Source organism: Bacillus sp. FSL K6-4563 (genome assembly GCF_038630405.1).
In the GTDB taxonomy this organism is placed as follows: domain Bacteria; phylum Bacillota; class Bacilli; order Bacillales; family Bacillaceae; genus Bacillus; species Bacillus pumilus.
Window position 1 is genome coordinate 2,072,874 of the sequence record NZ_CP152030.1, and the last position, 57,671, is coordinate 2,130,544.

Below are 57,671 nucleotides of genomic sequence, written 5' to 3' on the forward strand. Positions count from 1 at the left end.
CTGGCAGCGGAATATAGCCGGTATCTGTTGGATCAGCCATCCGCTCAAGCGGAGGTGCATGAACCACAGTTAGGACAAGAAATCCAATTAAAAAAACGGCACCTACAAGCCATTCCTTTAAAAGAAAGTTCGGCCAAAAGGCTTCTGTTTTTCCCGGATATTCGGAATAGTCTTTAGGTATGTTAGGTTTTCTTTCTGCCGGAATTCTAGAGTCTCCGACAAACTTCATCCCTTTTCCCCTATGCAAAGTCATCCCCTCCTCATTGAACATTCATCAAACGCAAATTTTTTATAGCGGTCCAGAAATTCCTTGCTTACGAATCATAATAAAGTGGGCAGCCATCAGCCCAAATAATGCCGCTGGCAAGAAAAAGACATGGATAGCGAAAAATCTCGTCAGCGTTTGTGCCCCTACAATGTCAGGATGACCTGCAAGCAGCGTTTTGATCTCTTTACCAATGAAAGGCGTCGCTTCTGCAATTTGAAGACCAACCTTCGTTGCAAATAGCGCCTTCATATCCCATGGCAAGAGATAACCTGTAAAACCAAGTCCAAGCATCACAAAGAAAATGAGCACACCAACAATCCAGTTGAGCTCTCTAGGCTTTTTATACGCCCCTTGGAAAAAGACCCTTAGCGTATGTAAAAACATCATGACAATAACTAAACTCGCACCCCAGTGGTGCATCCCTCTGACAATCTGACCAAATGCCACTTCATTTTGTAAATAATAGACAGATTCCCAGGCGTTTTTAATATCCGGCACGTAATACATCGTTAAAAACATGCCCGAAAGGACTTGAATGACTGTCACAAAAAACGTTAAACCGCCAAAACAGTACACAAAAGCGGAGAAATGATGTGCTGGATTGACATGCTCTGGCACCTCATGATCCGCAATATCTCTCCATATTGGTGTAATGTCTAGCCGCTCATCTACCCAATCATAAATCTTGTTAAGCATCGTTACCCTTCCCCTTTCGGCACAGCTTTTCCAAGATAGAGGTATCCGTCCTTCACTTGCTGCTTATAATGATCAAGCGGTGCAAGTGGCGGAGTTCCGGGTACGTTTGTACCATCCTTGTCGTACAGCCCATAGTGGCATGGACAGAAAAATTTGTTTGGATTTTTCGGATCACTGTTCCAGTTCACTGTACAGCCTAAATGTTTACAGATAGGCGATAAAGCGACAATTTCATCCCCTTCTTTGTACACCCATGCTGACCTAGATTCCTTTGACTCATACCATGCATCTACTTGATCAATTTTAAAGTCAAAGCGCTTCGGTTCCTTCGTCAGTTCATCTACACTGACAACTTGAACCATATCCTGATCCTCTGTTCCTTTTAGCACAGGGTCAAGCGCAAAGCGAACCATAGGCATGAGCATTCCAGCGGCCATAAATCCCCCCACGCCGGTCAACGTGTAATTCAAAAATTGACGCCTGGACACTCCATGTCTCTTCTCGCTCATTTTTTTCTCCCCCCTCAGGTCGTCAGCTACTTTATAACTGAATTAGAAAAAATTTCATAAAACTAGGACACCCTCATAATATATCAATCTATTCACAAGGTCAACATCCTAAAAAGCTATGTACAATGCAAATGTAAGGGTTTTTATGAAGGGCTCCACTTTTGTAACAAAAAGTTCAAAATTTGTTCTACACTGTCTTGAACAATTTTTTGCTTTAATTCTACCTTTAAATGCTCGAGAGGAACCGGCTTTAACAAAAATAGTGATTCACTAACCGCCGCATGCTCTTTCCATTGGTGATCAGATGAGATCAACACAACATGCTGAAAATGATCTTCTAGCGACTGCTTCATCGTGAAGATGTCTTCTAGTTTTCGGTCATTGGCTTCTTCATATGTATGTGGTGGAAAAAGAAAGACCCGCCCTTTCAGCTGTCTTTCAAGTTCCTCTGTTACAAGAATGGTAAACTCCCCTAAAGATACGGTTTGTTTGATTTGATTCACATCTATTCCAACTAATGGAATGATAGCGGTATCAATGTAATCTCTAGATTGCAAAAAGCGATCTGCATCCTCCGCTTGAAACTTCATCAATTTCCCCTCTTTCATGACATAAGCCCTGCCTGGATAGGGCAAGGCTTATTCGTTCAGTTTATGACAATAGGCTTAATTCTCTTGCTAACTTATTAAATGTTTCTTGATCATGACGGTCAAGTGCTTCATCTATCTCTTTCATAAGCCGTTCTTTTTGGAAAGTTGCGATCGAGTGTTCAAGCACTTTCTCCGCAAGATCCTTATCTTTTTCATTCTCATAAAGATCCTTTGGAATATGAGGATTTGTTTCAAGCACAGCTGCATATTCCGGCGAACGATAAGCAGAACGGAAATTCAATTGAATAAACAAATCTTGCTGTTTATTCAAACGAATATCATGAAATGACTTTTCAGCATCTGTCGTCATGATATTCTCTTTATAAAATCTAAAGGGAACTTCATCCACACAGTGTGTTGACATAATGATTCCCCTTGGGCAAAATTCTGCTTGCTCTACAAAATGAACCTTTTCCATCAAAGAGTCGTGACTCATTAAATAATTTAATATCCAAACGCACTCTCTTCTCTTTAACTGATAATGGTTTAAAAACCACCGGATGAATTCCTTCTTTTCATTGACAGAAACAGGGGTCTGCATGTTATTCCCTCCTCTATCGTAAATTAAATTGCTATACATGAATTATTCAACAAACCAGTTCTTCATTCCTGCAAACTATAAGGAAATTTCGTCTTCAATTCTTAAAATCGTTTCTTCGATTTCTTCATTCGTGCCATCTTTCTGAAGAACTTTACGTAATAGCGGCAATGCTTCTTTTTGTCTGCCTTCTTCTAAAAGGAACGATGCGTATTCATATAAAAAGTCACGTTCCTCATCAAAATCAGGCAGAGCCAGCTTGAAGTACTCAGCTGCTTCTTTGTATTCTTCTCGTCCAACAGATGCAGATGCAGCATACCAATTCCATTTTGGATCATCTTCCCCAAAGCTTTTAACCTCTTTTATGACATCCAGAATTTCATCAAAAAGCTCTTCATTTAAATAGATCGCGAGCAATGTTTGGACCGCTTCAATATATCCCGGATCAAGAGCAAGTGCTTCTTGAAGCAGCTTTTTCGCATCTTCTGAATCCCCATTTTTCAAGTCAATCTTTGCACCATATAAATATAATTCTTTGTTATACTCGTCAATTTTAATACCCTCTTTTACTACCTCTAAAGCCTCGTGATATAGTCCTTCTTCCTCATAACTTTTCGCTAAAGGCATATATAGAGACGAATAAGATGGATCAATATCTTTTAGTTCTGAAAGCTGCTGAATGGCTGTTTTCGTTCGTCCAGCCCTCATCGCTGTAAATCCGTAGCCAAAAAGTGTATTCGGATCTGTTTGATCTTTCACTGCCTTTTCGTACCATTCAAGCGCATCTTCGAATTCTCCAGCTGTGCTGAGTGATTCAGCGAGCCTCTGATAAACATTGACGCCGCCAACCTCATGTTGTTGATCTGCGACCTTGTAGAAATAGTCGGCCGCTTTCTTTGAAAGACCTTGCGAAAAATACAATTCACCTAACGCAAAATCAATAATGGCTTCATTTGGAAGCAGCTCTTTTGCTTTTAAGAGCTTTTGTTCACTGACTTCAAATAGTCCTTGCATTTGATACAAATCTGCCATTAACAGTAGGCTCTCTGGATAGGCATCATCATCTTCAGGAATCGTCTCTAATACCGAAATCGCCTTTTCTTCTTCATCAGAGTCAATCAGCAGTTCTGCATAAAAACATGTTAACCCCGTTTCCTCTGGATATAAATCATGTAAATCACTGATGAGATTTCTCGCTTTATCGATATCTCCCCAATCATAATATAACTGAGCTGCCTGCGCCTTTTCTTCATCATGCAAATGCTTTTCTGCCTGAGCAAGTGTTTGAAGTCCTTTTTCAGTCTCACCCGCCTCAACTAATTTTATGGCTTCTTGTAATGAACTATTCAAATCAAACCGTTCCTTTCTGTTTTCCAAAAACCTAAACTATTGTTACTTCATATCATAATCGACAGGTACTCATCCAGCAAATATGTTGCACTTTTAAAATGAACCCATTTTTGTGTTTTAAAGACTGGTTTTCATTTCATCCTTTACGAAACGGAAGTTTTGTAAACTGAAAACACCTGAAATTCATTTTTTGATCAGATAAAATGATTTTTTTCCAGGTTTCATCTTGAGACAAGCTATGCTATATTCCTTACAAATATGCATAAGGAAAGAAAAAGCCTGAGGACATCCTCAGACTGTTTTGGTTAAGTATTCAATGTGTTCAAAGAAATTCGGGTATGAGACGCGTACAGCATCTGTATCTTCAATCTCAACCGCTTGCTTTGTGATGCAAGCAGCAATCCCTAGCATCATACCAATTCGGTGATCTCCGTAGCTTGACACGGTTGCGCCGCCTTGAAGCGTGGTTTTACCATGAATCTTCATACCATCATCTGTTGCTTCAATATCAGCACCGAGTTTTTTAAGTTCTGACACGACTGTATCAATTCGATTGGTCTCTTTTACTTTTAACTCAGCAGCATCTTTAATGATCGTTGTTCCCTCTGCTTGTGTCGCTAGAAGCGCTATAATTGGAATCTCGTCGATAAGTCTTGAAATCATATCACCAGAAATTTCGATGCCTTTTAATGAAGAGGTAGAGATCGTTAAATCTCCATATGGCTCTCCGCCTTTTGCATCTACTTCATTGATCTCAAGATTCGCACCCATTTGTTTCAGAACATCAATAATACCCGTTCTTGTTTTGTTTAGCCCGACATTTTTTAAAACAATTCGGCTGTTAGGAACAATAGATCCAGCAACAAGGAAAAATGCAGCTGAGGAGATGTCTCCAGGAACAAATATATCTGTTGCTTTTAATGTTTGACCACCTTCAATAGAAACACTTTGTTCATCTTCGTCTAGTTTCACACCAAACATAGAGAGCATTCTTTCTGTATGATCTCTTGATTTATGCGGTTCAGTTAATGTTGTTGTTCCTTCTGCTTGAAGACCTGCTAAAAGGACAGCAGACTTAATTTGGGCGCTTGCCACCGGAGACTCATATGAGACACCTTTTAAATGGCCGCCACGAATAGAAAGCGGCGTATACTCGCCGTTTGCTCTGCCATCTATTTTCGCTCCTAGTTGTTTAAGTGGACCTGTTACTCGCTGCATTGGTCTTTTAGCAATACTCTCATCACCGATCAGTGTACTGTGAAACTCACAACCAGCTAATATTCCCATCATTAATCGAATGGTTGTACCAGAATTCCCGACATCGAGGACGTCAGACGGCTCCTTGAGCTCTTTCAGTCCCTTCCCACGGATCACAACATCTGTCCCTTTTTGTTCAATTTCAACGCCCATTTTTCTAAAACAATCAATCGTACTTAAACAATCGGCTCCAGGGAGAAAGTTTTTCACCACTGTCGTCCCATCAGCAATTGCACCAAACATCACTGATCTATGAGAAATGGATTTATCACCTGGAATATGAATGACTCCATTCATAGGAGCATGTTTATGAATTTTCATATTTGTCACCTCAGTCAGCATAAAATGTATCGTAATTCGCTCTATTTTTTATACAGATCTCTGCACGTTTACGGTCGTCTTCTGTTTGAAAACTAATGCGTAAAATCCCATTAATGTCTTCCCGCGTTTCAATAATACGGATATTCGTAATACTGATGCTCTCATTTGCTAAATGTCCTGTAATCTCCGAAATGACCCCAGGGTGATCTGGAACATCCACATAAAGGTCATAAAAAGCAGGAATGGCACCTTTTTTCCTCAGAGGAAGCCCATCACGATATTCCTTTGCCTCTTGAAAATAAGAGAACAAGCCTTCAGCGTCTTCTTGCAGTACAAAGGTCTCAATGCGATCGATCTCTTTTTTCCATTCATGGAACCGGTCTAAAATCTTGTTTTTGTTGTGCAGAAGGATATCTCGCCACATTGCAGGGTTGCTTGACGCAATACGTGTAATGTCACGAAAGCCTCCAGCAGCAAACCGTTTGACAAGTGGGAATTGTTCTTCAAAATGATGTGCTTGATGCACAAGACTGGCTGCAACAATATGAGGGAAATGACTAATCACACTTGTTACTCCATCATGTTCTTCTGGGGTCATCTCAATAAAATGAGCATTTGTACCTTTTAACAAGTCCTTCAAACGATCAACAGCCTCGCGGTTTGTTTCCTTTGCCGGCGTTAAAATGTAGAACGCATTTTCAAATAAAAAGTCTTTCGCTGCTATAACACCTGACTTGTGAGAGCCTGCCATTGGATGTCCACCAATAAATTGATAGTGCTTAGGAAGCGTTTTTTCAGCAAAATGGACAACCTTTTGCTTTGTGCTGCCAACATCGGTAATTGTGAGCTCTCTCTCAATTCCAGAGTTTGCAATATCACGAAGCATCTTGACTGTTTGCTGAACTGGTGTTGCCAAAATAATAGTCGCAGATTCAGCCAAACCTGCCGCAAATGAATCAGCTGCTAAATCAATGATACCCAGCTTTGTTGCTGCAACCATTTGTTCTTTGGACACATCGTATCCAACAATTTTTTTATGAGGATACTCTTTTTTAATCGACAGTGCGATGGAACCTCCAATTAAACCAAGTCCAGCAATTAATATTGTTTCATTTGCATCATTCATGTTCATCACCTGTTTTTTCGCGAAAATTAAAAAAGCCATTTCAACAGCTTATATGTATGAGGTTGGTACAATGAAAGCCATATCCTGTAAAAGGATATGACTTTATGGTTATGCTACGCTCGAATGCCTTGCATTAAATCAGCAAGTGTACTTAGAATTTCTGCATTTTGCTCCATTGTTCCGACCGTAATACGTAAAGACGTTGGAAAACCAAGTGCTTTACCAGAACGAACAATGTAGCCTTTTTTCAATAATGCATTGAATAATTCATCTGCATCTCTTTTAAAATCAATCAGCACGAAGTTTGTTTGAGACGGATAAATAAATAGTCCAAAACGGTCAGCAAATTCTTGATATTGCTTGAGACCTGCTTCATTTTTTTGTCTGCATGATTGAATGAAGTCCTGATCTTTTATCGCTGCACGAGCTGCTGCCTGAGCGATACGACTCGTATTAAACGGCTCTCTCGCTGGTTCAATCGCAGTAATCAACTCTTCTGATGCAATGCCATAGCCTACTCGAAGCGCGGCCAGTCCATACGCTTTAGAAAACGTACGGAGTACGATAACATTTTGATAGTTGTGTAATAAAGATAAGCTGTTCGGAAAGTCTTCCGCACGAACGTATTCGACATATGCTTCATCTAGTACTACAAGCACATGAGCTGGTACTTGATCTAAAAACGCCACAAGCTCAGATTCTGACAAATGATTTCCCGTCGGGTTATTCGGGTTGCATACCCAGACGACCTTCGTGTTCTCATCAATCGCATCCAGCATGCCCTTCAGATCGTGAGCTCCTCCGTCTAAAAGCGGCACCTCTCGAATCTCTGCCCGCTCAATGATCGCATTGTGACGATATTGCGGAAAAGACGGAGCTGGGATGACGGTATTTGTATGTTGGTCAAGGAATGCCCTAGCAATAATTTGCACAAGTTCATCTGAGCCATTCCCGAATATTAATTGTTTTTCATTTACTTGAAGAAACTCAGCGAGCTCTGTTCTTAAACTTGCGCTGTATCCATCTGGATAGATCGCTAAATGTTCAAGCTCAGCTTGTATCGCCTCTCTTGCATGAGCGGAACATCCAAAAGGGTTTTCATTTGAAGCCAATTTCACAATTTTGTCTAATTGATATTCTTTTTTGACCTCTTCAATTGGTTTCCCAGGTTGATACGGTTTTAGTTGTTTTAATTGATCTTTGATTTGCAAAAGTTTCACCTCATTTGAATGAATAGAGGGGACTAAATGTTTTTGCATAGGTTTCAAACTCTCTTAAAGCGTCTTGACGAGTATCACTTGCTAACAATTGATCCTGAAGTTCTTCAATTTTTTTTACAAGTGCACTGCCTACAACGACGCCGTCACTCAGTTTATTCATTGCGTCTACCTGCTCTCTTGTTGAGATACCAAAACCGACCGCAACCGGTATGTGACTCAGCTGTTTCACTTGTTGAATAAAATCAGTAATCGATTCGTCAAAGGTTTGTCTGACACCTGTTACACCAAGAGATGAAACACAATACACAAAACCTTCTGCCTGCTCTACTATATTTACTAATCGTTCCTTACTGGTTGGTGCAACGAGCGAAATATATGAAATGTCATATGTTTGACAGTTCTTTTGCAGCTCACTGCTTTCTTCAAAAGGCAAGTCGGGTGTTAAGAGTCCCGAAATATGATTTTTGCGCAGTAAAGCGAAAAAGTATTCTGTGTCTAATTGTAACACAGGATTATAATACGTAAATAGAATTACAGGAATTTTTACACCGTTTTTTTTCATCTTCCCTGCTAATTCTATCGCTTTTACGATATTCATGCCATGATTTAGAGCTCTTTTGGAGGCTCTTTGAATGACAGGACCGTCTGCTAGCGGATCGGAATAAGGAACACCTAGCTCAATCGCATGTGCACCGGCTACTTGAAGGGACAAAGCTAAATCGATCGTGATTTCTTCTGACGGATCCCCTGCTGTAATAAATGGGATGAATAATTTCTCGTCTTGCTCTAATTGAAATGTGATCATTTGGTTTTGCCCTCACTTTCAAGCACATTCATTAATGTATGCACATCCTTATCTCCTCTTCCTGACAGGCAGACAAGGATGATTTCATCTTCACTCATCGTCCTGCTCATCTCAAACGCCTTGGCTAAAGCGTGTGCTGATTCAATCGCTGGCAGAATTCCTTCCTTTTCTGTCAGCAGTTTTAGTGCATCCAGTGCTTCTTGATCTGTAGCACTCACATATTGAACGCGTCCGCTCGCATGTAAATATGCGTGCTCTGGTCCGATCCCGGGATAATCTAGACCAGCTGAAATGGAATAGGGCTCAATAATCTGGCCAAATTCGTCTTGGATTAAATAGGTCAAAGATCCATGAATGACCCCTTTTGTCCCCTTCGTAATGGTTGCTGCATGAAGCGGCGTATCGATTCCTTTTCCAGCCGCTTCTACACCAATCAAATCAATCTCATCATCCAAAAACGCTCGGTACATTCCAATAGCATTACTTCCGCCGCCGACACAAGCAATGACTTTATGAGGGAGCCTGCCTTCTTTTTTCAGCATCTGCTCTTTTGCTTCATCACCAATCATCCGCTGGAACTCACTGACGATTTGGGGATATGGATGAGGTCCTACAACTGAACCAATCATATAGAAATGATCACTACAGTGCTGGACCCAGTAACGAATCGCTTCGTTCGTTGCATCTTTTAATGTGCCGTTTCCGCTTGTGACAGGTATGACTTCAGCGCCAAGGAGCTTCATTCGGAATACATTGAGAGATTGTCTCTCCACATCCTCTTTTCCCATAAATACCGTGCACGATAATCCAAACTTGGCGGCCACCGTTGCAGCTGCTACTCCGTGCTGTCCAGCGCCTGTTTCTGCGATGATGTTTGATTTCCCCATTTTTTTTGCAAGCAGTGCCTGACCAAGTGCATTGTTGATCTTATGAGCACCTGTATGGTTTAAATCTTCTCTTTTTAAATAGATTTTTGCGCCGCCGAGGTATGCAGATAATTGATCAGCATATGTCAGCGCAGTCGGTCTGCCTGAATAGTTTTGCAATAGAGAAAGATATTCTTGCTTAAAGGCTGGGTCTTCTTTTAATTCGTTAAATGCTTGTTCTATTTCTTTGAGTGGCTGCATGAGCGTCTCGGGAACAAATTTCCCTCCGAATTCTCCATATCTGCCAAGCTCATTTGGATATGCGTACATCGTTTAACATCCTTTCTTCGAGCGCTTTGATCTTAGCGCTGCTTTTCTTCCCGTTTTCTTCTATGCCGCTTGAAAGATCGATCGCTTTTGGGCTATAGGCAAGAAGCTCTGGCAGTGTTTCTGGTGTTATTCCGCCGGCAATGATGCATGCTTTCTTCAGTCGTTTTGCTTGCTGATTGTATACAGGTACCGCTTCCCATGTAAAAGCTGTGCCAGAACCGCCTCTCATCCCTTTTACTTTCGCATCAATGAGAAAACCATCGACAAACGGCGCAAATGCCGTCATTTGATCAAGGGTTTCTTTTATATCGGGATCGTGATGAAAGACTTTCCACACTACCGCCCCTGTTTGTTGTTTTATTTCTTTTGCATCCTTTCTTGTTTCATCTCCATGCAGCTGCACGATATCTAAAGGAATATGCTTTGTGATGTCACACACTTTTTGGATTTTTTCATTTACAAATACACCAGTAATCTTTTTCCTGCACTGCGAATCGGTGAGCCATTGTTTCACTTGATCTGGATCGACTTGCCTTTTACTTGGAGCAAAAATAAATCCGATCGCATCTGCTTGAGATTGCGCAATGCATTCTACATCTTCTAGTGAGACCGCCCCGCAATATTTTAAAAAAGGCTTCATCGTGGTCATTCTCCAAATAACGTCTGAACGGCTTTTTCTTGTGAGGGTTCTCTCATTAATGATTCACCTACAAGGACAGCACTCGCTCCATGTTTTTTGACAAAGGTCAGATCATCAAATGTCTGAATACCGCTTTCACTTACTAGCAAGACATCCTTTGGAACAAGTGGTGCAATCTCTTTAGTTTGCTCAACTGTTGTTTTAAATGTCTTTAAATTTCGGTTATTCACGCCAATGATTTCGGGGGTGAATAGGTTTAAGATATGTTCCAGTGTATCTGCTGCATGAACTTCGACAAGAATATCTAGTCCTTTTTCCTTCGCTTCAGCATAGAATTCATGAAGCTGTTGCGGTTCAAGTACTTCTCCAATTAATAAAATGGCATCTGCACCGATACGTCTTGACTCTTCTATTTGTATGGAATCGATGATAAAGTCTTTTCTTAAAATTGGACGTGCGACTTTTTCTTTAATTAAGGAAAGATACTCGTTCTTCCCTTGAAAAAATGGTTCATCTGTTAAGACTGATAAGCAATCAGCATTCGATTTTTCGTAGGCTTTTGCTGTTTGCAGAGGATCAAAATTTGGCTGAATGATTCCTTTGGAAGGAGAAGCCTTTTTCACCTCAGCAATCAGCCCAATCGAGCGGTGAGGGTTCATGAGTGCTTCTTTAAATGATCGTCTTTCAAAGTGTCCATCCGCAGGTAACTGCAACGTTTGGATATGTTCTTTTTTGCGTGCAATGATTTGATTAAGCATAGATCTCTTCCTCTTTCGTTTTTTGTTTTAAACGAGCCAATTGTTCTTTGGCTGCTCCGTTTTTAATCGTTTCTAATGCTTTTAATGTTCCTGCCATGAGGCTTTCTGACTTGCCCGCGACATATAAAGCCGCCCCGGCATTCAGAGCTGTAATATGAAGCGGCGCCCCTCCTGTTTGATGATTCAATATATTCTGAATCAATTTCGCGCTCTCTTCCGGTGATTGGACCTGAATATCTGATAAGTATCCTTTTTCCAGTCCAAAGTCTTCTGGGTTTAGTGTATATTCTGTCATGGCACCTTTTTTGAGTTCAATCACATATGAATTGGCTGTAATCGTTAGTTCATCCAGCCCGTCTTCCCCGCATACAAACAGGACATGCTCTGGCTCTAATGGGGCAAGGGCTTCCGCCATTAATTTTGCCTTTTCCTTTGCATACACACCGATGATTTGCTTTTTGGCTTGCATCGGGTGGCAAAGCGGTCCTAATAGATTAAATACCGTCCGGAAGCCAAGCTGCTTGCGGACTGCTGCTACTTGTTTCATAGATGAATGGTACAGTGGCGCAAATAAAAAGCCCATGTTTTTCTCTTGTATTTGTCTTCTTGTTTCTTCTGGAGTAGATTGAATGTGAATCCCAAGACACTCTAGCACATCGGCACTTCCGCTTTTTGAAGAGACTGAGCGATTTCCGTGTTTTGCGATTTTAGCACCAGCGGCGGAAGCTACAATAGCAGCTGCAGTTGATATATTAAATGTGGAGAGTCCATCGCCTCCTGTGCCGCATGTGTCAACGACATCAAGCGATCTTTCCGCTGGTTCTGCTTTTTGCCGCATGGCCCTCACGAAGCCTGTCATTTCTTCAGCGGTTTCTCCTCTATGCGCTAAAATCGATAGACTTGCAGCGACTTCAGCATCTGTTAAAGAGCCGCTCATCATATCATGCATTAGTCTATGTGCTTCATTTTCTGATAGGAAGCCTCCGTTAACAAGAGCTGATAGTCGCTGATTCATCCTGCACACTCTCCTTTTCTGAAAAAATATGTTCAGCAAGCTGAATGGCCCTCAGAAGCGCTCCTGCCTTGTTACATGTCTCTTCCCATTCATTTTCTGGCACAGAATCTGCGACAATGCCAGCGCCTGCTTGTATGGAAGCGATCTGATTTTTGACGCTCATGGTACGAATGGTAATACAAGAGTCGATATTGCCGTCGAACCCAATATAGGCAATACAGCCGCCATACGTTTCCCTTGGCTCAGGCTCCATTTCATTTAATAATTGCATCGCTCTTATTTTCGGTGCCCCTGTTAATGTGCCTGCTGGAAATGCGGACATGAGTGCATCAACTGGGTGTGTATCCTGCTTTAGCTTCCCTGTCACAATGGAGATGATGTGCATGACATGTGAAAAGTTCACAACTTTTGTAAAGGTCGGTACGGACACGCTGCCGTATTCTGCTACGCGGCCGACATCATTTCTGGCTAGATCTACTAACATGTAATGTTCTGCTTTTTCTTTCTCATCTTCTAGCAGCTCTCTTGCCAGTGCGGCATCCTCTTCTTTTGTTGCTCCTCTTTTTCTAGTGCCTGCAATAGGATGAATTTCTAGGTGCCTATTTTTGGCATGAATTAATCGTTCTGGTGAGCTTCCGACTAAATCACGGTCTTTTAATTTCATAAAATACATGTATGGAGATGGATTCACAATGCGAAGCACACGGTATAATTCAAATGAACTCACTGACACTGGGATATCAAAGCGCTGTGAGAGTACGCCTTGAAAAATATCACCCGCTCGAATGTATTCTTTGATTTTTTCTACGTCCTTTAGAAATTGTGTTTTTTCATAGGTTGATGTCACATGTTCAAAGGACGGTGATTCGTTCATATTCCCTGATAAAATCAGTTCTTTCATATCAATCTTTGTGTGGAGCTTGTGAATCATCTGTTCAAGCCGCTTTTGATTTTCTTTGTAAGCTCGTATTTTTTCGTCTTCTGTTTCATTTCCGGTTAGCTGGGTGTATTGGATAAAATGAACATGATTCGTTTCATGATCAAAGGCAATCATCGTTTGGCAGACAAATAGAGTACAATTGTCTGTCGTTGGTGCGCTTAGATGCGGCCTGACAGATGGTTCAATGCTTGGAATAAGATCGTAACTTAAGTACCCAACTGCCCCGCCTGTAAACGGGATGTCAACGTCTGGTGTCTTGATTTGATATTGCTCTTTCATCCAGTCTAATAAGTCTTTCAGTTCTTGTTTTTTCATGACCTCCTGCCCAGCAGCGTCACGTGCAATATATTCGTTTTGATCATCGTGTAAGGTTAAAAAAGGATGTAATCCGATGAAGGAATATCTCGACCAGCTAGAAGACTCATCTTTGCTTTCTAGTAGATACACAATATCTGCCTTGAGTTTTTCGACAATTTGAATCGGTGAGAGCGTATCAACTGTAATGGTTTCAACAATTGGAATCGTTTTGTGGGACTCGCTGTCCCTTAAAAATTGGGTCAAATTTGATTGGGAATTCATAAGCACACTCCTTAAATGGGATTAAGGAGAATGAGGGGACATATAGAGGGTTTGTATGAGTATACGAAATAAGCCTAAAAGAGGGGTACTCTTTTAGGCAGTATGATGAAATAGACGTATCGTATCTCTGCTCAACTCTACTCATCTCAACTACCCTAGTCTCATTCTCATCTTCTCTAAACTTGCAATGCCGTTTACACCTGTGTGTAAACTTCGGCTGTTCATATCGTATTATAATTCCTTGTTTTTTGTCAACTGTAAATCAGGGCGAAGCGTCACAGCTTCTTCCAAGTACACATGCTGCACATCTTCCTGCTTTGTGTCTGTTTGGACCGTCATTAACACACGAATACAATGCTTTAGACCGCCTTGAATGTCCAGCTCCTGCATACAAGTAACAGGCACATACGTCCACCCTTCAAACTGACGAAGGGCTTTTGCCGGAAAAACGGAGTGAATATCTTGTGTAGCTGAAATTAAGATCTGCACGACACGTTCTGGATCTACTTGATTTCTTGAAATAATCGCTTCTAGCAGCTGTTTCGTTTTATTTAATACTTCTGTTTCTGTATCTTCTTTCACTGTTGTAGCCCCACGTATCCCGCGAAACATCATAGACATCCCTCCTCCCGTTTCCATTCTTCGAGCCATTGATGCAGATCATCTTTTGTGAAAGACTGCAAGACAGCATCTCCAACCTGTTTTAATAAAACAAATTGAACGGTTCCACCTCTTGCCTTTTTATCACCAATCATCCGGTCAACAAATGTTTTCGTGGAAATATCTTTGGTGACTTGTACCGGAAATCCGAGTTTTTTCATCCACTCTTTTAGTTCCGTACGATTAAGGCTGAGCCCCAGCTTCTTTTCGCTCACATATAGCGCAAACTGCATTCCGATTGCAATAGCATCTCCGTGTGTAATAACGCCGTATCCATACTCTGCTTCAATGGCATGCCCAAGTGTATGACCTAAATTCAAAAATGCACGCACACCTTGTTCTCTTTCATCTTTTTGAACAATCGACGCTTTGACCTCAATGCCTTGATACAGCATATGTGCGAGCTCGCTTTTTGAGCATTCCGCCAAAGAACGAATAGACATCAGCTCTGTTAAAAAGTCTTCACTTGAGATGAGGGCATGTTTGATGACCTCAGCAAAGCCTGACCTCATTTCAGTTTGAGATAGTGTCTCAAGCATGCTCGTATCATAAATGACGGCTTTCGGCTGATGAAACGCACCGATTAAATTTTTACCGAGAGGATGGTTAATCCCCGTTTTCCCGCCAACTGCACTGTCATGTGCCAGTAGCGTCGTCGGAACTTGAATAAAATCAATACCTCTCATGTAACTAGCAGCAACAAAGCCAGCCAAATCGCCAATTACGCCGCCTCCAAGCGCAATGATGCACGAGGAGCGATCCAGCTGAAATTGTATGGCTTTCGTATGAATATGCTCAAACTCAGCAAAAGATTTCGACTGCTCTCCGCTTGGCACAACCACTTTATGCACAGACCATTTCTGCTTAAGTAATCGAACCATTTCATCACCGTAAATGGCATCAACCGCTGTATCTGTCACGATTAAGAGCTTCGTATAGGAATGCCCCGTGGAAGTCATCAAGTCGACGATATTGCGTTTAATCCCATCACCGATGTATACAGGATAAGTGGCTGAAGACGTCTTAACTTCCAGTGTTTTCATTAAAATTCCCTCTGAAGCTGGCGCATTTTTTCAACATTTTCTTTAATGCGGTCAATTTGATCAAGGCCAAACTGCTCCACTACAGCATTGGCGATTTCCCAAGCCACGACTGCTTCTGCGACAACACTTGCGGCAGGAACAGCACAGCTGTCAGAACGCTCAATGCTTGCGGAGAAAGGTTCTTTTGTTTCAATGTCAACGCTTTGAAGCGGTTTGTAAAGCGTTGGGATTGGTTTCATGACCCCTCTTACGACAATTGGCATACCAGTTGACATTCCGCCTTCAAGACCACCTAAGCGATTTGTTTTTCTCGTATAGCCCTTTTCTTCATCCCAGATGATTTCATCATGGACCTCACTACCATTTTTAGAAGCCGCCTCGAAGCCGATACCAAATTCGACCCCTTTAAAAGCATTGATACTCAGAACAGCACCTGCAAGCTTGCTGTCTAATTTGCGGTCATAGTGAACATAGCTTCCGACTCCAACCGGCATTCCTTCAACGATGACTTCCACAATTCCGCCAATTGAATCACCGTTTTTCTTCGCTTCATCAATGGCATCCATCATTTTTTGACCTGCTTCACTGTCGTAGCAGCGAACAGGTGACTCTTCCGTTACCTTTTGCAAATCTTCAATTGATTCATATGCCGTTTGAGCTGCTTTCACTCCGCCAATTTCAAGAACGTGGCCAGCTACCTTGATTCCTAAATGAGCCAAGATTTGTTTAGCGACTGCGCCTGCTGCTACGCGCACGGTTGTCTCACGGGCTGATGAACGCTCTAATACGTTTCGCATATCACGATGTCCATATTTAATCGCACCATTTAAATCCGCATGTCCTGGTCTAGGGCGTGAAATTTGACGCTTCATTTCACTCTCTTCTTCTTCTGTGATCGGCTCTGCCCCCATCACTTTTGTCCAATGCTTCCAGTCGTTGTTTTCAACGACAAGTGCAATAGGAGAACCTAATGTTTTCCCGTGACGAACACCACTTAACACTTTCGCTTGGTCTTTTTCAATCTGCATTCTTCTGCCGCGGCCGTGACCTTTTTGTCTTCTAGCCAATTCATAGTTGATGTCATCCTGCTCTATGTAAAGTCCCGCTGGAACGCCTTCAATAATTGTGGTCAATTGTGGACCATGTGATTCACCTGCTGTTAAGTATCTCATGACTCGATCTCCCTTCATCGCATTAACGCTTTTAAGTAAAACTATGATAACACACTTACTACTAAAAAGTCAGCTACAACCCCTTCTTTTGATAAAAGAAAGTATCAGCTGATGTGAGTCCAAACTTTTCTGGATGAAAAATTTGTTCAGTTGAACCAACAAATAATACGCCATTTGGTTTTAAACTGCTGCTCATTTTCCTGTAAATCTCTTCTTTTGCCTCTTCTGTAAAGTAGATAAGGACATTTCGGCACACGATAAGATCAAGCTGTTTTTCATAAGGATCTGCTAAAAGGTTGTGTTTTTTAAATTGAATGTGCTTTCGCACCTCATCCTTCACAGTGTAAAATGAAGAATCTTCTTTTGTGAAATATTTTTGCTTGATTTGATCTGGTACCTCTTGCAGTGATCGTTCATGATATTTTCCTTTTTGAGCTGATTGCAGCACTTTATCATCAATATCAGTTGCAATAATTTGGAAGTCTTTCACAAGCGGATGGCTTGATAGCAGCATTGAGAGTGTATACGGCTCCTCTCCTGTCGAACATGCTGCACTCCATATTTTTAGGGTCCCGCTGTTTTTCAAAAGCAGCGGAAGAATTTTTTGATCAAGCACTTCCCAGCGCTGATAGTTTCGGTAAAATTCTGACACATTGATCGTCATTCGATCCATCGTCTCATCTAATAGTGCTCTATCCTTTTCAAGGGCAGCCGCGAACGCTTCAAAATCTCTATATCCTTTTTTATCATAAAGTGACGTTAATCTTCGTTTCATTTGTGCTTCTTTATATAAATTCAGATCCACCCCGGTTAGTTTTTTCCATTTTCCGACAAATACTTGATATTGATCCATCAAAGTCCTCTCCTGTCTCATCTATCTTTGTCCTAGTATAGCTGTTTTTATCGAAAATTTGTATCTTCTCATGCGAAATTTCGTATAGAAATATTCATATAAAAAAGCCAAGGTGCTCATTTGATGAACACCTTGGCTTGAATTTTAATAAATCCAGCTTGAGATGGTTTGATCCCAGTTTGTGAGTTCTTCTTGTTTGAAGAATAAGTTGATTTCTCTTTCAGCACTTTCTGGTGAGTCTGAGCCATGGATAATGTTTTTTCCAACCGTCAATCCATAGTCTCCTCTTATTGTGCCCGGGAGCGCTTCCTTCGGGTTTGTTTTGCCGATAATCTGTCTTGTGACATCTACTACCTGCTCACCTTGCCATACCATTGCAAATACTGGTCCTGACGTAATAAAGTCAACCAATTCCCCGAAGAATGGTTTTTCTTTATGCTCTCCGTAATGTGTTTCTGCTACTTCTTTTGGAATGCTCATTAGCTTTGCACCAACAAGCTGAAGCCCTTTTTTTTCGAATCTTGACACAATTTCACCGATTAATTGTCTTTCCACACCATCAGGTTTGACCATAAGAAATGTTTTGTCCATATACGTTCTCCACCCCGTCATTTATGTATGTATAGGCTTACATTGTTACAAAGTGATCGTATCATTTTTTTATATAATAATCAATTTTTGACAAAAAATTTCACAAAAAAACCAATCAACAATATGTTGATTAGAATTTTCGTTTTCCAATATATTTGGCAATGGAAGCGAGTGACGTTTTCGCTCGTCCTCGAGGAAGTTTGTCTAGCTGTTCGAATGCCTTTTTCAAATACATTTCACTCACTCGAATCGAGCGGTCGATCGCATCTGTTTGTTTGAGGTGTTCAATCACAGGTTTTAGCTGGGTTTCCGTTGTTTCACTATTAATCAGCTTTAATTGTCCTTCGAGTGTAGGATTCTTCAGTGCATATAAGACCGGGAGTGTGACATTTCCTTGTAAAAGGTCTCCTCCAACAGGCTTACCAAGCTCTTCTTCAGTTGATGTGAAATCAAGCACATCATCAATGATCTGATAGGACATCCCGACATAGTAGCCAAACCAGTAAAGGGCTTTATGTGTTTTCTCATCTGTACCTGCTGCTATCGCACCTAACTGACAGCTGCCTGCAATGAGCAAGGCTGTTTTTCGTTTGATTCTTCTTAAATATGTACGTAGGTTTTGATCCATATTGTATTTGTCTTTCACTTGCTCGATTTCACCAAGACAGAGCTCGACGACCATCTTTGACAAAATTTCATGCGCCATTGGGTGATTGATCTTTGTCATATACTCAAGAGATCTTGCAAACATATAATCTCCTGTGTACATGGCAATTCGATTGTCCCATTTTGCCTTAATCGTTGGCTTGCCTCTTCTCAGCTCTGCATCATCAATAACATCATCGTGAACGAGCGATGCCATATGAATGAGCTCAAGCGCAACGGCAACATATTTAATTTTATTAATGTCATAGTCGCCAAACATGCCTGAAAGGAGAACAAAAACGGGGCGGATTCGTTTTCCGCCCGCTTGCAGCAAATGAAGACCCGCTTCACTTAATAATGCATAATCAGAGCGAACTGTTTGTTCAAGCTCTTTTTCAATAATATCGATATCATGATTTAAAAAAGAGATCATTGCTTTTAGTTTCATTATTTTCACCCAAATATCGTTTATTCAAAGCTTCTTTCCGATATGTGTTGCTGCTACACCGCCTGTAAATGGATGATACGAGACATCAGACAGACCCGCCTCTTCGAAAAGAGCCGCCAGTTCTTTCATGCCAGGGAACGCTTTGGCTGATTCTTGAAGCCATGAATACTCCTGATAGCTTTTGGCAAACAGTTTACCAAAGAGCGGCATGATGTATTTGAAATAGACATAGTAGCCTTGTTTAAACCCAATCATTTCAGGTTGCGATGTCTCTAGACAGACAACCATTCCACCAGGCTTCACGACTCTTGTCATTTCTTTTAGCACTGTTAAGTAATCAGGGACGTTCCGTAGGCCAAAACCGATCGTGACATAATCAAATGTGTTGTCCTCAAAAGGAAGCTCCATCGCATTGCCGTGAAGCAATTCAATTTGATTATAGCCCCCAGTCTTCACCTTCGTTTCTCCAACACTCAGCATATTTTTACTAAAATCAAGGCCTTTGACTTCGCCTTTGTCTCCAACAGCATCAGCAAGCGCAATGGTCCAATCGGCTGTTCCGCAGCATACGTCTAATGCTTTGGCTCCTTTTTGAACATTCATCAGTTTCATTGTTTTATCGCGCCACTTTTTATGCTGCTTAAAGCTGATGACGGAGTTCATTTGATCATAGTTTTTATAAATTTTTTCAAATACACCGTGTACTCGCTGTTCTTTTGATTGCTGCATGACTTACCCTTCTTCCACTTTCTGATGATACGCAGGTTCATTTTTCATATGATCCAGGCGATTTAATAGCTCTTTTTGAACGACCGGAGATGAAACAAGATGCTCCTTGATGGATCGTTTGGCCTTTTCATAGCCTTCATTCTCAAAGTTGTCAAAACATGTATAGGCGTCCGTATAGCTATCGTTCAAAAAAAGTTTTAAATGCTTGTCATCTTCTGCTTGTTTCATGAAACGCTTATAAACAAGGAAACGACTTGCAATCTCATTCCAATGCGTTAATTGAAAATGCTCAGAAACCCTTTGGAATAACGCAGACTCAACCGTTGCTACACTTTTGTAAAAGTGCGCTGCATCTTGAATGGATCGATCATACAGTCTAATTTTATGTTCATTGATTTCTTTGATCGCCGTTGCGAGCGTGCGAATCATGTAGATGTCTTTCATGTCAGAGAGAAGAGAATAATAGAGACCGCTGAAATAGTCTCCTGCCAGGATCGTCAGCTGACGATTTTTGAATTCGTCTTGTTTGATCGCTGCAGCAGTTGTGACTTCGTCATGGGTATCAAGGGCAATTTGCACAAGCATCGCCGTTAAAATATAATTTTCTTTTTTCTCTGCATCAATTTGAGCTTCATCAAACATTGCATGAAAAAGAAGGAGCTTATCTTCATCGATGAGTGGTGCACGTAAATGTTTCGCCAAATAAGGATGAGAAAGCTTTTTATTTAATTTTATATTTAGATTAGATAAAATTCCGTAGATGTCTTGCAAAGATATCACCCTTGTCCCAAAAATTACAGTTTCATATGTAGCCCTGCACATTGTATAGAGATTTATTATACCATATCAGCTCTCACTTTTATGCTATCAAGTGCACTCAAGTATTTATTTCTTTGCTTCGCTTTGAATTTCCCCGAAGCTTGTTTGAATGACAGCATCGCCTCTTACTTTGATCGCTGACGTATGCTCAGTAAATTGTGCAATGATGACTTCACCTTTATCGAGCTTTTCGGAATGGTGAAATCTTGTATCAGAGCCTCTAGTTAAGCCGATGACATTTACACCATTTTCATTGGCTTTAATCACTACAAAATCAGATGCTTTATTTTCACTCAATCTGTTCACCTTCCATCTATCTATTGAATTAGTCGTTTTTAATAAAGGAAAGTACTTCTGCTCTTGCCGCTGCATCATTTGCAAATGTACCGCGTACTGCTGAAGTCACTGTTTTTGCGCCTGGCTTTTTCACTCCGCGCATCGTCATACACATATGCTCTGCTTCAACGACAATCATCACGCCATGCGGATTGAGTGTTTCCACCATACTATCTGCAATGGTTGATGTGATGCGTTCCTGAAGCTGCGGGCGTTTGGCAACAGCCTCTACAGCTCTTGCAAGTTTGCTAAGTCCTGTCACTTTTCCGCCGCGCGGAATATAAGCGACATGCGCTTTTCCGTAAAAAGGTACAAGGTGGTGTTCACACATTGAATGGAAAGCAATATCTTTTACAAGAACGAGTTCTTCGTGGTCTTCACCAAAAATGGTTTTAAAATGTTCTTTTGGATCTTCATTTAATCCCGAGAACACTTCTTCATACATTTTTGCTACTCGTTTAGGGGTATCAAGAAGTCCTTCACGATCTGGATCTTCTCCGATGGCTTTTAATATATCGCGTACTGCGTGTTCGATTAGTTCTTTATTTATTTCACTCATGTATTATATCCTCCAAAGGCGATTACATTTCAATCAGATTCTAGCACACTTCAGATCCTAAAAGCAAAGGAGAGCGTTCTAAACGACGCTTTTGAATCAAAAGGAAAAGCCCCTTATGAAAGGGGCTTTTCTAGACCAGTGTGAAACTGTATATGTATAACTCCTGCAATAGGATCATTACACATAACGATTATTTACCTGCCACCGCGTCTTTAAGTGCTTTACCTGGTTTGAAAGCAGGTACTTTGCTTGCAGGGATTTCGATCTCTGCACCAGTTTGTGGGTTACGTCCTTTACGAGCTGAACGCTCACGTACTTCAAAGTTACCAAAACCGATAAGTTGGATTTTGTCACCATTTTTAAGTGCATCTAAAATTGTATCAAAAACAGAATCAACTGCTTTTGTCGCGTCTTTTTTAGATAACTCGCTTGCTTCAGCAACCGCGTTAATAAGTTCTGTCTTGTTCATGCCTTTCACCTCCTCCCAAAAATATGCATTCAATAGATTGTTATCATTTCTTCACAATTCATCTTCTTTCTATACACTTTTTTTGAAAAAAAGAGCGTCTAGAAAGCGGTATACATGGCTTTTCATTAGAAAACAACTCTTTGAAGGAATGTTTGTCCAACAAAGTGAAGATTTTCTGTAAGTAGATTAACACATATGAAATACCATATCAAGCATTTTAAAGGGAAGAATCCTTATTCGTCAAGGATTAAGGGCACTTTTACGAACGAATATTCCTAATTTCAGCCTGAATCTGACTAATCTTTATACAATTGTCTTTTTATGACTCATTCCTTACGCAAAAAAAGACCCCTGTCAATGAGAGGTCTCACATGCTATAGAATAATCGCGATCAAACCGCCTGATCCTTCGTTGATGATTCTTTCAAGTGTTTCTTTCAGTTTATATCTTGCATTTTCTGGCATCAGTGACAGCTTTGCTTGAATGCCTTCTCTGACAAGGGAGCTGAGTGAGCGCCCAAATATATCTGAATTCCAAATCGAAAGCGGATCATCTTCAAAGTCTTGCATTAAGTAGCGGACGAGCTCTTCACTTTGTTTCTCTGTTCCGATAATCGGTGCAAATTCACTTTCTACATCTACCTTAATCATATGAATAGATGGCGCAACCGCCTTTAGTCTTACGCCAAATCTCGAGCCCTGCCTAATGATTTCTGGCTCATCTAAACTCATATCTGACAAGGCCGGGGCCGCAATTCCGTATCCCGTCTGCTTCACCATTTTTAAGGCATCTGATACTTGATCATATTCTGTCTTCGCATGCGCAAAATCTTGCATGAGCTCTAGAAGATGGTCTTTCCCTCTAATTTCTACACCAACCACTTCTTTTAGAATATGGTCATATAGATCATCTGGGGCGTACAGGTCAATCTCCGCAATCCCTTGACCCATTTCAATCCCTGCTAAGCCCGCTCTTTCAATAAAGTCAAATTCACTGAACTGGCCAACAACACGGTCAACATCTCTTAATCTTTTAATATCCTTTACGGTTTCCTTCACTGAGTCCTGATAGCTTTCTCTCAGCCAATGATCTTCTTTTAACACCATGACCCAGCTTGGCAGGTTCACATTCACCTCTAGGACTGGGAATTCATATAATGCTTCACGAAGCACACTAAGGACGTCTTGCTCTCTCATACTTTCTACACTCATGGAGAGTACTGGAATATCATATTTTTGGCTCAGTTCCTGCCGCAGCGCTTCTGTTTCAGGATGATAGGGTCTCACAGAGTTGATCACCATAATAAACGGCTTTCCAACCTCTTTGAGTTCATCAATCACACGTTCTTCAGATTCAATATAATCATGTCTTGGAATTTCTCCAATAGAACCATCCGTTGTAATCACAACACCGATGGTTGAATGCTCTTGAATGACCTTGCGTGTGCCAATTTCCGCTGCTTCATGGAACGGAATTGGCTCTTCATACCACGGCGTGTTGATCATTCTTGGACCATTTTCATCTTCATACCCGCGCGCACCAGGGACTGTGTATCCTACACAATCGACAAGCCTGATGTTGACATCAAGACCGTCACTCACATGAATCGATGCCGCTTGATTCGGAACAAATTTTGGCTCAGTGGTCATAATGGTTTTTCCTGCTGCGCTTTGCGGCAATTCATCCTGTGCTCTTGCACGATCTGCCTCATTATTGATATTCGGGAGCACCACGAGCTCCATAAACTTTTTAATAAACGTAGATTTCCCTGTACGAACAGCGCCAACGACTCCTAAATATATATCGCCTCCTGTTCGTTCAGCGATATCCTTGAAAATATCGACTTTTTCCAAGTGATCCCCTCCCGGACTTGCTATCCTCGTTTTCAAATAAAATACTCTATTCTTCAATCAAACTTGCTTGAAAGGTGTCTGGACAATATATGTGTATGACGTTGTCCTATTTGAATATGACACCTTTTTTTGTTTTGAGAGTATGTTTAGCCATAAAAAAACCTTTCTCCTCATTTATATGCAGAGGAAAAAGGTTCATTCTTGTTTATGACGTCTTTTTTTCTAAAAAGTCAGGCTCACCTTTTTTGTTGATGGTATATGGGACAGAAAACGCGGGTACAAACGGGGTTTCCTGCCAATAGACATCTTGAATGTTTTCACCTGGTTTCAGCTTTCGTTTCGTATTCTTCAAAATATGAGCAAAATCACTGCGGTAATCCACATAGATTTCGCCATTTGATGAAATCAGTAATGGGAGGGAATTCCCTGTCACCGGGCTCATGACCGTAGGCGGCGATTTTAAGCCTAGCTTTTTTTCATTTAACGTATATAAATTGTTTGATACTACTTTGCCGTATGGCGGATATGTATGTTCATCTTGATATATTTTGATTCTAAGCCGTAATTCACTGATGGTTTGCGTCATTTTGACATCAAGCAGTTTCACAGTTGGGTTTTTTTCGACGTCTGTGAGGACATACATATATTCCCCTCCGCCTTCAAAGGATGTAGACGGTACATCGTGTAAATATCTTGGTGACAAGCGCTTAAAGTCGATGACGTACTTTTGATAAACCGGCGTGTCTGCTTCTTTCGTTTCAATCGGCAAAAGACCATTTGTTGCTTTTTGAAATTCCTCAATCGCTGTCTGAACGCTTTGCAGTTGCTCTTCGTACGGCACACGGTTTTCAGTTTTGCGATTTTCTGGATACAGACATCCTGTTAGTAAAATAAGTGCTAACAACGTGACACTGACTTTTGCTTTGATCATCACATTCTTCCTTTTTCTTTATTCATTGACCGGCCCGCTAAATACAACTAAAAACACAATGATACCTGATATCAGCATCAAGCTGTATGCGACGGTCGAGGCTGTTATTTTAAGAAACCGGCTCTTCAGCTTAAATCGACTGAAATAAATGGTTACTACAGCTAAAAACATGAGCCCCATTGAACCAAGTGCAAACCACATCTTGATTAAAGCAAAACTCATCGTGCCTGTCCCCCTTTAAAACGAACAAATTGTAAGCGTTTATATTTCATTCTAAACCAAAAATAAGGTAAATATCAATCATTTTTCCAATCATTCAGAAAAAAGCGCATAAAAAAACTGAAGCAAAGAGGGGGACTCCGCTTCAGTCATTAGGTCGACTATTTTTCCTCATTCTGTAGAGGCAAAGCTCTATTCAAACTTCATTGCTATGTTATGCAAGTCTTCCCCTTCTTGCATCCTCTACATGCCTAAGTTCAGTCTTCCATTTATTTTGTTTGGTTTTCAAACATGTTCACAAGGTCTTCCATTTCATGTGTTTTCACACGTGCCATCAATGATTCGACCGCATCGTCGACCTTTTTCCCTTCAAACAGGACGTGGTAAAGCGCCTCTGTGATCGGCATGCTGACCTTGTATTCTTTGGAGAGCTGATAAGCGCCTTTTGTTGTACGGACGCCTTCGACGACCATCCCCATTTTTTCAAGCACTTCTTCAAGCTTATACCCTTTACCAAGCAGATTTCCGCAGCGCCAGTTACGTGAATGAACACTTGTACATGTCACGATCAAATCTCCAACGCCCGTTAAACCGGCAAATGTCAGAGGATTCCCTCCCATTTTTGTACCGAGACGTGCGATTTCAGCGAGTCCTCTAGTGATGAGCGCCGCTTTTGCATTGTCACCATATCCAAGCCCGTCTGTGATCCCTGCCGCAAGAGCAATGATATTTTTCAGTGCGCCGCCAATTTCTACACCAATCACATCAGGGTTTGTATAAACTCTAAAGTTGTTGTTCATGAACAAATCTTGAACAAATTGAGCCGCTTCAATATTTTCTGATGAGACAGTGACAGTTGTCGGGTGACGCAAGCCTACTTCCTCGGCGTGGCTCGGTCCTGATAAGACGACGACAGCTTCTCTTTTCTCATCCGGGACTTCTTGTTCAATCATTTGAGATATTCTCAGAAGTGTATCTGGTTCAATTCCTTTACTTACATGGACAAACGGCACTTTCGACGTAATCAGCTCATTTGCCTGCTTCAACACTTCACGAATGGCCTTTGTTGGCACAGCGACAATAATAGCGTCTGTCCCCTCTAACGCCTGCTTCATGTCTGTCGTCGCCTGAATGGACGCAGGCAGTGCGACATTTGGTAAGTAATCATGATTTTCATGTTTCTCATTGATTTGGTCAATGAGCTCTTGTCTATGTCCCCACATGTGTACATCATGATGATTATCAGCTAATACAAGAGCAAGGGCTGTTCCCCAGCTTCCTGCTCCAAGTACTGAAATTTTCTTCATTCTGCTCACCCTTTTTATTTTCTCGCTCTCGCAAATATTTTAATCGGTGTTCCTTCAAAACCAAACGCATCTCGAATGCGATTTTCTAGGAAACGTTCATAAGAAAAGTGCATAAGCTCTGGATCGTTTACAAACACAACAAAGGACGGAGGCTTAATCGCCACCTGTGTCGCATAGTAAATTTTCAGGCGCTGTCCATTATGAGTCGGCGTTGGATTCATTGCTACTGCATCCATGATGATATCGTTCAAAATATTCGTTTGAACGCGCATCGCATGATTTTCACTAGCTGTAATAATGGACGGCATTAACGTATGAATTCTCTTTTTCGTGAGAGCAGACATAAACAAGACAGGAGCATAATCTAGGAATTGAAAATGCTCACGAATGTTTTGCTCAAATTCCTTCATCGTACGCTCATCTTTTTCAACAGCGTCCCATTTGTTCACAACGATCACAACGGCTTTACCAGCTTCGTGTGCATAGCCCGCAATACGTTTATCCTGCTCAATAATGCCTTCTTCACCGTCTAGAACAACAGCGACAACATCAGAACGATCAATGGCTTTTAATGCACGAAGCACACTGTATTTCTCTGTTGTTTCGTATACTTTTCCTTTTTTTCTCATACCTGCTGTATCAACAATGACAAAATCACGCTGATTGTACGTAAACATCGTATCGACAGCATCTCTTGTTGTACCAGCGATGTTGCTGACAATGACGCGGTCTTCTCCGAGCATCGCATTCACTAAAGAAGATTTCCCTACATTCGGGCGACCGATTAAGCAGAACTGGACAACTTGTTCGTCATACTGCGTATCTGGTAAGTTCTTAAAGTGTTCTGCAACAGCATCAAGTAGATCACCAAGACCTAATCCGTGCGTTCCAGAAATCGGATATGGCTCGCCAAACCCTAGTGCATAAAAGTCATACACGTCACTTCTCATTTCAGGGTTGTCCAGTTTATTGACAGCAAGTACAACTGGCTTTTTCGTGCGATATAAAATTTTTGCGACTTCTTCATCCGCTGATGTCACACCATCTCGGCCATTCACCATAAAGATAATGACATCCGCTTCATCCATTGCAATTTCTGCTTGATGGCGAATTTGCGCTAAAAATGGCTCATCTCCAATATCAATTCCACCAGTATCTATTAAGTTAAAGTCATAATTTAACCATTCAGCAGAGCTATAAATACGATCTCTTGTTACACCAGGTGTGTCTTCTACAATCGATATTCTTTCGCCTGCGATTCGATTAAAAATTGTAGATTTTCCAACGTTGGGCCTTCCAACAATGGCTACGACAGGTTTACCCATAGTACCCTTCCTTTCAATCCAGCCGCGATTCAATATGTTCATCATCATGTTTCAACCGGGATTTAAAATTTTCATTCAGTTTTATGAAATAAACCCTTCAAACATGAAGGGTTCAACTTATATATTATATCAATTTTTAATCAGACCACAATGAATAACTTAAAAATGTTTGACAATCAAGTAAAGATCTTCTCCAATTCCGTGTGCAATTCCATCTAAAATGGCCTCTAAATTCATGGCGTACATGTCGAGTTCTTCTTTATTTTCACAGAAAAAAACGGCTGTTCCGCCCATGACCCGCTCTTTATTTGTTGTAGCCACAGCGAGTATAAATTGTTCAATGGTGTTCGCCATGCCCTATTACCTCACTTTCTTTTTTATGAACTCTGTCGGCATTCTGATGGCATTTTCTAAAATGGGTACTTCTTCTAATACACGGACAGCGAGATCTTCACGATACCATTGCGGTAAAATGAACACGCCAAGTGTGCCGTTATTCAAATCACGCTTTGCGAGCGGACAGAGTGATGGTTCACCAGAGTCGCGATACACACCAAGTACATTGGATAAATCAAATAAAATGGCTTGCCGCTGCCCAAGGTTGGCAATCGTTGTGGCTGCGTTGAAATTTTTCGGTGTCAAAATAAAGCCCATCCCATGCTCTAATATGAGCTTTTGCTTTTCGGGCAGTCCGATATTCATGATGTAAATATCGTTCACATAAAGCCCTGCCCCATCAAAGCGAAGCTCTCCTTTTTGTATGTTGACAATATCCTTTAATTGGCTGCCAGACATTAATAGCTTTGCCAAGAAAAAACAAAGAATACCGACCACTGTCCCTATAACGAGCGAGAAGAAAATACAGGCTGTGGTCGTAATCAGTGCCGTGAGAATCGCAATATAATTTCGGCTTTCAAAGGCAATGGCAATGCCTTCTATATATGTACTGCCTCTTGAGACTAGCTCATATGAATCCATTTGAGTTAACGTATTTCTTTCCATATTGCGGACATCTCTGAATTGCGTGGCCGCCAGCGTGAGAAAGGTAATCGCCGTAAATTCCTCCTGAATGAGTGCAGGCATAATGATCGCACCAAGTCCTGAAGCGATAAAACCAAGCGCAATGTGAATCACTTGTCCATGAATATACGTAGGGTATTGCCGGTAATCTGTTCTTAACATATAAAGCCTGGCCGCCATCCCAAAGATGACACCAATAATCACAGGAAACGTATAATCCGTCATGTTGATTTTGCAGCCCCTTTTACTGGTTTTCTTGATGAACGGGCGTTCAAGAGCTTTTCAAGCTGATCGACACCTAATAGGAAGATGGACCCTTGAACAACAAGGGACAGAAAAGAGAGATCTCCAATGACAATCGATGATGTCAGGCGGTGAATTGTGAGCGCATAAAGGGCTTCGCCAAGACATACAGCCATCATCCATAGGGTGACTCGTTCTGTAAAATGATGTCCATATGTCAAAGACATCAAGATCAGCAAGGCAAATACGACCCAATCCACTTTTATTAGCGTGAACCAAACCGGATCATATAATGCAAAAATCATAAAAAAGGCATATGCGCTCACCATAGAACCTAATTGTATGATTCTCATTATTTGATGCCCAGACCGGAATATAACGAAACCCGCACATGCATATAAAAAGGTCATCAAGTACCCCGCATTCAGGCTCATATCAAATATGGATATCATGAAATGACTACATATAATATGGACAAGGACAAAGACGCCTAGCACATTGCGCCATGAGCTTTTTTCCATAATAAATGTCACGATAATCCAAACGAACCATATGGACCAATAATAGTACAAATCCTCCAACGTCTCATCACCTCAATTACATTATGGGAAAATCCCCAATTTTTAAACGTAAGGGATCGCTTTGGGCATTGTATGAAATAAACAAGAGGTGACACCCTAATGGTTGAGGAGGGATGTATGATGGGAAAAGATAGACAGGAAAAACGCTTAAAGGCATCAAAAAGAGTGGAATCTGACCGTGATCAATCCATTCATTATAAAGGGGCAACAGCATTAGAAGGTCCAGATAGTGCGCGAAAAAGAAATCAATAAAAAAAGGCATGTGATGACCACATGCCTTAGATGTTTAAGGGCTAAACTTGCTTAGTCCTTTTTCTTATTTGATCTTAAACTATAGTGCGTTGTGTCGATGCCTCTTTCTTTGAGCCAATGACTCGTTTCACCTGAAATGACAACTTGGGTTTGTCTCAGCTCTTCAATGGTCTTCACGCCAAGGACTGTCATCATCATCTTCACATCTTCTTGAAGATCTATGATATTCGCGATGAGACCGCTCTCCCCTCCGTCAGTCAGTGATTTTAAGAAAAAGCCAGCTAGACCAGCAGCGGATGCGCCAAGTGCGATTGATTTTGTTACATCAAGGGCGTCTTGTATACCTCCCGAGGCTAAAATCGTTTGATCTGGAAAACTTGTATGTACTTCAGCAAGACTCGCTGCAGTTGGAATCCCCCATTGATCAAAATAATGAAGTGCTTTTTGGCGGCGAAGATTTTCGATCTTAGAAAAGTTCGTACCACCAAATCCGCCTACATCAACGGCCGCAACCCCAGCATGAAATAACTTTTTGGCCGTTTCCTTGCTCATGCCAAATCCAACTTCTTTTACGACAACAGGCACACCAACTGATTCATTGATGGCTGCGATGCGCTCAAGTGCCCCCCTGAAATCACGGTCTCCTTCAGGCATGACAATCTCTTGAATCACATTTAAATGAATCTGGAGCATATTGGCCTCCAGCATCTCAACGGCTTCCTTCGCTTGCTTCATCGTTGCCTCACTGCCTAGGTTCGCAAAGACAATTCCATCTGGATTCACTTTACGAACAACTTCATACGTACGTCTTTCTTCTTTATCTTTCAGTGCAGCCATTTGCGATCCAACTGCCACCGGAATATTGGTTTCCTTCGCTGCGATCGATAAAGAGCGATTAATCTCATAGGTCGATTTTCCGCCTCCGCCAGTCATTGCATTGATAAAAATTGGCGAACCGAAAGTCAGTCCGCCAATTGTTGAATGTGTATCAATTTGTGATGTTGCAAGATCTGGTAAACTGGCGTGAACGAAGGAAACATCTTTTAAACCTGTTGCTGCATGCTGTCCAGTGGACAAGGCATGTTCAATATGCTGCTTCTTTCTTTCTGCTCGCGTCAATTTTGATCACCAAATTATTTTAATTTATTGAGCTTATCTCCGATCAGGTCACCAAGCTGGAATCCACTTGTGTTTTCTTCTTTCGCCTGATATTGACGATAATTCTCTTCGATTTGTTTTTCAGGATTTTCTTCTAAATCACGGATGCTTAGTGAAATGCGTTCTTCATCTTCATTCACATCAAGCACTTTTACTTTCACAGTCTGCCCTTCTTCAAGGACTTCATGCGGCGTACCGATATGTTTATGAGAGATTTGAGAAATATGCACAAGTCCTTCGACGCCTGGCAGAATTTCAACAAATGCACCAAAGCTTACTAGACGTTGAACAGTTCCTTCAAGCACATCACCTTGTTTTACCTTTTCACCAATCTGGCTCCAAGGTCCTGGTAATGTTTCTTTAATAGATAGTGAGATACGTTCGTTATCACGATCAACAGCAAGTACTTTGACCTGGACTTCCTGGCCTTCTTCCACTACGTCAGATGGCTTTTCAACATGCGCATGGGATAGTTGAGAAATGTGAACCAATCCATCAATGCCGCCAATGTCTACAAATGCACCAAAATCAGTAAGGCGTTGCACTTTACCATCAATCACACTGCCTACTTCAAGTTTTTGCAAGAAGTCTTGCTTTTTGTCTAATTGCTCTTGCTCCACTACTGCACGGTGCGAGAGAATCACACGATTTTTTTCGCGGTCAAGTTCGACCACGACAAGTGAGAGTGTTTTACCTTTGTAGTCTGAAAAGTCCTCAACATAGTGCGCTTCTACAAGAGATGCAGGAATAAATCCACGCACACCAATGTCTACGACAAGACCACCTTTTACAACGTCTTTTACTTCAGCTTCAAATACTTCTTTTGTTTCAAACTTTTTCTCTAGGTCTTCCCAAGCGCGGTCTGCATCAACAGCACGTTTCGATAAAATCAAAGCATCGTCTTCGACTTTTGTTACTTTAAGCTCTAATTCGTCGCCATCTTTCACGACATCTGATGCTTTTTCAACGTGAAGACTTGATAATTCACTGATTGGGATGATCCCAGGTTGTTTCACATTGACGATATCTACATTGACATGCTTGTCCTCAACTTTAGAAACAATCCCTTTCACTACATCTCCAACCTCTGGTACCTGAACATCGATTTGATTCATTTCCTCTGTCATTTCGATAACCTCCTTGGTCCAAACCTACACAGCTTAGTTAAAACGACTGGGTGAATATGTGTCTTAAGCATGATGATTGCCAGCCGAGTATGTATTATAGAAACATTCAAATCAACAGAATTGCTTGAATGATCAATAAAAATAGTATTAGTATAAACTTCTAATAAAAGACCTTGTTTGTCAAGAGATAAACCTCTAACTTATAAAAGTTTTCTAAAATTTCTTACAGTTTCTCCACACGGTCTGCTGCATCTAAAATTTTACCTGCTACCTCTTGAATGGTAAGAGAAGTTGTGTCAATCTCAATGGCGTCATCCGCTTTCTTAAGCGGTGAAACTTCGCGCTCAGAGTCAAGCTTGTCACGTCTTGCAATCTCTTCGATCAGCTGATCGTAATTGACATCGTAGCCTTTTTTCTGATTCTCTTCAAAGCGGCGTTTTGCTCTTTCTTCTACAGATGCAAGCAAGAAAATTTTCACTTCGGCATCTGGAAGAACGTGAGTACCTATGTCTCTTCCGTCCATCACGACACCGCCTTTTTTACCAAGCTCTTGCTGCCTGCGGACCATTTCTTCCCGAACAGCTCTGTGCTTTGCGACAACCGATACTTGGTTGCTCACGCGGTCTGTGCGAATCTCTTCTGTCACATCGGTATTGTCTAGATGCACTTTTTGACCCTCGCCTGTAGAGACAAGTTCAATCACCGTTTTCTTTAGTAGTGCATCAAGCGCCTGCTCGTCTTCAAGATCTACACCATGGTGAAGTGCCGCAAGCGTAATCGCGCGGTACATGGCACCTGTATCGATATAAATATATGATTTTTTTGCTGCGACAATTTTTGCCACAGTGCTTTTTCCTGCTGCTGCAGGACCGTCAATTGCGATAGATAATTTCTTTTTCATAATACCTCTCCTTGATTGAATCTCCCTTATGAATTGTAACACGATCACCGGTCAAACGGGGGAATTTTCTATCAATCCTTCTGCTTAAACGTCTCGATCCAATCTTCAATGCTCATGTTATTTACACCCTCGTATTGCACGACTTTTGACAAAAATAGTTCTCCTTTTGTCAAATGAAGTGTGATCTGAACGGCTAATAATAAGACAAGCTGAATGAGCACCGCTTTAAATAACCATCTTTCCATTGTTTTCATACAAAAAGCCTCCACGCTAGATTCTATTACCTCTAGTATGGAAGCTTTTAACATCCTTTATTCTTATGCTTTTTTCACACGTGTTAAAAGCTGCTGCTGGAAGCAGTACTTCATAATGTGCTGCTGCTGATCATTTGTGATCTCAGAAAACTCCATGATCGCTCTTGTTTTGCCAGTCTGCTCATCTTGATAAACTCGGCTCATCTCTGCAACCGCTTTAATTTTAACAGGCTCTTTCAGCGGAAGTTCAAACTCTGTGATCACTTCTCCGTATTCTTTCAATGAGACACCTTCAGGAACAGCAATTGCTAAGCCGCCAGCACTCATATTGACAATAAACGTGTCAAAGGATTCTTCACCCGTTTGCGTGATCGCGGTTTTGACCATTGTATCGACTCTCAGGTATTCTCTACGCTGAAGCCGAATCATTTCTTCTTTTGGCGGAATGGAAATGACGATCATCGGAATATCTTCTTTCCTCTTGCCGATGACTTCGCTTGTGCATTTGTATGGAATTTGATTTTCATCGAAAAAGAAAACGGTGATTTCTGTTTGCTGGTTTAAATAGATCGTGCGTCCCGTTTCTTTATCAGCTGGATAATTAATGAAAATATCATCGTTATTATTTTCCAAAACTTTCGATTTTGCAGTTTTCACTTCTTTGTTCTCATTGACATATTCAATTGTGATTGCATCCCCTATTTGTAACATTCCTCATCACTCTTTTCATCTGTGAAATCATATCCTCTCCTATATTAAACCATGTATAAAACAAAAGGAAAAGGCTTATTCGCCTTTTCCTCGTTTCCTTTTTTATAGGTCTTTATATATAGGTTCTGCGTTTTTTAGTTTATCTACTCGTTCTTCTTTTCCAGTATCCGCATTAATGAACATTCGGTACGTATCATTTTTTATCGTTCCTAGGAACTCATAGCATAAAACTTCCTCTGACATATCGTTTTGAACAATCGCTACATGAGTATCTTCGATTTTCACATGCTGATTGAGCGTTTTCTTCGCTTCTTTTTGCGAGATTTTAGGTGCTTTGATGTCTCTTGTTTTATGATTCGTTAAATAGTCTTTCGCTGAAAATCCAACCACTTCACCATCGTCTAATGCGACCTTCATACGTATACTATCTGGATACAGCAGTACATTTTTTTGAAGAGGTACATAGGTAAATACACCGATATTATCAAATTGCGCACTTTCATCTAAATGGAATGACTCTGCATCAAATCCTTGCTTCTTTAAGAAGCTGAGTGCTTTTTCTGATGCTTGGTTTAAACTGATTTTCTGTTTTTTCACGTCTCGATTTTGAAGAAGGTAGACTGGATGTCCTCCTTTTTCAGTCAAGTCTAAATAGAAATTCGCTTTACTATCAGGATCTGACATCGATAAGCTGTACACATCTCGATTGGTTTTGCTTCCGCTTTTTCTCACCTTAAAATGTTGATTATGATCAGGTGCGAATTGCTGGGCAATGCGTATCGCTTCTTTCTTTGAAATCTTTTTACCCTTTAAATGATTGTAGCCGCGTGTTTCTGCTTCTGTGGACACATTTGTCGGTCCGAGATCGACATCTGCAAATGCATCTGCATTTCTCTCGACTGTTTTCAACCCGTCAATGATGGTGTTATCATTCTTTCGGTCACCATCAGCAAGTGCCATTTCAACATCCATCCATTTTAAATTTTTGTTGAGGACGAGGTGCTGCACTTGTCTCAGTTCGTTTTGGATATCAGATGCTTGCTGATATAAGGACGTAATGGTTTTGTGCGTATTTTTGTTTAATGGTTCATCTGATAAGGATTTAACTGATGATTTGTAGCTAAAGTCTCCGACATTCGCCAAAAATTCTTCCGTTTTGTTAAAAGGCATTAATGTGAGCGGAAGCTGACTCACATTGTTATGTGCTTCTGATGACATTCTCCATACATCTGCAAGTGCCGGTGAAATCGACGATTGGCTGTTCATCGCAAGCGTTGCCCCAAGTTTGTCATGCAGCTGATCCACTTGGTACGTTAAATCGTGGAAGGCCCTCTGATAGTTGTTCTCTGCGTGCAGCAGCACTGCGTCTTTTTCTTGATGCTCTTTATAGCCCCAATAACCTGTTGAGATGACAGCAATTCCTAAAATGGCAATCAATATTCCTCTGATCATTTATTTACACCTCTTTCTATTCGCAGAAAATATGTTTCCCAATTCGTTTAATTTGTGGTCTTCCCCAAATCCATGGACTTGTTGCTGTATCAGGGTTAAAGTAATAGACGGCGCTCTCAGACGGGTCCCAGCCGTTAATGGCATCAAACACAGCCTTTTTTGCAGTGTCATTTGGTGACATATAAAATTGACCATCCGCCACAGCTGTAAACGCAAGCGGTTCAAAAATAACTCCTGCGATTGTATTTGGAAAAGTCGGGTTGTTCAAACGGTTTAAGATGACGGCAGCGATCGCCACCTGTCCTTCATACGGCTCGCCCCTTGCTTCACTATAAACCGCTTGTGATAAGAGCTGAATATCATTACTAGAAAAACCACCTGGCATGTTGGCTGCCGTTTGTTTCGGTGTTTGATTTGCTTGCTGATTGCCTGACTGTTTCGCAGACTTTCCAGGTGCTCCGCTTTGATTTTTTTGATTCTCTTTCGCACCTTGAGCAGTCTTTTTTTGTGAGCTTCTTTTCGCAGGAGCTTTTGTTTGCTGATCAAGAGGTTTCCCGCCATAATGGGTAAACTCATTCCCCTTTTGCAGCTGCTGCTGAACAAAGTCTTTATAGTATTTTGTCTTTTGAACTAATAGGCTTTTTGTTTGTTTACCTACAAGTCCGTCGACCTTCTTTACACCATATTGGCTTTGAAAGTTGCGAACGGCCCAGTACGTCCCCCAGCCATATACACCATCAATTTTGCCATTGTAAAAGCCATTGTATTGGAGCCGTGCTTGCAGCTCGACTACATCTTCTCCTGTCGCACCTCGCTGGATGACTTGACTGGTGAAGGCTTCACTTTTTTCAGTTGTCATCAGTGAGATTGCGAGTAGAACGATTGAGAAGATAAGGACGATTTGTTTCATGAAACGAGCTTTGTCCATATTTGATCCTCCTGTACTTTTGATGTTTGAATATATATTTCTTCCAATCCCTATTTTTATACATTCATCACAGGAGAGAAATGGATGAAAAGACAAAAAAACGCCCTATCAACTGATAAGACGTTTTCTACATTAAATTTTGCACCATTTTCACTGAACGAGCTTTTTTTGCTTTTCGCAGGCCAAACCACCATAAAAAAATCATGAATGGCAGCATGATATATCCCCAATTTTTCATTCCTAACAATATGAAATCATATAGGCCGTGAAAAAGCACAGGAAGCGTTAGAGAAAGGATCAGCCATTTGCGCTGCTCCTTTTTATCAGAGAAGCGGGCTTTGCCGATATAAAATCCCATCACAACACCGAATAAAGCATGACTTGAGACGGGTAATAAAGCACGGGTGAATGCATATTCAACCCCGTGACCGACCAAATAAAGAATATTTTCAAGTGTTGCAAAACCAAGTGAGACACTCGTTCCATATACAATTCCATCATAGTGTTCGTCAAATTGGGCATGCGCATAGACGCTGACCATTAAAATAAACCATTTTAAAGATTCCTCTAAGAAGCCCGACGTCACAAATGAAATCAAGATAGGGTTCGTTGCGATATGCTCCTCTTGAAGGACATATTGAATAAACATGGTTGGAAACACAAGTATAACACCTAGCATAAAAGATCTGATGACCATGTGTACCGGCTCATTGTCGTACTGATCTTTCAAATAAAAATAACTTAAAAGTGCGATGCCGGGAGCTAAACCTGCTGAGATGATTGCGATCATAACCAGACCTCTTTCCCTACATTATCCTTCATTATCGTACCATGATTTACCCTTTTTTTATATGACTCGAGCCCATTTTTATGAAAATTACTTTCTATATAATCCCATTTTATATCAAAAAGAACCGAATCCCTTGGAAGGATCCAGTTCTTTTTTTATGCGTTCATTCTTTTGTTGATTTCTTCTGCAATTAGCCCCCCATGAAATCTCCCATTTTCAATGAAAATTTCATTGGCATTATTTCCAGCTGCAATCACTCCTGCGATGAAAATACCTTCTACGTTTGTCTCCATCGTCTGTTCATCAAATGCTGGACGGCCTGATTCTTGATCAATTGTCACACCCATTTTTTCTAAGAAAGAATGATCTGGATGATAGCCTGTCATGGCAAAAACATAATCACTTTTCACTCGCTCCGTTTGCTCTTGCTGGTTTGTAAAAATCACTTCTTCTTCTGTAATTTCCTTCACCTGTGCTCCAAACTCCATTCGAATCGTTCCATTCCGCACAAGTGCTTCAAACTCTGGCAAAATCCAAGGTTTGATGCTGGATGAATATTCAGTTCCTCGATAAAGTACAGTGACTCTGCTTCCGCATTTCACAAGTTCTAGCGCAGCATCGACACTTGAGTTTTTCCCGCCGATCACCGTTACATCTTTATCAAAGTATGGGTGTCCTTCTTTAAAATAATGATACACATGTGGAAGGTCTTCCCCTTTGACATTCATATAGTTTGGATGGTCATAGTAGCCAGTAGCAATCACGACATAATCACATGAATAGTCGTCTTTTGATGTGCTCACGGTAAAATGGCCATCTTTTTTCGTCACAGCGGTTACTTTTTCAAAGGCATGCACACGCAGGTTTTTTCGTCTGACTACTTCTCGGTAATAAGAAAGCGCCTGGATACGAACTGGCTTGCGATTTTCAGTAATAAAAGCGACATCACCAATCTCAAGCTTTTCACTTGTACTGAAAAAGGTTTGATGTGTTGGGTAATGATAAATACTGTTAACGACATTCCCCTTTTCAATGACTAGTGCATCAATTCCGATTTGCTGGAATGCGATGGCAGCTGATAATCCGCAAGGGCCGCCTCCTATTATGATCGCTTTTTCTTGTTTCATTTGTTCCACTCCTGTCGTTTCAATGCAATAACAATTGCTAGCTGTTGATGATTTGTTCCCATTCCATAAAAAAATCTCCTATATAAGGATAGGAGATTTTTGGGCGCGATGCAAATAAGCCGCTTAAATCCAGCCTCTGAATCGAGAAGCTTCAGCCATTTTACGTACGCCGACCATATATGCAGCAAGACGCATATCGATGCGGCGGTTTTGCGCCATTTCATAAATATTATTAAATGATTTCACCATCATATCTTCTAAACGAGTTTCGACTTCCTCTTCAGTCCAGTAGAACCCTTGGTTATTCTGCACCCATTCAAAGTAAGAAACCGTTACACCACCCGCACTCGCAAGTACGTCTGGGACAAGCAGTACTCCACGATCTGAAAGAATTTTTGTTCCTTCAAGTGTCGTTGGACCATTCGCTGCTTCTACGACAATTTTAGCTTTAATGTTTGCCGCATTATCTTCAGTGATTTGGTTCTCAATGGCTGCAGGTACTAAGATATCACAATCGAGCTCAAGCAGCTCTTGGTTTGTGATGGTATCGTTAAATAATTTAGTAACGGTTCCAAAGCTGTCACGTCTGTCAAGCAAGTAGTCAATATCAAGACCATCTTCATCGTATAACCCGCCGTAAGCATCTGAAATCCCTACGATTTTCGCTCCGGCATCATACATGAATTTAGCCAAGTAGCTTCCTGCATTTCCGAATCCCTGTACGACAACACGTGCCCCGTTAATGTCAATTCCTTTTTTCTTCGCCGCTTCTTTGATGCAGATCGTCACACCTTTTGCTGTTGCAGTATCACGTCCGTGTGATCCTCCAAGAACAATTGGTTTTCCGGTAATAAATCCTGGCGAGTTAAATTCATCCATTCTAGAATATTCGTCCATCATCCATGCCATAATTTGAGAGTTTGTAAACACATCTGGTGCTGGTACATCTTTCGTTGGACCAACGATTTGACTGATTGCACGCACATAGCCGCGGCTTAGTTTTTCAAGCTCTCTAAATGACATTTCTCTTGGATCACAGATAATACCGCCTTTTCCTCCGCCATAAGGAAGATCCACAATACCACATTTTAAACTCATCCAAATTGAAAGCGCTTTTACTTCTTTTTCAGTAACGTTCGGGTGGAAACGAATACCGCCTTTTGTCGGTCCGACAGCATCATTGTGCTGCGCGCGGTAACCAGTGAAAATTTTCACTGATCCATCATCCATTCGTACTGGAATTTTCACAGTTAATAGACGAATTGGCTCCTTCAGCAATTCATACACTTCTTGCGGATACCCTAATTTGTCTAGCGCTTTATGTATGACGGTTTGAGTTGACTTTAAAACATCTAGCTTATCTTCTGCGTTATGAGCGGCGTTTTGATCGGCTGCCATTAAAATAAACCCCCTAGAAATCTTTCATGATCTACTGCTCCCTTTCAAGCAATAGTATACACCTTCGTACTGGTAAAGCAAAGGTAAAAAACGTTTTTTATTAAAATAAAATATCAGCGTTTATAAATATAAAAAGGATATAAAAAAATACTGTTGTTTCATCACAACAGTATTAAATATAATAGAAAAAAGTGATTAAAAATACATTTGAATCGTTTTCACTGCATCATCTTGCATGATCACTTTTCCGTATTCTTTTAGCCGATGGATCGTTAATGTCGTTGGTGAACCGAACTCCGCTAAAATGGAAATGACGGTATCAGCTGATAGTTCTTCAAAATCATCTAGGCTGAGAAAATATTGACCTTCATAATGGTAAACTGTACCCCCTAAAAGTCCAATACGACTTAAACTATGGGACAGTTGAATCACATCTTCAAACGAGGCAAATTGATAGAGCACATGATGACTCTCGTCGAGCTTGACTTGCATCTCAATGTAATCTTCATCAAACTCATCATCATCAGCATCATCCTGCTGACTCTTTGTGACAATGACGACCATCCCCTGCGCCTGAAGTGAAAATACTTCAACAGCAATCGGTCCACTCGCTTCAAAACCGAGCTCCTGATTCGCTTCGTTCATCATGTCTTTAAACAGCTGATGGACTTTGAACGAATCTTTCCAAAGGTCTTCTTTCGTAAGACCCCGGTCTGTCAGGTCATCTAGTGTGAGAAAAATTTTGATTTTATTATAATTCAGACGCTCCAGTCGCATAACGTTCCCTCCTGCCTCTTCTAAACACACATCATACTGTAGTATATGAGATGATGAGTCATAGGTTCTTAATTTTGTATTCAGTTTACACTGTGTCAAGACGGAAGACAAGCATGAAGCTATGCTTACGGTGACTTTTATGGAAAATATTGAGGGCGCAGCCAGTCATCGCGTTTTTACAGGCATTAAATAGATCAGATGCGTTTCCGGTTCTGCCCCGAGACGCATTGGAATCTTTGTTGTTCCATAGCCATTACTAATGAGAAAAAATGCGCCTTTGACCTGACCTGTTCTTCCTTTTTCATACGGACCAAATTTCCCAATTCGAATCTGACCTCCATGTGTATGACCGCTCAAAACAAGGTCGATCCCCTCATCTTCACTCATTAAATGATGTACATCTGGGTTGTGTGATAAGAGAATATTTACGTCATCTTTCACAAACTCAGGTCGTATCGCTTCATAATCCGCCTTTTCAAGCCGAATATCATCGATGCCTCCAATTTTAATTGACTGGCCTTCGAAATCCCACACAGCTGTTTCATTTTGCAGGGTCGTCACATCGTAAGCATGAAGAATCTCTTTAAGCTTTTGCTGGTGCAGCTCGTGATCATTATTTCCCCAAACAAAATAAACGGGCGCAATTCTTGATAAACGTTTCACATTTTCTTCAATTCTGGCGTAGGGTACACCTTTTTCTGCTAAGTCCCCACCTATCATAATGACATCCGGTTTTTCTTGAGTGACCTCAGCTAATAATGAATCACTAATCAGCCGCCGGTGTGTATCAGAAATAAAGAAAATCACTGCTGGTCGATCTGATTGAAGTGCTTTTATTGTAAAGTAATGCTTTTTGATGTTGTTTTGTTTTGCCGTTTTCACCATTTTTGCCGTTACACACACACCTGTTGTAACAGCCGCAATGGCGGCAGTAAATCCGATGGCATATTTCATCATAAATGGCTCCCTTGCATATGTGTCGTTCATAAGACGCTTGAATGAAAAAAGACGTTTCAACTATTAAAACGTCTTTTTACACATTTATTTACTTTCATAATAGAGATTAATGTCATATTGCTGCTGCATATAGCGAAAAACCGCTTCACGCTCTTTCCACTGGTCTGATTGCGGCCATAAGTCTGTGCTTTTTTGTATAATCTCACATCTAAGGCGATGATATTCATCCTCAGCCTTTTCTTCTTTTTTCTTATAATAATAAGATGCATAAAAAGCAAACACCTCAGCCATTATCCAAAATAGAAAGACCTCATGACTGAGCAGCGTTGCAATCATCGCTTCCGGCTGAAGCGAGCCTCCCTTATTTGTCGTTATCACAAAATAAAACAAAAGAATCGCCAGTGACAAAAGGGCTGTCCATTGCCACCTTCTACACTGCTTGGCAAAGCCCTCATATTTGTGCTTTCTTTTGATCAACGTTTCCATCATTTTCTGTGTCGGCTGATCCATATAGCGGCTGATTGCGTGCAAAGTCATCACATACACCCTGTCCCTTTTTTCTACATATGTATGTGCTTTTTCATTCGTTCATGTCAGGTAATTAGTTTTCCAATGGAATATTGAGTACTTGACCACTGTATACACTGTTCCCATTTAAATGATTGTAGGCTTTTATTTTCTCTTCACCTGATCGGCTTTTGTAATATTTCATCGAGATTCGATACAGGTTTTCCTCTGGGCCAACAGTGTGCTGGACGACACGAACTGGCTTTTCTTCCTGCTTCTTTTTCTCTTCGACTTCTTTTCGTTTTTTCTCTTCTTGCTGTTTTTGGAGGGCTAGCTGCTGCTGCTCACGTTTTTTCGCAGCTGCGGCTTTTTCACGCTCTTCGTTCTCTTTAGCAGCTTTTTCTTTTTTCTTTTGCTCTGCTTTTTCTTTTGATCGCTGCTTTTCTTTTTCTTCATCTTTCTTTTTCTTCTCTTCATCAGACGCATCCGCTTTATCAGCTTTTGCGCCATTTTTTGTTTCGGCTAGTGCTGACGGAACTGGGTCTGTGTCAGCACTTGAGGTTTTATCAATGTATACACCCTGATTGTTATTATCGTTGATTTCCTTTGAAGTGTAGTAGATCAATAGAAAGAAAACAGTGATGACGATGATAGGAAAGATAATAGCCAATGTCGTAAACAAAGGGTTTCGTACTTTTTTCGTACGCTGCTTCTTATATTCATGAAAGTCTTCTCGTGTAGGAAAGTGAGAGTCATCAGAAGGATGTACTTTTTCTTCAAGAATTTCCTCTACATTATCGTCATGGTTGTTTGTCAGCTGCTCCTTCTTTCTCTGCATTCTCGACATTTCTTCCATGTTCATCCCTCCCCTTATATTTCAAACGAATTTGACAAGCAAAGACTAAGTCAATGACAAAATGTGTCATGACAGGAACAAATAAATTCCCCGTCCACTCGTATAAAAGTCCTAAAAAAATACTAATGGAAACCACGAGGATAAACAAGAGTATTTTTGATAAATAGCGAAAGTGAAGAAGCGCAAACACGATGCTGGCAATCTCAAGCCCAAATTGCTGTTGAACAATTCCGCGAAATACTATTTCCTCTGAAAAGGCAATGAGAAGTGCTAACCAAACAATATGCGGGATGCTTCGGTTTTTGAACATCTTTTCATTTAAACCGCCATCATCATACATATGAGCGGGAAACACCTTCATGACAATTGCATCTATAATAATGACGAGCAATGCACCGCCAATTCCATATGTTAGAATGCGCATATCCTGAATCTGCCAAATGGCTGTAAAATCCGTCCATTGATCGAACATAAATATGCCTAGTAAAAAAGAAACGATAAGCATGAGCAGCTGCGTGAAATACAGCTGTTCTACGACTTGTCGATCGGTTAATTTTTCAATGATTCGGCGATGTTGTTCAATCAATGCTGCGCCTCTTTTGTCAGATGAAACATACGATCCAGCACAGTCTTCCAGTGTTTCATTTCATTCAGCTCCAATGATTGTTCTTTTTTTTCATAATCAGACAGGTTCAGTCCGCAAGAAGAGCAGCAATGCTTAGAGGACGCGCGCTCTGTTTGATCAAGCTGTTCGTGAAAGTATGATAACAGAGATTGTCTAAAGCAGTCATGATCCATGATCCGCTCTTTAAATTGCCACACTTTTTTTAGCTTTTCTGTTTGTCTGTCCTGCAATATTTCTTTTAGATTCATCAGAATTGCCGGGCGCTGTTCGGACTCATGCATCATGTAATAGTGCGTCAGCATTCTTGCACGCGTCTCCTGAAGCCCTGTTTCCATCAATCGTTCACGTAATTTTTTTTCATCATTTGTCTGCATTTGAGTCAGTTGTGATAAGTAGAAATCAATTTCTGGTTCGTCAAATCCTTCTGTTTGGATCAAGTGTAGCTGAATATCTGCATCCTCTTCTGTATATAAAAGAATGCTCACACTGTTTTTCCCGTCCCTTCCCGCTCTTCCAATCTCTTGCATAAATGCTTCAATCGATTGCGGAGGGCTCATATGAATGACAAACCGGATATTTGCTTTATCGATTCCCATGCCAAAAGCACTCGTACAGCAAATGAGATCAAGCTGACCGCTGATAAATTGCTGCTGAATGAGCATACGATCTCCTGCGTCCATTCCGCCATGATAAAACTCAACACGCTGATTGGTTTTTTGTTTCATACAGAGAGCAAGCTCTTCTGTCATTTGCCGGGTTGGGCAATAAATAATGCCTGGTCCTTGCAAAAAATCCGCAAGCTCAATGGCCCGTTTCTCTTTTGCTTCTTTCGATTCGTGCACTTCTTTGACTAAGGCAATGTTCGGGCGGTTGACGGAATGAATATGAAAGTCTGGATGCTGCAATCTTAGCGTTTGCACAGTATCTTTTAGCGTTTGTTTCGTTGCTGTAGCTGTAAGAGCTAAAGCCACAGGATGACCTAACGCTTCTCTCCATTCTCCGAGCTTCGAATATTCAGGACGGAAATCATGTCCCCATTCTGATATACAATGCGCTTCATCGACGACAAACAGACCAATACGCATCGATTTGAGTTGTTCAAGCAGCACTTCTGACATTAATGCCTCAGGTGCGACGAATAGAAATTTATATGATGGCAAATGCCGAATGATATGTCGCCTCTCCTGAAAAGACAATGTGCTATTAAGCGCCGCCACTCGTTTTTCTCCGCGCATTTTCATTCGTTCGACTTGGTCCTCCATAAGCGATAAAAGCGGCGAAATAATCAGAACCAGCCCGTCTGTCATATATCCGGGAATTTGATAGCAAAGTGACTTTCCTCCACCCGTAGGCAGCATGGCAACCGTATCTTTTTGATGCAGTACACTTCGAATAATGTCCTCTTGTCCTGCTTTAAATGTGTCGTGGCCAAAGTATCGCATGAGCGTCTGATGAAGCTTATCCATTTGCTTTCACCATCCTTGTCAGTGCCAATCGTATTTGAAAATAAGTAAATGGATGCTCGAGCTTTTCTTTAATCAGCTTCATTTTATTTGTTTGCAGCTCTCTGGCTACAGCAAGGATCTCCCGCTGCTCTTTTATACTCACATAGGGATCTATTGAAAAGCTTGGCTCATGTATCGACAGCTCCACGATATGATCTTCAATCGTTGCCTTTTTTAATGAACGAATGTGAGCAATTTGTTCAATATCAAATCCTTTTTGGACAAGCTCAAGTGTTTTGTGAGTAGAAGTTGTTAACACGCGTTTAAATTCAAGGTCACCTACGAGCTTCTGCAAAGTCGGCGCCTCACCTTTTTGGGCAGATTGAATAAAATAATGGAGTACATTCCAAAAAAGCAAGTACACATACCACACATCTTCTTTCATCCACTCCGCCATTTGCTGATACGTACGCCCGATTCGTTCATGTGAGGTCAATGAGTAAACAAAAATCAGTGCCTCTTGATCACTTAGGTTCATTAGGAGTTTTTCTAGTTCATGATGCAGCTCTTCTGAAAGCTTGCTTTTCTGCTGATGCTGTTTCAAAAAAGATTTCGTCCAGCTTTGAACTGAGACATCTCTTTGTATTGGAACATATTGATGTGATCCAGCCATATGGTGAGAAAGCACTTGTACAAGTAAAGAGAGCCTCATCCATAGCATCTTTGCTTTATCGTGGTATTTGGCACCATGAAAATAAGCAGGCATCGGTTTTTCAGAGAAATACTGGTGTAGCAATTGCTGCCCTGCTTCAGTGATACTCAGTGTCTCATCGGTTTTTCTAATATAGTGCTTCTCTTCAAGCTTTAAAGCAGAACGATTCAGCTGATCCCTCGTAAACCCCGGGTAACAGCCGAAGTACCTGGAAAGCTCAAACAAGCTGGCATCCTGTATGGTTTGAGATGATTTTTTTCCTTTAAAAAGATGGTAGACAGCACTAATGGAGCGTTCGCCGTTCAATTTATATACGCTGTCCATTAACATGACATCCAAATAATGAAGAGTCATTCATCAAAGCACCTGTCTTCCTGACAAAATTCGAATATTTTCTCCCTTTATTTTAACAGATTTCATACAAGAAGAAATGTTTAAACTCAATTTATGGGGGAAAGTTATGAACAAACCCTTATGTGATAAGCATTCTCAATCACTTTACAGTTGAAATGTGAATTTAAAATCATTACAATAAGGTTTGAGGAAATTGTTTTTTATCGGTGAAACTAAAAAGGTTAAACCATGTGTTCCATCGAACTATTTGGGAGGTATTTTTTTAACATGGCAAAATATACAATTGTAGACAAAGACACATGTATTGCTTGCGGCGCATGCGGTGCAGCTGCTCCAGACATTTATGATTATGATGATGAAGGCATTGCATTTGTTACGCTTGACGACAACCAAGGGACTGTAGAAGTTCCAGAAGTACTTGAAGAAGATATGCTTGATGCATTTGAAGGATGTCCAACTGACTCAATCAAAGTTGCGGACGAATCTTTCGAGGGTGACCCACTTAAGCATGAATAGTATAAAAGCCCCTTATGCAGGGGCTTTTTTTATATTAACTATTTTGAAGTCGGCGTTTATTTTCAAACCATGGACGCATTTTCACAAAAATGAAGCTAAATACGATGGTAATGATGATTCCTTTAATAAAGTTAAAAGGTAAAATCCCTGCTGTAATGGTCGTCTTGAGCGCATGATCTGATAGTTCAGGTGCGTTTAAAAACCATGTGTAAGCTGGCAGGAATAAGAAGTAATTTAAAATGCTCATCATCACAGTCATAAGTAATGTACCCATGATCATTGACCAAGCCATTCCTTTTGCTGATTTAATTTTTTTGAACATAAAGGCGACTGGTAAGATGAATAGTGTGCCTGCAATGAAGTTCGCGACTTGCCCAACTGGAACGCCGGACATACTGCCTTGAATGAGATAATGCAGAACATTTTTTAATGCCTCAACGGCAATTCCTGCACCTGGCCCATAAATTAAAATCGCAATAATCGCTGGGATATCGCTGAAATCAATTTTCAAATACGCTGGAAGCCCTGGGAAAGGGAAATCCAATAAAATTAACACGAACGAAATACTGCTAAGCATACTGGTGACGACTAAACGTTTTACTTTACTTTGATTCAATATTCTCTCTCCTTTTCGATCAAATCTTTCGAAAAGAGGATTGTTCAATTTCAGCCACAAAAAAACCGCTCATGAAAACAGGAGCGGGGAATTTAGGCTAGACAAATAAACGTGTGAAAAACCAAGTTTTCAACGTTTACGAACCTCCATCTTCTCCCATCCAGACTATACTGTCGGCTTCGGAATCACACCGAATCCTGCCAAAAAAGGCTCGCGGGCTTAGAGACTATGCTCATCACCGCCGGTAGGGAATTGCACCCTGCCCCGAAGATTGATCATTATTCAATTCGACATCATTATATATGATATATGAGCATTTGTACAGATAAAAATCCTGAGCAATTTCATCAGTTTTAAGAAATCGCAAAAAACTTAAAAATTATAATGACAAATACGAAAAAATTGGTTATCTTTTGTTTAAAGGTGTCCATTCTTTATAAAGACACCAAGAAATGTTCGTGTTTTCTTTTTCGCTTTACTGCTTTAATTTGATTGACACAGCGAAAAGGAATATGGTAAATTATCAGATATTTATGACGTTTATTTTAGGAGGAAATCTTACGATGTTTCGAGTATTAGTCTCAGATAAGATGAGCAATGATGGTCTTTTACCACTTTTAGAATCAGATTTTGTTGAAATTGTCCAAAAAAATGTAACAGAAGCAGAAGATGAATTACACACATTTGATGCCTTACTTGTCAGAAGTGCGACGAAAGTGACCAAAGAGCTTTATGAAAAAATGACTTCATTAAAAATTGTCGGCCGTGCCGGTGTGGGAGTAGACAATATTGATATTGATGAAGCAACCAAGCATGGCGTCATTGTGATCAATGCACCAAACGGTAATACGATCTCCACAGCTGAGCATACATTTGCGATGATCTCTTCACTCATGCGTCATATTCCACAAGCCAATATTTCTGTGAAATCAAAAGAATGGAACAGAGGTGCATATGTTGGTGCTGAGCTTTATGGAAAATCTCTTGGGATTGTTGGACTTGGCAGAATCGGAAGCGAAATTGCCCAGCGTGCAAGAGCATTTGGCATGACAGTCAACGTATTTGACCCGTTTCTGACAAAGGAACGCGCAGAAAAAATCGGTGTCAATGCCAAGTCACTTGATGAAGTACTCGAAGTATCAGATATTATCACTGTACATACCCCGTTAACAAAAGAAACAAGAGGACTTCTCAATAAAGAAACAATTGCAAAAACGAAAAAAGGCGTTCGCCTAGTGAACTGTGCACGCGGTGGTATTATTGACGAGCGTGACCTTCTTGAAGCGCTTGAAAGCGGCCATGTTGCAGGAGCTGCACTCGATGTATTTGAGGTAGAACCTCCTACTGATAATCCGCTTGTAGACCATCCGCTCGTCATTGCGACTCCGCATCTTGGCGCATCGACGAAGGAAGCACAATTAAATGTAGCGGCGCAAGTATCTGAAGAAGTACTTCAATTTGCAAAAGGACTCCCTGTTATGTCATCTATTAACCTACCAGCGATGACAAAAGACGAGTTCAAAAAAATTCAGCCTTATCATCAGTTTGCAGGAAAGCTCGGACGTCTTGTCTCTCAATCAATGAGAGAACCTGTAAAAGAAGTAGGCATCTCTTACGAAGGCTCTATTTCAAAACTCGAAACATCCTTTATTACAAAAAGTCTTCTGTCAGGCTTTTTAAAAGAGCGTGTTGATTCGACTGTAAATGAAGTCAATGCTGGAATGGTGGCAAAAGAACGCGGCATTAGCTTTAGTGAAAAGATTTCTTCCAGTGAATCTGGTTACGAAAACAGCATTTCTATTGAAGTCAAAGGCGACCTTTCAACCTTTACTCTAAAAGCAACCTATATCCCGCATTTAGGAGAACGCGTTGTTTCCATTAATGGATTTAATATTGATTTTTATCCAGATGGACACCTTGTCTACATCCAGCATACTGATGCACCTGGTGTAATTGGAAAGGTTGGACAAATTTTAGGCGACCATGATGTCAACATTGCGACAATGCAGGTAGGACGTAAAGAAAAAGGCGGCGAAGCCATCATGATGCTTTCTTTCGATAAGCATCTTGAGGACGAAATTGTCAAAGAATTAACTGAAGTGCACGATATACTTTCTGTCCGTCTGATCGACCTATAAAAAATCATGATAAACCTCATGCACATGCATGAGGTTTATTTTTTTGAAACCATTAAACGATCTCCCGTTCGGATGAGATGAGTGGTCAGCTCATTGATCTGTTTCAGTTGTTCCACAGTCATCTCATGCGCCTTTGCAATCGACCAAAGGGTATCTCCTTGTTTAATGAGATATGTATTGTTCTCTTGTCCGTTTACATGTAGGGCCGGCTCTTGGAAGCGATCCATTGCAATGATTGTGAGTGGATCTACCGCATCTTCTTTGCTGACTGACCAATGCCCCCTGTGCACCTCAAAATGCAAATGAGTGCCTCTAGACGCCCCTGTGTTGCCGATAATGCCGATCGGCTGTCCTGCTTCTACATGGTCACCCTTTTTAACAAAACGCTCGTGTAAATGTGCATAGACGGTTTCATATCCATTTGGATGCTGGATAAACACAACCTCACCATATGTAGCAGATACATACGAACGCGAGACCTCACCTTCACTTGCAGCAAAGATGGATTCTCCTTCTGGCGCAGCTATATCTAATCCCATGTGCGAGCCGCCTCTTGTCCCAAACAAATCTGTGACTTCTCCTTTTATCGGCTCCACCCATTCGCTTGTTTCCTGTGCATAAGCAACAGGCGAAAAGATCATCAAAAAACAGCTGGCACATATGAAGCAATACCTTTTCATCAGTGACTCCCCTTCTTTGAGGTTCTTTTTATGACAGCTTAGTATACAGCAAGGAAGCTATTTTCTATACATCAAAAAAGAACGCAATTTCTTGCGTCCTTTAACGGTCTTTTATGACAACTGGATTCGGCAGAGCCGGCACCTCTATCGGTTCTTCTAATTCATACGGACCAACTTGATCTGTTCCCGCCTGTTGAATGGTGACCTCTGTAAAACCAAAATCTTTCGCTGAGAGCAGCAGACCTTCAATGAGTAAAATATGATCATTTGAGTCCGATAATTGCGCTGATGCTCCAAACGTAATGGTCACATGTTTTCCTTTAGACGTCACTTCTTTAATCGGTTCGTCTTTAATTAATGGATCAAGTCCTGCATCGCTTGTACGCTTCATAGCTTCTACCGCATCTTCATACGATGAATAATGCGTTTTTGAAGGCACCAAAAAAGTCCCGCTCTTATTCTCTAAAACATAATAAGCGTGCTTTGTTTGTTTTTCAATCGATATTGTTCCAACGCTTCCATTTGCTCCTAGTTGAAGGTGAGAACCTTTGGCTGTCTTGACTTGCACCTGCTCATATTTGCTCCATTTTAGCGTTTCTTTTACCATATCTTTAAACCTGCTGGCTTCTTTTAACGTATCAAGGGACAAATCACTTTTTAATTGAAAAACAAGTGTATCTCCTTTTTCACGAAGGTCCACCATATCCATATAAGATTGAAGAGGCTTTGTCATTTCAGGCAGCTGCACCTGTTCATATGTGTTCACCATATCCTGCAAATGATCATACTCATCCTCTTTTTCAATGCTAATCGGAACCACTTGAGAGGTCGATTCATCTATGTATGCTATGGTCATATACTTTTGCTGCTGCTTACGAGACACAACGTGTGAGGGGCCATTAGTCTGTTTGACCGCCTCTAATGTGGCGTTTACCTGACTTTTGTCAGCACTTGAGTCCATTTTCATTTGCTGATGATGATCTTGAGCAGCTGGCTGAAATAAATGAGGAGAAATTAAAAACGCCATAAATAAAACCACAACGGTTGCGACCGCTGGACCGATCCATTTGGCACTTTTCTTTTTCTGCCCGCTTGCCATCAGCATCTGCTGGTATATCTGCTTAGATGAACGGTTGTCCTCCACCTTTGGAAGCTGACTTAGTAACACCTTGATTCGTTCTTCGCTCCAATCGGACCTGTTCGTTTTCATTCACTAGCTCCTCCTTCAAAAGCTCCATATGTTTTCGGAGCACTTTCAGGCCTCGGTGCTGCGTTGTTTTGACTTTGCTTTCCGAGAACTTTAGCGCCTTTGCCGTCTCCATGATTGAGTAGCCCTGGATAAATCTTAAAATGATGACAGCTCGTTGATCAATCGTGCACTGATCAAGTGCGGCATAGATTTCTTTCACATTTTCATCCTGTACAGCCAGTTCGTCTGGGAGCAAGTCTGGGTCCTTTACATCCTGCTTATCCCAATCAAACGTGCCGAGTACCCGTTGTCTAATGGTTTGCTGTTTGCGAAACCAATCAATTGCCACATGCCTTGCAATTGAAAACAGCCATGTTTTCTCGCTGCTTCTTCCTTCAAAAGTTTTATATGAGTGAAGTACCCGGATGTAAACCTCCTGAACGAGATCCTCTGCCTGATTTTTATCTTTAACCATATAAAATAAAAACTGGTACAAATCTTGATGGTACGAATCATATATTTTTTGAAAGGTTTCATGCATAGGAAACCCCTCCGTTCACTTATTTTTGTCGAGTGACTCTTAAAAAACGTTACATTACAACTTTATGACAAATATATTACAAGTTCGACAATTTGGGAAGGGCTTTTTGTTTAACTTCTCCTTAAAAATATGAAAATAAAAAAACACTTCTTTTTCTTTCGAAAAGAAGTGTTAGATTGTTGACAAAGTGCTAAAATGATGTTTATTTTAGCACTTTGTCTTCTTTTCAGCGTGATAGAAAACCTTTGAAGTCTAGGAAGGGCGAGCACTGGCGCGGAGCGAATTGAACATTCGTGAGCACCAGCGCGCAGACCTGACAACGAATGCGAGGGTTTGTCTACACGCTGACACTTCTTTTTCTTTCGAAAAGAAGTGTTTCTCATGTAACAAGATTCTTCGTCAGGATTAGACGAGTTCCTGTTTTTTTCTCGGAATATAAAATGTAAAGTGTGTACCAGTACCCGCTTTGCTATGTGCATGAATGGAGCCTTGATGTGCTTCTACGATATTCTTCACAATCGCAAGACCAAGTCCAGTACCAGAACGCCCTCTTGTTCGTGCCTTATCCGCTTTATAGAATCGTTCGAAAATAAATGGCAAATCCTCTTCCGGGATTCCGCTTCCTGAATCTTTCACATCCATTTTCAAACCGCTTTCCACCGATTGAACCGAGAAGTGAACCTCTCCGCCTTCTGGTGTATGACGAATGGCGTTATCAATAAGATTCGTAAACACCTGCTCAATTTTATCCGGATCGAGTACAAAGTACGGTTCATCCACTTGAATGTCATATGTGAGATCAACTTGCTTTTCTTTTGCTATACCAAGAAACTTGCGGTAAATCTTCTCGGTCAGCTCTTCTGTATCTGTTGATTCAAGATTCAGTGTAATATGGCCAGCTTCCATTCTCGCTAGGTCTAGAAGGTCATTCACAAGACGTCCCATTCGAAGTGATTCGTCGTAAATAATTTGCGCAATCTCTTTCTTTTCCTCTTCTGAGCCAGCAATATCATCTACAATTGCCTCACTATATCCTTGCAGCATAGCAATTGGAGTACGAAGTTCATGACTGACATTGGCAATGAAGTCTTTTCTCAGCTTATCAAGTCTTCGTTCCTCTGTCATATCACGAAGGACCGCAACTGCTCCCCTAACGTCCTGCTGATTATAAAGCGGAGACATGAGAAGAACCCAAGTACGTCCTTGCAGTGTGACTTCAATCATTTGCTCTTTTTCCGTGCTGACGGCTGTATGAAACAATTCTCGCGCTTCTGGAGGCAGTTCATCTCCATCTTTGATCTTCATATTTTGCTCGTAATACCATGCCTGCAAGAATCGTTCTGCAGGAGGATTCGTCATGAGGATCGTTCCATCAATATTGATGGTGATGACACCATCAGCCATACTGCTTAAAATATTGGACAAATGCTCTTTTTCTTGATTTAAAGCTGTGATATGAAATTTAAGCTGCTTGCCCATTTGGTTAAAGGCGATGGCCAGTTCTCCAATTTCGTCTTGCGTTAATATAGGAATCTTTGTATCAAATTTCCCTTTCGCCAGATCCTGCGCTCCCTCTTTCATCTTTCTAAGAGGATAGGTGACACGTGTTGATAAGAAGAACGCGAAAATAGTGGTCAGAACAATGGCAATTCCGGCTGCTAGGAAGATATAACGCGTCGTATGTTTTGTTGTTTGCTCTACAGCGAGTAATGATTGAGAAAGAAAGACCATGCCTTTTTTTCCGTTTGCCTCAAATGGAACACCGACGACTATTCGTTCATCTTTATGATTGCCTGCATTTGGTTCTGCACGTTTACTGATTTTTTTACGACCTTTTAGCGCTTGATTCAAATCACTGTCTGCTTCAATTTGTTTCTTTGTAATCGCAGGAAGCTTCCCGTCTTTTTCAGACGAGTACCACTCTAGCCCGTCCTCTTGGATAATCGCAATACTCGTCAATTTGTCAGCAAGCTCTGATGTAATCGACCTTGCGAGTGATTGATCGTCATGGCTTTCTAAAATGACCGCCACTTTATTTGCCATTTGCGTTAAATCTGACTTTGCTTCTTCTACATGGTAATTTTCAATGAACTCTAAAAGAAGCACGGTTAAAATAGATAAAACGATGAGGACGAGGAAGAGAATGGTTAACCATAGCTTTCCAACGACACTTTTCCACAGTTTCATTCAGCGCCGACCTCAAATTTGTACCCGACACCCCATACCGTCACGATTTTTTTCGCAGCTTCTGGTGACACTTTATTCAGCTTTTCGCGAAGTCGTTTGACATGAGTATCGACTGTTCTCAAGTCTCCAAAGAATTCATACTGCCATACTTCTTTTAACAGCTTCTCTCTGTCATAAACCTTATCCGGTGTTTTCGCAAGGAAATATAAAAGCTCATATTCCTTCGGCGTGAGACTGACTTCTTTGCCATCAGCTGTCACTCTATGCGCGTCGTGATCAATTGAAAGATGAGAAAACACAAGGACGTCTTTTGTTGTTGTCCCAGTATTGAGATAAGACGTTTGAGAAGATCTTCTGAGCAATGCTTTCACACGTAAAACAACTTCACGCGGGCTAAAAGGTTTGACGATGTAGTCATCCGTACCTGCTTCAAACCCTTGCACGCGGTTGGCTTCTTCTCCTTTTGCCGTCAGCATAATGATTGGGGTCGCTTTTTTGTCTCGAATTTGATTACACACTTCGATCCCATCTGTACCAGGCATCATTAAATCGAGCAAAATGAGGTCATAATCTGTTTGGAGTCCTTTTTGAATGGCTTCATCTCCATTTTCCGCTTCATCGATTTCATAATTTTCACGTTCTAAATACATTTTTAAAAGGCGGCGAATTCTTGCCTCATCATCTACGACTAATATTTTCGTTTGAGTTGTGTGTTCCATTAGACAATCCTCCTGCTTTCTCCGTTGTTACATTCATTTTAACAAAAAGCCGAATCGATTCATAAAAAGTTGGTCTTTTTCATGTGATTATGCGTAAGAATGAAGCCCTGCAATCACAAGATTGACAAAGATGAGATTGAACATAATGATGGCGAATCCGATGACAGCTAACCAAGCGGACTTTTCGCCATGCCAGCCCCTGGATAAGCGAAGATGAAGGTAGGCTGCATAAAAGAGAAACGTAATTAATGCCCATACTTCTTTCGGGTCCCAGCCCCAGAACCGAGTCCATGCAATTTGCGCCCAGATCATTGCAAAAATGAGCCCGCCTAACGCAAATACAGGGAAACCAATGGAAACAGCCCTGTATCCAATTTCATCGACTAAATCTAGGTTCACCTGTTTCACGAGCGGTTGAAGCAGAGCACTCAGTCGTTTCCGAATGATCAAGCGAATCAGTCCATACAAAATCAGCCCCGTGCCGAATGACCATAACACCGTATTGACCTTTCTTCCTGAAAAAACAGGCGGCAAATCAATAAACGGTTCCAAACGATCTTGCGTCACAAGCTCTCCTTTATGAGGTCCAACTAGAGCTGGCAGCTCATAGACCATCACACTTTCCTCTTTATTTTTATCGACCCAATTAAATTTCGCTTCGTATCCTGTCATTCTAAAGATGGACGTGACTGCGATAAATGCAAGTGTCACAACAATCATAAACATGACAAGCTCTAAACCAAATGTCTTCTTACCTGGTTTTGTTTGATCGACATGCTTTAATAAGAAGATGACACCTGCCACAAAGCTGATCGCTAAAATAGCTTGCCCTAGTGCTGCTGTTGTCACGTGAATATAAAGCCAATTACTTTGTAATGAAGGAATTAGCGGTGATATATCAGATGGGAACATACTTGCATAGGCAATAATCAATAAAGCGATTGGAAGTGTAAATAAACCAAGTACCGACACTTGATACACAAAATATAAAATGATGAATGCGAGCACAAGCATCATGCCAAAAGCCGTTGTGAATTCAAACAAATTACTGACTGGTGCATGACCAGACGCCATCCACCTTGAAATAAAGTAGCCAAATTGACTTAAAAAACCGATGATGGTGAGCGTAATACCGATAAGTGCCGCCTTATTTCTGCGCGGTCCATCAACTTTCTTTTTTCCTTTAATGGCACCACCAAAAAAAGGAACTGCCGCTAAATACAATAGAAAAGCTGCAAATAACAGGTTTTCACTGACTGCTGCCATCTAATCCTTCCCCCTTGCTTTTGCTGATACTTGTTGTATCAGGCAGTTCTTTTTGATCAACTGGCTGTTTGATGCCACTGTCACTTAGGATCACGCCAAGATCAGACTTTAACCCAAACCAGTTTTTGTTTGTGTGTCCTGCCACAAATACTTTTCCATCCTTTGCAGACAGCCAAATTCTTCTATGCTGCCAATACATCCCCTGCACGACACCAATCATGAAGATGATCCCGCCTACGATGAGCACCCCAAGAGTTAAATCTTTTCTCACCGTCAATCCCGTGACGTTTTTCGTTTCCACTCGATCAAACTTCATTTTATATAGGTTATTATCAGAGCCCTCTACTGTCTCTTGAATCGCCACAAAGCTTTTTTCACCTTTAGGCTTTTCAGGAGAAACCATTTCAAACACGAAAGCAGGATTATTCGGATTCCTTGTTTTCGTACTCGGCGTTCCATCATCGTCAAAATAAAAATCAGGGAGATAGCTCATCACTTTGACTTTGTAACCGCTACCAAGATCATATTCTGACTTAGGCTCCAGCAGTTTAATCTTCACTGTTCCGAAAGATTTTTCAGTATCTTTACGAATCAGCTGAAAGACCATTTGATCGAGTTCATTTTGTTTAAAATCCACTTGATATAATGAGAAATGATCAAACTTGAGCGGTTCGTTCACTTTAATATCATGTTCTGATACCTGCTTCAGCTTGGGCTTTTCACCAAACACAACTTCCCCTTCACGTTTGTATAAAGTGGCATCGGTTTTATAACTTTTCACTACTTGACCGTCGCCAGCTCTTTCAATCGCATTCTCAAACACTTCTTTTTCATTTCCAGTTTCATAGCGGTCAATTGAAAACGCATTATTTTTCAAAAAATATTGACCATCTGTGCCTGGAATTGGGGCAGTTTCACCCTCTCTAACCCACAGCGTTTCATCCACATACATGCCTGGGACAAACCGGAGCATCGATCCAATGAGAAAGATGATTAATCCAATGTGATTGACGTAAGGGCCCCAGCGTGAAAAGCGGCCTTTTTCCGCTAAAATATGTCCGTTTTCTTCTCGCACGCGGTAACGCTTTTGTTTCATTGCTTTCTTGATGCCTTCATATGTATGCTGATTTAACGTTTTGTCTGTCTCACTGAACAGACGCTGTCTTCTCATAAAGCCTTCTTTTTTAATAACCCCTTGGTTTTTAAGTGCTCGATAAAGAGGAATAACCCGGTCGAGACTACAAATGACAAGGGAGATTCCGATGGATGCAACTAAAGCTAAAAACCACCAAGAATTATAAAGATCATGGAATCCAAGTGTGTAATACAGCTTGCCAAACGACCCATATTGCTCTTCATAATAGGTGGAAGCAGATGCACCTGGCGGAATAAATCGCTCCTGCGGAAAAATCGTTCCTAATGAGGAAGCAAGCAGTGTGATGACAATCAGCCACACACCCACCTTAACGGAAGAAAAAAAGTTCCATACTTTATCAACAATCGTTTTGTTGTATGTTTGCGAGCGTCTCGCACTGCCGTCATATCTCATATCAAGCAGCTTTGAAGAGTTTTTCTCTTTAGCCGCAATAGGATTCCCGCAGGATTCACATAAAACAGTACCGATTGGATTAATATGTCCACACTCGCATTTTACCTCTTTCATTCTATGACCCCTTTGGTTTAATCAAATTCATATAATCATAGACATTACGTTCTGTCATGGTTCCCTTTATGACTTTGATTACCTTGCCTTCAGGATTAATTAAAAATGTGGTTGGCAGCGGCGTAATATCATATGCCTCTGTCACTTGACGATC

General features: G+C 41.0%; 63 protein-coding genes and 1 riboswitch (2 of these 64 cut by a window edge). Of the genes, 3 read left to right on the forward strand and 60 right to left on the reverse strand.

What is annotated here, in order from left to right; genetic code table 11:
- The 34 genes from MHH54_RS10280 to MHH54_RS10445 form a co-directional block, all read right to left on the reverse strand.
- Positions 1–247, reverse strand: the start of a protein-coding gene (locus MHH54_RS10280) for a menaquinol-cytochrome c reductase cytochrome b/c subunit (RefSeq protein ID WP_003215888.1). It extends 521 nt beyond the left edge of the window; 247 of the gene's 768 nt are visible here — the first part of the coding sequence; it begins with the start codon at positions 245–247; its stop codon lies beyond the left edge, outside the window.
- 42 nt (positions 248–289) lie between these two features.
- Positions 290–964 carry a menaquinol-cytochrome c reductase cytochrome b subunit gene (gene qcrB, locus MHH54_RS10285; protein ID WP_003215804.1) on the reverse strand — a complete coding sequence of 225 codons (675 nt, stop codon included), beginning with the start codon at positions 962–964 and terminating at the stop codon, positions 290–292.
- Between the two features lie 2 nt (positions 965–966).
- Positions 967–1,473 (reverse strand): ubiquinol-cytochrome c reductase iron-sulfur subunit, encoded by a 507-nt coding sequence (locus MHH54_RS10290; RefSeq protein WP_007500911.1) that lies wholly within the window; start codon positions 1,471–1,473, stop codon positions 967–969.
- A 143-nt stretch (positions 1,474–1,616) separates the two neighbouring features.
- Positions 1,617–2,063 carry a YpiF family protein gene (locus MHH54_RS10295; RefSeq protein WP_034620430.1) on the reverse strand — a complete coding sequence of 149 codons (447 nt, stop codon included), beginning with the start codon at positions 2,061–2,063 and terminating at the stop codon, positions 1,617–1,619.
- A 61-nt stretch (positions 2,064–2,124) separates the two neighbouring features.
- Positions 2,125–2,664 (reverse strand): ReoY family proteolytic degradation factor, encoded by a 540-nt coding sequence (locus MHH54_RS10300; protein ID WP_003215573.1) that lies wholly within the window; start codon positions 2,662–2,664, stop codon positions 2,125–2,127.
- A 75-nt stretch (positions 2,665–2,739) separates the two neighbouring features.
- Positions 2,740–4,011, reverse strand: coding sequence for a tetratricopeptide repeat protein (locus tag MHH54_RS10305; RefSeq protein ID WP_034620428.1), 1,272 nt, complete (start codon positions 4,009–4,011; stop codon positions 2,740–2,742).
- Between the two features lie 291 nt (positions 4,012–4,302).
- Complete coding sequence (gene aroA, locus MHH54_RS10310; RefSeq protein ID WP_003215462.1) at positions 4,303–5,589, reverse strand: 3-phosphoshikimate 1-carboxyvinyltransferase; 1,287 nt, start codon at positions 5,587–5,589, stop codon at positions 4,303–4,305.
- 10 nt (positions 5,590–5,599) lie between these two features.
- Positions 5,600–6,715, reverse strand: coding sequence for a prephenate dehydrogenase (locus MHH54_RS10315; protein WP_034620426.1), 1,116 nt, complete (start codon positions 6,713–6,715; stop codon positions 5,600–5,602).
- 113 nt (positions 6,716–6,828) lie between these two features.
- Complete coding sequence (hisC, locus tag MHH54_RS10320; protein WP_003215818.1) at positions 6,829–7,926, reverse strand: histidinol-phosphate transaminase; 1,098 nt, start codon at positions 7,924–7,926, stop codon at positions 6,829–6,831.
- 10 nt (positions 7,927–7,936) lie between these two features.
- Positions 7,937–8,740: a tryptophan synthase subunit alpha gene (gene trpA, locus MHH54_RS10325; protein WP_003215706.1), complete on the reverse strand. Its 804-nt coding sequence runs from the start codon at positions 8,738–8,740 to the stop codon at positions 7,937–7,939.
- Positions 8,737–9,936, reverse strand: coding sequence for a tryptophan synthase subunit beta (gene trpB / locus MHH54_RS10330; RefSeq protein ID WP_095117833.1), 1,200 nt, complete (start codon positions 9,934–9,936; stop codon positions 8,737–8,739). Before trpB ends, trpA begins: the two co-directional genes overlap by 4 nt.
- Positions 9,917–10,576 (reverse strand): phosphoribosylanthranilate isomerase, encoded by a 660-nt coding sequence (locus MHH54_RS10335; RefSeq protein WP_003216129.1) that lies wholly within the window; start codon positions 10,574–10,576, stop codon positions 9,917–9,919. Before MHH54_RS10335 ends, trpB begins: the two co-directional genes overlap by 20 nt.
- Before the next feature lie 5 nt (positions 10,577–10,581).
- Positions 10,582–11,334 carry an indole-3-glycerol phosphate synthase TrpC gene (gene trpC, locus MHH54_RS10340; RefSeq protein ID WP_003215458.1) on the reverse strand — a complete coding sequence of 251 codons (753 nt, stop codon included), beginning with the start codon at positions 11,332–11,334 and terminating at the stop codon, positions 10,582–10,584.
- On the reverse strand, positions 11,327–12,349 hold the full coding sequence (gene trpD / locus MHH54_RS10345) for an anthranilate phosphoribosyltransferase (protein ID WP_003215742.1): 1,023 nt from the start codon (positions 12,347–12,349) through the stop codon (positions 11,327–11,329). The genes trpC and trpD overlap by 8 nt, the downstream gene beginning before the upstream one ends.
- The gene (gene trpE, locus MHH54_RS10350; RefSeq protein WP_003215597.1) at positions 12,321–13,868 is read right to left on the reverse strand and encodes an anthranilate synthase component I; all 1,548 of its coding nucleotides are present in this window, start codon (positions 13,866–13,868) and stop codon (positions 12,321–12,323) included. The genes trpD and trpE overlap by 29 nt, the downstream gene beginning before the upstream one ends.
- Before the next feature lie 231 nt (positions 13,869–14,099).
- Positions 14,100–14,483 carry a chorismate mutase gene (gene aroH, locus MHH54_RS10355; protein WP_058014812.1) on the reverse strand — a complete coding sequence of 128 codons (384 nt, stop codon included), beginning with the start codon at positions 14,481–14,483 and terminating at the stop codon, positions 14,100–14,102.
- Complete coding sequence (aroB, locus tag MHH54_RS10360) at positions 14,480–15,571, reverse strand: 3-dehydroquinate synthase (protein ID WP_003215928.1); 1,092 nt, start codon at positions 15,569–15,571, stop codon at positions 14,480–14,482. Before aroB ends, aroH begins: the two co-directional genes overlap by 4 nt.
- On the reverse strand, positions 15,571–16,743 hold the full coding sequence (gene aroC, locus MHH54_RS10365; RefSeq protein WP_088000992.1) for a chorismate synthase: 1,173 nt from the start codon (positions 16,741–16,743) through the stop codon (positions 15,571–15,573). The genes aroB and aroC overlap by 1 nt, the downstream gene beginning before the upstream one ends.
- A gap of 73 nt (positions 16,744–16,816) precedes the next feature.
- Entirely contained in the window at positions 16,817–17,596 is a 780-nt protein-coding gene (locus tag MHH54_RS10370; RefSeq protein WP_003215521.1) for a protein-glutamate O-methyltransferase CheR, read from the reverse strand.
- 144 nt (positions 17,597–17,740) lie between these two features.
- A complete protein-coding gene (gene ndk / locus MHH54_RS10375) occupies positions 17,741–18,187 on the reverse strand; it encodes a nucleoside-diphosphate kinase (protein WP_003216015.1) in 447 nt (148 codons plus the stop codon).
- A gap of 130 nt (positions 18,188–18,317) precedes the next feature.
- A complete protein-coding gene (hepT, locus tag MHH54_RS10380; RefSeq protein WP_003215649.1) occupies positions 18,318–19,280 on the reverse strand; it encodes a heptaprenyl diphosphate synthase component II in 963 nt (320 codons plus the stop codon).
- A 24-nt stretch (positions 19,281–19,304) separates the two neighbouring features.
- On the reverse strand, positions 19,305–20,009 hold the full coding sequence (locus MHH54_RS10385) for a demethylmenaquinone methyltransferase (protein WP_003215527.1): 705 nt from the start codon (positions 20,007–20,009) through the stop codon (positions 19,305–19,307).
- 3 nt (positions 20,010–20,012) lie between these two features.
- Positions 20,013–20,780 carry a heptaprenyl diphosphate synthase component 1 gene (locus MHH54_RS10390; protein WP_003215666.1) on the reverse strand — a complete coding sequence of 256 codons (768 nt, stop codon included), beginning with the start codon at positions 20,778–20,780 and terminating at the stop codon, positions 20,013–20,015.
- A gap of 114 nt (positions 20,781–20,894) precedes the next feature.
- Positions 20,895–21,125 carry a trp RNA-binding attenuation protein MtrB gene (gene mtrB / locus MHH54_RS10395; RefSeq protein ID WP_003216082.1) on the reverse strand — a complete coding sequence of 77 codons (231 nt, stop codon included), beginning with the start codon at positions 21,123–21,125 and terminating at the stop codon, positions 20,895–20,897.
- 28 nt (positions 21,126–21,153) lie between these two features.
- Positions 21,154–21,723, reverse strand: a complete 570-nt coding sequence (folE, locus tag MHH54_RS10400; RefSeq protein ID WP_003215789.1) for a GTP cyclohydrolase I FolE — start codon at positions 21,721–21,723, stop codon at positions 21,154–21,156.
- Between the two features lie 190 nt (positions 21,724–21,913).
- A complete protein-coding gene (gene hbs / locus MHH54_RS10405) occupies positions 21,914–22,192 on the reverse strand; it encodes a non-specific DNA-binding protein Hbs (RefSeq protein ID WP_003215863.1) in 279 nt (92 codons plus the stop codon).
- 374 nt (positions 22,193–22,566) lie between these two features.
- The gene (gene spoIVA, locus MHH54_RS10410; RefSeq protein ID WP_003215616.1) at positions 22,567–24,045 is read right to left on the reverse strand and encodes a stage IV sporulation protein A; all 1,479 of its coding nucleotides are present in this window, start codon (positions 24,043–24,045) and stop codon (positions 22,567–22,569) included.
- A 205-nt stretch (positions 24,046–24,250) separates the two neighbouring features.
- Positions 24,251–24,976: a hypothetical protein gene (locus MHH54_RS10415; protein ID WP_003215852.1), complete on the reverse strand. Its 726-nt coding sequence runs from the start codon at positions 24,974–24,976 to the stop codon at positions 24,251–24,253.
- Positions 24,977–24,994: 18 nt separating this feature from the next.
- The gene (locus MHH54_RS10420; protein ID WP_034318888.1) at positions 24,995–25,198 is read right to left on the reverse strand and encodes a DUF2768 domain-containing protein; all 204 of its coding nucleotides are present in this window, start codon (positions 25,196–25,198) and stop codon (positions 24,995–24,997) included.
- 266 nt (positions 25,199–25,464) lie between these two features.
- The gene (locus MHH54_RS10425; protein WP_003216041.1) at positions 25,465–26,502 is read right to left on the reverse strand and encodes an NAD(P)H-dependent glycerol-3-phosphate dehydrogenase; all 1,038 of its coding nucleotides are present in this window, start codon (positions 26,500–26,502) and stop codon (positions 25,465–25,467) included.
- A gap of 14 nt (positions 26,503–26,516) precedes the next feature.
- Complete coding sequence (der, locus tag MHH54_RS10430; RefSeq protein ID WP_003215663.1) at positions 26,517–27,827, reverse strand: ribosome biogenesis GTPase Der; 1,311 nt, start codon at positions 27,825–27,827, stop codon at positions 26,517–26,519.
- A 159-nt stretch (positions 27,828–27,986) separates the two neighbouring features.
- Positions 27,987–28,181, reverse strand: coding sequence for a hypothetical protein (locus tag MHH54_RS10435; protein ID WP_003215794.1), 195 nt, complete (start codon positions 28,179–28,181; stop codon positions 27,987–27,989).
- 6 nt (positions 28,182–28,187) lie between these two features.
- Complete coding sequence (locus tag MHH54_RS10440; RefSeq protein ID WP_003215905.1) at positions 28,188–29,072, reverse strand: YIEGIA family protein; 885 nt, start codon at positions 29,070–29,072, stop codon at positions 28,188–28,190.
- On the reverse strand, positions 29,069–29,443 hold the full coding sequence (locus MHH54_RS10445; RefSeq protein WP_223251245.1) for a hypothetical protein: 375 nt from the start codon (positions 29,441–29,443) through the stop codon (positions 29,069–29,071). Before MHH54_RS10445 ends, MHH54_RS10440 begins: the two co-directional genes overlap by 4 nt.
- Before the next feature lie 348 nt (positions 29,444–29,791).
- Between MHH54_RS10445 and MHH54_RS10450 the strand changes: the two genes are divergently transcribed.
- Positions 29,792–29,923 carry a YpzI family protein gene (locus MHH54_RS10450; RefSeq protein WP_003215762.1) on the forward strand — a complete coding sequence of 44 codons (132 nt, stop codon included), beginning with the start codon at positions 29,792–29,794 and terminating at the stop codon, positions 29,921–29,923.
- A gap of 51 nt (positions 29,924–29,974) precedes the next feature.
- Here the strand turns inward: MHH54_RS10450 and fni are convergent, their stop codons facing one another.
- The 17 genes from fni to MHH54_RS10535 form a co-directional block, all read right to left on the reverse strand.
- Positions 29,975–31,042: a type 2 isopentenyl-diphosphate Delta-isomerase gene (gene fni, locus MHH54_RS10455; protein ID WP_003215660.1), complete on the reverse strand. Its 1,068-nt coding sequence runs from the start codon at positions 31,040–31,042 to the stop codon at positions 29,975–29,977.
- Positions 31,043–31,056: 14 nt separating this feature from the next.
- Positions 31,057–32,208 (reverse strand): 30S ribosomal protein S1, encoded by a 1,152-nt coding sequence (gene rpsA, locus MHH54_RS10460; RefSeq protein WP_003215529.1) that lies wholly within the window; start codon positions 32,206–32,208, stop codon positions 31,057–31,059.
- A 223-nt stretch (positions 32,209–32,431) separates the two neighbouring features.
- A complete protein-coding gene (cmk, locus tag MHH54_RS10465; protein ID WP_003216003.1) occupies positions 32,432–33,109 on the reverse strand; it encodes a (d)CMP kinase in 678 nt (225 codons plus the stop codon).
- 71 nt (positions 33,110–33,180) lie between these two features.
- A complete protein-coding gene (locus MHH54_RS10470) occupies positions 33,181–33,363 on the reverse strand; it encodes a DUF5359 family protein (protein WP_003215744.1) in 183 nt (60 codons plus the stop codon).
- 63 nt (positions 33,364–33,426) lie between these two features.
- Positions 33,427–34,074, reverse strand: coding sequence for a flagellar brake domain-containing protein (locus MHH54_RS10475; RefSeq protein WP_003215715.1), 648 nt, complete (start codon positions 34,072–34,074; stop codon positions 33,427–33,429).
- A 102-nt stretch (positions 34,075–34,176) separates the two neighbouring features.
- The gene (gene ypeB / locus MHH54_RS10480) at positions 34,177–35,526 is read right to left on the reverse strand and encodes a germination protein YpeB (RefSeq protein ID WP_003215550.1); all 1,350 of its coding nucleotides are present in this window, start codon (positions 35,524–35,526) and stop codon (positions 34,177–34,179) included.
- A gap of 16 nt (positions 35,527–35,542) precedes the next feature.
- A complete protein-coding gene (gene sleB, locus MHH54_RS10485; RefSeq protein ID WP_003215974.1) occupies positions 35,543–36,454 on the reverse strand; it encodes a spore cortex-lytic enzyme in 912 nt (303 codons plus the stop codon).
- Positions 36,455–36,581: 127 nt separating this feature from the next.
- Positions 36,582–37,244: a glutamic-type intramembrane protease PrsW gene (prsW, locus tag MHH54_RS10490; protein WP_003215795.1), complete on the reverse strand. Its 663-nt coding sequence runs from the start codon at positions 37,242–37,244 to the stop codon at positions 36,582–36,584.
- A gap of 155 nt (positions 37,245–37,399) precedes the next feature.
- A complete protein-coding gene (locus tag MHH54_RS10495) occupies positions 37,400–38,371 on the reverse strand; it encodes a YpdA family putative bacillithiol disulfide reductase (RefSeq protein ID WP_003215846.1) in 972 nt (323 codons plus the stop codon).
- A gap of 123 nt (positions 38,372–38,494) precedes the next feature.
- Positions 38,495–39,769 carry a Glu/Leu/Phe/Val dehydrogenase gene (locus tag MHH54_RS10500; RefSeq protein ID WP_003215501.1) on the reverse strand — a complete coding sequence of 425 codons (1,275 nt, stop codon included), beginning with the start codon at positions 39,767–39,769 and terminating at the stop codon, positions 38,495–38,497.
- Positions 39,770–39,964: 195 nt separating this feature from the next.
- Positions 39,965–40,546 (reverse strand): genetic competence negative regulator, encoded by a 582-nt coding sequence (locus MHH54_RS10505; protein ID WP_003215601.1) that lies wholly within the window; start codon positions 40,544–40,546, stop codon positions 39,965–39,967.
- Between the two features lie 165 nt (positions 40,547–40,711).
- Complete coding sequence (locus MHH54_RS10510; protein WP_342500246.1) at positions 40,712–41,500, reverse strand: metallophosphoesterase; 789 nt, start codon at positions 41,498–41,500, stop codon at positions 40,712–40,714.
- Positions 41,501–41,587: 87 nt separating this feature from the next.
- Positions 41,588–42,040 (reverse strand): DUF2663 family protein, encoded by a 453-nt coding sequence (locus MHH54_RS10515; protein WP_106028755.1) that lies wholly within the window; start codon positions 42,038–42,040, stop codon positions 41,588–41,590.
- A 64-nt stretch (positions 42,041–42,104) separates the two neighbouring features.
- Positions 42,105–42,866 (reverse strand): LysM peptidoglycan-binding domain-containing protein, encoded by a 762-nt coding sequence (locus MHH54_RS10520; protein ID WP_106028754.1) that lies wholly within the window; start codon positions 42,864–42,866, stop codon positions 42,105–42,107.
- Positions 42,811–43,452, reverse strand: a complete 642-nt coding sequence (locus MHH54_RS10525) for a CPBP family intramembrane glutamic endopeptidase (RefSeq protein WP_106028753.1) — start codon at positions 43,450–43,452, stop codon at positions 42,811–42,813. The genes MHH54_RS10520 and MHH54_RS10525 overlap by 56 nt, the downstream gene beginning before the upstream one ends.
- On the reverse strand, positions 43,449–44,957 hold the full coding sequence (locus MHH54_RS10530) for an ATP-dependent DNA helicase RecQ (protein WP_106028752.1): 1,509 nt from the start codon (positions 44,955–44,957) through the stop codon (positions 43,449–43,451). Before MHH54_RS10530 ends, MHH54_RS10525 begins: the two co-directional genes overlap by 4 nt.
- Positions 44,950–46,002, reverse strand: coding sequence for a helix-turn-helix domain-containing protein (locus MHH54_RS10535; protein WP_106028751.1), 1,053 nt, complete (start codon positions 46,000–46,002; stop codon positions 44,950–44,952). Before MHH54_RS10535 ends, MHH54_RS10530 begins: the two co-directional genes overlap by 8 nt.
- Positions 46,003–46,269: 267 nt before the next feature.
- On the opposite strand from MHH54_RS10535, the gene MHH54_RS10540 reads away from it, so the two are divergent.
- The gene (locus MHH54_RS10540; protein ID WP_003215700.1) at positions 46,270–46,518 is read left to right on the forward strand and encodes a ferredoxin; all 249 of its coding nucleotides are present in this window, start codon (positions 46,270–46,272) and stop codon (positions 46,516–46,518) included.
- A gap of 34 nt (positions 46,519–46,552) precedes the next feature.
- On the opposite strand, the gene MHH54_RS10545 is transcribed toward MHH54_RS10540, so the two are convergent.
- Positions 46,553–47,134, reverse strand: a complete 582-nt coding sequence (locus MHH54_RS10545) for an ECF transporter S component (protein ID WP_012010414.1) — start codon at positions 47,132–47,134, stop codon at positions 46,553–46,555.
- Between the two features lie 144 nt (positions 47,135–47,278).
- Positions 47,279–47,410, reverse strand: a riboswitch (FMN riboswitch).
- 287 nt (positions 47,411–47,697) lie between these two features.
- Between MHH54_RS10545 and serA the strand changes: the two genes are divergently transcribed.
- Positions 47,698–49,272, forward strand: a complete 1,575-nt coding sequence (serA, locus tag MHH54_RS10550; protein ID WP_012010415.1) for a phosphoglycerate dehydrogenase — start codon at positions 47,698–47,700, stop codon at positions 49,270–49,272.
- Between the two features lie 35 nt (positions 49,273–49,307).
- Here the strand turns inward: serA and MHH54_RS10555 are convergent, their stop codons facing one another.
- The 8 genes from MHH54_RS10555 to MHH54_RS10590 all read right to left on the reverse strand — a co-directional run.
- Positions 49,308–49,952 carry a M23 family metallopeptidase gene (locus MHH54_RS10555; protein ID WP_106028750.1) on the reverse strand — a complete coding sequence of 215 codons (645 nt, stop codon included), beginning with the start codon at positions 49,950–49,952 and terminating at the stop codon, positions 49,308–49,310.
- 100 nt (positions 49,953–50,052) lie between these two features.
- Positions 50,053–51,162, reverse strand: coding sequence for a sigma X negative regulator (locus MHH54_RS10560; RefSeq protein WP_106028749.1), 1,110 nt, complete (start codon positions 51,160–51,162; stop codon positions 50,053–50,055).
- On the reverse strand, positions 51,074–51,682 hold the full coding sequence (sigX, locus tag MHH54_RS10565; protein ID WP_003215976.1) for an RNA polymerase sigma factor SigX: 609 nt from the start codon (positions 51,680–51,682) through the stop codon (positions 51,074–51,076). The genes MHH54_RS10560 and sigX overlap by 89 nt, the downstream gene beginning before the upstream one ends.
- Before the next feature lie 405 nt (positions 51,683–52,087).
- Entirely contained in the window at positions 52,088–53,869 is a 1,782-nt protein-coding gene (locus MHH54_RS10570; RefSeq protein WP_106028748.1) for an ATP-binding protein, read from the reverse strand.
- Positions 53,866–54,588, reverse strand: coding sequence for a response regulator transcription factor (locus MHH54_RS10575; protein WP_003215596.1), 723 nt, complete (start codon positions 54,586–54,588; stop codon positions 53,866–53,868). The genes MHH54_RS10570 and MHH54_RS10575 overlap by 4 nt, the downstream gene beginning before the upstream one ends.
- 87 nt (positions 54,589–54,675) lie before the next feature.
- On the reverse strand, positions 54,676–55,854 hold the full coding sequence (gene ccsB / locus MHH54_RS10580; RefSeq protein WP_003215668.1) for a c-type cytochrome biogenesis protein CcsB: 1,179 nt from the start codon (positions 55,852–55,854) through the stop codon (positions 54,676–54,678).
- Positions 55,838–57,517, reverse strand: coding sequence for a cytochrome c biogenesis protein ResB (locus MHH54_RS10585; protein ID WP_106035407.1), 1,680 nt, complete (start codon positions 57,515–57,517; stop codon positions 55,838–55,840). Before MHH54_RS10585 ends, ccsB begins: the two co-directional genes overlap by 17 nt.
- Before the next feature lies 1 nt (position 57,518).
- Positions 57,519–57,671, reverse strand: partial view of a thiol-disulfide oxidoreductase ResA gene (locus MHH54_RS10590; RefSeq protein ID WP_003215793.1) — the 3' end only. Its footprint extends 378 nt past the window's final position; the window shows 153 of its 531 coding nt (coding positions 379–531); its start codon lies off the right edge, out of view; its stop codon occupies positions 57,519–57,521.

Excerpts from the sequence above, each read along its gene's own strand:
- qcrB (WP_003215804.1), bottom strand. The coding sequence starts at position 964 with ATGCTTAACAAGATTTATGATTGGGTAGATGAGCGGCTAGACATTACA.
- MHH54_RS10290 (WP_007500911.1), bottom strand. The coding sequence starts at position 1,473 with ATGAGCGAGAAGAGACATGGAGTGTCCAGGCGTCAATTTTTGAATTAC.
- MHH54_RS10295 (WP_034620430.1), bottom strand. The coding sequence starts at position 2,063 with ATGAAGTTTCAAGCGGAGGATGCAGATCGCTTTTTGCAATCTAGAGAT.
- MHH54_RS10300 (WP_003215573.1), bottom strand. The coding sequence starts at position 2,664 with ATGCAGACCCCTGTTTCTGTCAATGAAAAGAAGGAATTCATCCGGTGG.
- aroA (WP_003215462.1), bottom strand. The coding sequence starts at position 5,589 with ATGAAAATTCATAAACATGCTCCTATGAATGGAGTCATTCATATTCCA.
- MHH54_RS10315 (WP_034620426.1), bottom strand. The coding sequence starts at position 6,715 with ATGAATGATGCAAATGAAACAATATTAATTGCTGGACTTGGTTTAATT.
- trpA (WP_003215706.1), bottom strand. The coding sequence starts at position 8,740 with ATGATCACATTTCAATTAGAGCAAGACGAGAAATTATTCATCCCATTT.
- trpB (WP_095117833.1), bottom strand. The coding sequence starts at position 9,936 with ATGTACGCATATCCAAATGAGCTTGGCAGATATGGAGAATTCGGAGGG.
- MHH54_RS10335 (WP_003216129.1), bottom strand. The coding sequence starts at position 10,576 with ATGAAGCCTTTTTTAAAATATTGCGGGGCGGTCTCACTAGAAGATGTA.
- trpC (WP_003215458.1), bottom strand. The coding sequence starts at position 11,334 with ATGCTTAATCAAATCATTGCACGCAAAAAAGAACATATCCAAACGTTG.
- trpD (WP_003215742.1), bottom strand. The coding sequence starts at position 12,349 with ATGAATCAGCGACTATCAGCTCTTGTTAACGGAGGCTTCCTATCAGAA.
- trpE (WP_003215597.1), bottom strand. The coding sequence starts at position 13,868 with ATGAATTCCCAATCAAATTTGACCCAATTTTTAAGGGACAGCGAGTCC.
- aroH (WP_058014812.1), bottom strand. The coding sequence starts at position 14,483 with ATGATGTTTCGCGGGATACGTGGGGCTACAACAGTGAAAGAAGATACA.
- aroB (WP_003215928.1), bottom strand. The coding sequence starts at position 15,571 with ATGAAAACACTGGAAGTTAAGACGTCTTCAGCCACTTATCCTGTATAC.
- aroC (WP_088000992.1), bottom strand. The coding sequence starts at position 16,743 with ATGAGATACTTAACAGCAGGTGAATCACATGGTCCACAATTGACCACA.
- MHH54_RS10370 (WP_003215521.1), bottom strand. The coding sequence starts at position 17,596 with ATGGATCAATATCAAGTATTTGTCGGAAAATGGAAAAAACTAACCGGG.
- ndk (WP_003216015.1), bottom strand. The coding sequence starts at position 18,187 with ATGGACAAAACATTTCTTATGGTCAAACCTGATGGTGTGGAAAGACAA.
- hepT (WP_003215649.1), bottom strand. The coding sequence starts at position 19,280 with ATGAAACTAAAAGCAATGATCTCTTTTTTAAATCATGATATCGATATT.
- MHH54_RS10385 (WP_003215527.1), bottom strand. The coding sequence starts at position 20,009 with ATGCAGCAATCAAAAGAACAGCGAGTACACGGTGTATTTGAAAAAATT.
- folE (WP_003215789.1), bottom strand. The coding sequence starts at position 21,723 with ATGAGTGAAATAAATAAAGAACTAATCGAACACGCAGTACGCGATATA.
- hbs (WP_003215863.1), bottom strand. The coding sequence starts at position 22,192 with ATGAACAAGACAGAACTTATTAACGCGGTTGCTGAAGCAAGCGAGTTA.
- MHH54_RS10415 (WP_003215852.1), bottom strand. The coding sequence starts at position 24,976 with ATGATCAAAGCAAAAGTCAGTGTCACGTTGTTAGCACTTATTTTACTA.
- MHH54_RS10420 (WP_034318888.1), bottom strand. The coding sequence starts at position 25,198 with ATGAGTTTTGCTTTAATCAAGATGTGGTTTGCACTTGGTTCAATGGGG.
- MHH54_RS10425 (WP_003216041.1), bottom strand. The coding sequence starts at position 26,502 with ATGAAGAAAATTTCAGTACTTGGAGCAGGAAGCTGGGGAACAGCCCTT.
- der (WP_003215663.1), bottom strand. The coding sequence starts at position 27,827 with ATGGGTAAACCTGTCGTAGCCATTGTTGGAAGGCCCAACGTTGGAAAA.
- MHH54_RS10435 (WP_003215794.1), bottom strand. The coding sequence starts at position 28,181 with ATGGCGAACACCATTGAACAATTTATACTCGCTGTGGCTACAACAAAT.
- MHH54_RS10440 (WP_003215905.1), bottom strand. The coding sequence starts at position 29,072 with ATGACGGATTATACGTTTCCTGTGATTATTGGTGTCATCTTTGGGATG.
- MHH54_RS10445 (WP_223251245.1), bottom strand. The coding sequence starts at position 29,443 with ATGAGAATCATACAATTAGGTTCTATGGTGAGCGCATATGCCTTTTTT.
- MHH54_RS10450 (WP_003215762.1), top strand. The coding sequence starts at position 29,792 with ATGGGAAAAGATAGACAGGAAAAACGCTTAAAGGCATCAAAAAGAGTG.
- rpsA (WP_003215529.1), bottom strand. The coding sequence starts at position 32,208 with ATGACAGAGGAAATGAATCAAATCGATGTTCAGGTACCAGAGGTTGGA.
- cmk (WP_003216003.1), bottom strand. The coding sequence starts at position 33,109 with ATGAAAAAGAAATTATCTATCGCAATTGACGGTCCTGCAGCAGCAGGA.
- MHH54_RS10470 (WP_003215744.1), bottom strand. The coding sequence starts at position 33,363 with ATGAAAACAATGGAAAGATGGTTATTTAAAGCGGTGCTCATTCAGCTT.
- MHH54_RS10475 (WP_003215715.1), bottom strand. The coding sequence starts at position 34,074 with ATGTTACAAATAGGGGATGCAATCACAATTGAATATGTCAATGAGAAC.
- ypeB (WP_003215550.1), bottom strand. The coding sequence starts at position 35,526 with ATGATCAGAGGAATATTGATTGCCATTTTAGGAATTGCTGTCATCTCA.
- sleB (WP_003215974.1), bottom strand. The coding sequence starts at position 36,454 with ATGGACAAAGCTCGTTTCATGAAACAAATCGTCCTTATCTTCTCAATC.
- prsW (WP_003215795.1), bottom strand. The coding sequence starts at position 37,244 with ATGATCGCAATCATCTCAGCAGGTTTAGCTCCCGGCATCGCACTTTTA.
- MHH54_RS10495 (WP_003215846.1), bottom strand. The coding sequence starts at position 38,371 with ATGAAACAAGAAAAAGCGATCATAATAGGAGGCGGCCCTTGCGGATTA.
- MHH54_RS10500 (WP_003215501.1), bottom strand. The coding sequence starts at position 39,769 with ATGGCAGCCGATCAAAACGCCGCTCATAACGCAGAAGATAAGCTAGAT.
- MHH54_RS10505 (WP_003215601.1), bottom strand. The coding sequence starts at position 40,546 with ATGCGACTGGAGCGTCTGAATTATAATAAAATCAAAATTTTTCTCACA.
- MHH54_RS10510 (WP_342500246.1), bottom strand. The coding sequence starts at position 41,500 with ATGAAATATGCCATCGGATTTACTGCCGCCATTGCGGCTGTTACAACA.
- MHH54_RS10515 (WP_106028755.1), bottom strand. The coding sequence starts at position 42,040 with ATGACTTTGCACGCAATCAGCCGCTATATGGATCAGCCGACACAGAAA.
- MHH54_RS10520 (WP_106028754.1), bottom strand. The coding sequence starts at position 42,866 with ATGGAAGAAATGTCGAGAATGCAGAGAAAGAAGGAGCAGCTGACAAAC.
- MHH54_RS10530 (WP_106028752.1), bottom strand. The coding sequence starts at position 44,957 with ATGGATAAGCTTCATCAGACGCTCATGCGATACTTTGGCCACGACACA.
- MHH54_RS10535 (WP_106028751.1), bottom strand. The coding sequence starts at position 46,002 with ATGACTCTTCATTATTTGGATGTCATGTTAATGGACAGCGTATATAAA.
- MHH54_RS10540 (WP_003215700.1), top strand. The coding sequence starts at position 46,270 with ATGGCAAAATATACAATTGTAGACAAAGACACATGTATTGCTTGCGGC.
- serA (WP_012010415.1), top strand. The coding sequence starts at position 47,698 with ATGTTTCGAGTATTAGTCTCAGATAAGATGAGCAATGATGGTCTTTTA.
- MHH54_RS10555 (WP_106028750.1), bottom strand. The coding sequence starts at position 49,952 with ATGAAAAGGTATTGCTTCATATGTGCCAGCTGTTTTTTGATGATCTTT.
- MHH54_RS10560 (WP_106028749.1), bottom strand. The coding sequence starts at position 51,162 with ATGAAAACGAACAGGTCCGATTGGAGCGAAGAACGAATCAAGGTGTTA.
- sigX (WP_003215976.1), bottom strand. The coding sequence starts at position 51,682 with ATGCATGAAACCTTTCAAAAAATATATGATTCGTACCATCAAGATTTG.
- MHH54_RS10570 (WP_106028748.1), bottom strand. The coding sequence starts at position 53,869 with ATGAAACTGTGGAAAAGTGTCGTTGGAAAGCTATGGTTAACCATTCTC.
- MHH54_RS10575 (WP_003215596.1), bottom strand. The coding sequence starts at position 54,588 with ATGGAACACACAACTCAAACGAAAATATTAGTCGTAGATGATGAGGCA.
- ccsB (WP_003215668.1), bottom strand. The coding sequence starts at position 55,854 with ATGGCAGCAGTCAGTGAAAACCTGTTATTTGCAGCTTTTCTATTGTAT.
- MHH54_RS10585 (WP_106035407.1), bottom strand. The coding sequence starts at position 57,517 with ATGAAAGAGGTAAAATGCGAGTGTGGACATATTAATCCAATCGGTACT.